The sequence below is a fragment of the Candidatus Thiodictyon syntrophicum genome, assembly GCF_002813775.1.
Lineage (GTDB): Bacteria > Pseudomonadota > Gammaproteobacteria > Chromatiales > Chromatiaceae > Thiodictyon > Thiodictyon syntrophicum.
The window spans coordinates 5159126-5216409 of the sequence record NZ_CP020370.1; the positions used below are offsets into that span (position 1 = coordinate 5159126).

The 57284-nt window shown below is 67.7% G+C and carries 49 protein-coding genes (1 of these 49 cut by a window edge); 27 read left to right on the forward strand and 22 right to left on the reverse strand.

What is annotated here, in order from left to right:
- Nucleotides 1–747: 747 nt before the first annotated feature.
- The 6 genes from THSYN_RS21740 to THSYN_RS21765 all read right to left on the reverse strand — a co-directional run bounded on the left by THSYN_RS21740 (nucleotide 748) and on the right by THSYN_RS21765 (nucleotide 7330).
- Nucleotides 748–4005 (reverse strand): tetratricopeptide repeat protein, encoded by a 3258-nt coding sequence (locus THSYN_RS21740; protein ID WP_100920970.1) that lies wholly within the window; start codon nucleotides 4003–4005, stop codon nucleotides 748–750.
- Nucleotides 3903–4667: a hypothetical protein gene (locus THSYN_RS21745; RefSeq protein WP_100920971.1), complete on the reverse strand. Its 765-nt coding sequence runs from the start codon at nucleotides 4665–4667 to the stop codon at nucleotides 3903–3905. The genes THSYN_RS21740 and THSYN_RS21745 overlap by 103 nt, the downstream gene beginning before the upstream one ends.
- Before the next feature lie 162 nt (nucleotides 4668–4829).
- On the reverse strand, nucleotides 4830–5120 hold the full coding sequence (locus THSYN_RS21750) for a type II toxin-antitoxin system RelE/ParE family toxin (RefSeq protein ID WP_216644608.1): 291 nt from the start codon (nucleotides 5118–5120) through the stop codon (nucleotides 4830–4832).
- An 11-nt stretch (nucleotides 5121–5131) separates the two neighbouring features.
- Nucleotides 5132–5374 carry a type II toxin-antitoxin system ParD family antitoxin gene (locus THSYN_RS21755; RefSeq protein WP_100920973.1) on the reverse strand — a complete coding sequence of 81 codons (243 nt, stop codon included), beginning with the start codon at nucleotides 5372–5374 and terminating at the stop codon, nucleotides 5132–5134.
- Nucleotides 5375–5564: 190 nt separating this feature from the next.
- Complete coding sequence (locus THSYN_RS21760; RefSeq protein WP_157817848.1) at nucleotides 5565–6107, reverse strand: protein N-terminal glutamine amidohydrolase; 543 nt, start codon at nucleotides 6105–6107, stop codon at nucleotides 5565–5567.
- A 14-nt stretch (nucleotides 6108–6121) separates the two neighbouring features.
- Nucleotides 6122–7330 (reverse strand): exo-beta-N-acetylmuramidase NamZ family protein, encoded by a 1209-nt coding sequence (locus THSYN_RS21765; RefSeq protein WP_100920975.1) that lies wholly within the window; start codon nucleotides 7328–7330, stop codon nucleotides 6122–6124.
- Between the two features lie 345 nt (nucleotides 7331–7675).
- Between THSYN_RS21765 and THSYN_RS21770 the strand changes: the two genes are divergently transcribed.
- Nucleotides 7676–8980, forward strand: coding sequence for a transposase (locus THSYN_RS21770; protein WP_100919380.1), 1305 nt, complete (start codon nucleotides 7676–7678; stop codon nucleotides 8978–8980).
- Nucleotides 8981–9242: 262 nt separating this feature from the next.
- On the forward strand, nucleotides 9243–9554 hold the full coding sequence (gene ppnP, locus THSYN_RS21775; protein ID WP_100920976.1) for a pyrimidine/purine nucleoside phosphorylase: 312 nt from the start codon (nucleotides 9243–9245) through the stop codon (nucleotides 9552–9554).
- Between the two features lie 37 nt (nucleotides 9555–9591).
- Here ppnP and THSYN_RS21780 read toward each other — a convergent pair whose 3' ends face one another.
- A complete protein-coding gene (locus THSYN_RS21780; protein WP_100920977.1) occupies nucleotides 9592–9855 on the reverse strand; it encodes a ferredoxin in 264 nt (87 codons plus the stop codon).
- 207 nt (nucleotides 9856–10062) lie between these two features.
- On the opposite strand from THSYN_RS21780, the gene THSYN_RS21785 reads away from it, so the two are divergent.
- The 13 genes from THSYN_RS21785 to THSYN_RS21845 all read left to right on the forward strand — a co-directional run bounded on the left by THSYN_RS21785 (nucleotide 10063) and on the right by THSYN_RS21845 (nucleotide 28997).
- Entirely contained in the window at nucleotides 10063–10797 is a 735-nt protein-coding gene (locus THSYN_RS21785; protein WP_100920978.1) for an RsiV family protein, read from the forward strand.
- A gap of 189 nt (nucleotides 10798–10986) precedes the next feature.
- Nucleotides 10987–11997 carry a glycosyltransferase family 4 protein gene (locus THSYN_RS21790; RefSeq protein ID WP_100920979.1) on the forward strand — a complete coding sequence of 337 codons (1011 nt, stop codon included), beginning with the start codon at nucleotides 10987–10989 and terminating at the stop codon, nucleotides 11995–11997.
- A 215-nt stretch (nucleotides 11998–12212) separates the two neighbouring features.
- Nucleotides 12213–13604 carry a ribonucleotide-diphosphate reductase subunit beta gene (locus THSYN_RS21795; protein WP_100920980.1) on the forward strand — a complete coding sequence of 464 codons (1392 nt, stop codon included), beginning with the start codon at nucleotides 12213–12215 and terminating at the stop codon, nucleotides 13602–13604.
- Nucleotides 13605–13754: 150 nt separating this feature from the next.
- Nucleotides 13755–15425, forward strand: coding sequence for an N-6 DNA methylase (locus THSYN_RS21800; protein WP_100920981.1), 1671 nt, complete (start codon nucleotides 13755–13757; stop codon nucleotides 15423–15425).
- The gene (locus THSYN_RS21805; RefSeq protein ID WP_100920982.1) at nucleotides 15418–16257 is read left to right on the forward strand and encodes a hypothetical protein; all 840 of its coding nucleotides are present in this window, start codon (nucleotides 15418–15420) and stop codon (nucleotides 16255–16257) included. The genes THSYN_RS21800 and THSYN_RS21805 overlap by 8 nt, the downstream gene beginning before the upstream one ends.
- Before the next feature lie 211 nt (nucleotides 16258–16468).
- Entirely contained in the window at nucleotides 16469–17065 is a 597-nt protein-coding gene (locus THSYN_RS21810; protein ID WP_100920983.1) for a hypothetical protein, read from the forward strand.
- 290 nt (nucleotides 17066–17355) lie between these two features.
- A complete protein-coding gene (locus THSYN_RS37035; protein ID WP_335582469.1) occupies nucleotides 17356–18240 on the forward strand; it encodes a phosphatidylglycerophosphatase A family protein in 885 nt (294 codons plus the stop codon).
- A gap of 385 nt (nucleotides 18241–18625) precedes the next feature.
- Nucleotides 18626–19861 carry an efflux RND transporter periplasmic adaptor subunit gene (locus THSYN_RS21820; protein WP_100920984.1) on the forward strand — a complete coding sequence of 412 codons (1236 nt, stop codon included), beginning with the start codon at nucleotides 18626–18628 and terminating at the stop codon, nucleotides 19859–19861.
- Nucleotides 19862–19878: 17 nt separating this feature from the next.
- A complete protein-coding gene (locus THSYN_RS21825) occupies nucleotides 19879–23100 on the forward strand; it encodes an efflux RND transporter permease subunit (protein WP_100920985.1) in 3222 nt (1073 codons plus the stop codon).
- Nucleotides 23101–23248: 148 nt separating this feature from the next.
- On the forward strand, nucleotides 23249–24742 hold the full coding sequence (locus THSYN_RS21830) for an efflux transporter outer membrane subunit (protein WP_100920986.1): 1494 nt from the start codon (nucleotides 23249–23251) through the stop codon (nucleotides 24740–24742).
- A 312-nt stretch (nucleotides 24743–25054) separates the two neighbouring features.
- Nucleotides 25055–27289, forward strand: coding sequence for a hypothetical protein (locus tag THSYN_RS21835; protein WP_100920987.1), 2235 nt, complete (start codon nucleotides 25055–25057; stop codon nucleotides 27287–27289).
- Between the two features lie 81 nt (nucleotides 27290–27370).
- On the forward strand, nucleotides 27371–27604 hold the full coding sequence (locus THSYN_RS21840; RefSeq protein WP_100920988.1) for a hypothetical protein: 234 nt from the start codon (nucleotides 27371–27373) through the stop codon (nucleotides 27602–27604).
- A 115-nt stretch (nucleotides 27605–27719) separates the two neighbouring features.
- Nucleotides 27720–28997 carry an O-acetylhomoserine aminocarboxypropyltransferase/cysteine synthase family protein gene (locus THSYN_RS21845; RefSeq protein WP_100920989.1) on the forward strand — a complete coding sequence of 426 codons (1278 nt, stop codon included), beginning with the start codon at nucleotides 27720–27722 and terminating at the stop codon, nucleotides 28995–28997.
- A gap of 90 nt (nucleotides 28998–29087) precedes the next feature.
- On the opposite strand, the gene THSYN_RS21850 is transcribed toward THSYN_RS21845, so the two are convergent.
- Nucleotides 29088–30404 carry an NCS2 family permease gene (locus THSYN_RS21850; RefSeq protein WP_249034754.1) on the reverse strand — a complete coding sequence of 439 codons (1317 nt, stop codon included), beginning with the start codon at nucleotides 30402–30404 and terminating at the stop codon, nucleotides 29088–29090.
- A gap of 337 nt (nucleotides 30405–30741) precedes the next feature.
- Nucleotides 30742–33942 carry a CHAT domain-containing tetratricopeptide repeat protein gene (locus tag THSYN_RS21855; RefSeq protein ID WP_100920990.1) on the reverse strand — a complete coding sequence of 1067 codons (3201 nt, stop codon included), beginning with the start codon at nucleotides 33940–33942 and terminating at the stop codon, nucleotides 30742–30744.
- Between the two features lie 261 nt (nucleotides 33943–34203).
- Between THSYN_RS21855 and THSYN_RS21860 the strand changes: the two genes are divergently transcribed.
- From THSYN_RS21860 to THSYN_RS34225, 5 genes are all read left to right on the forward strand, one after another.
- A complete protein-coding gene (locus tag THSYN_RS21860; RefSeq protein WP_100920991.1) occupies nucleotides 34204–35910 on the forward strand; it encodes an IS1634 family transposase in 1707 nt (568 codons plus the stop codon).
- Nucleotides 35911–36245: 335 nt separating this feature from the next.
- Nucleotides 36246–36794 (forward strand): hypothetical protein, encoded by a 549-nt coding sequence (locus THSYN_RS21865; protein ID WP_216644609.1) that lies wholly within the window; start codon nucleotides 36246–36248, stop codon nucleotides 36792–36794.
- Between the two features lie 52 nt (nucleotides 36795–36846).
- Nucleotides 36847–38181 (forward strand): ISAs1 family transposase, encoded by a 1335-nt coding sequence (locus THSYN_RS21870; RefSeq protein ID WP_216644545.1) that lies wholly within the window; start codon nucleotides 36847–36849, stop codon nucleotides 38179–38181.
- A gap of 31 nt (nucleotides 38182–38212) precedes the next feature.
- Nucleotides 38213–38608, forward strand: coding sequence for a hypothetical protein (locus THSYN_RS36580; RefSeq protein ID WP_100917962.1), 396 nt, complete (start codon nucleotides 38213–38215; stop codon nucleotides 38606–38608).
- Nucleotides 38609–38896: 288 nt separating this feature from the next.
- Nucleotides 38897–39073 carry a hypothetical protein gene (locus THSYN_RS34225; protein WP_157817849.1) on the forward strand — a complete coding sequence of 59 codons (177 nt, stop codon included), beginning with the start codon at nucleotides 38897–38899 and terminating at the stop codon, nucleotides 39071–39073.
- A gap of 126 nt (nucleotides 39074–39199) precedes the next feature.
- Here the strand turns inward: THSYN_RS34225 and THSYN_RS21880 are convergent, their stop codons facing one another.
- The 4 genes from THSYN_RS21880 to THSYN_RS21895 all read right to left on the reverse strand — a co-directional run bounded on the left by THSYN_RS21880 (nucleotide 39200) and on the right by THSYN_RS21895 (nucleotide 42792).
- Nucleotides 39200–39928, reverse strand: coding sequence for a hypothetical protein (locus tag THSYN_RS21880; protein WP_100920992.1), 729 nt, complete (start codon nucleotides 39926–39928; stop codon nucleotides 39200–39202).
- Complete coding sequence (locus THSYN_RS21885; protein WP_100920993.1) at nucleotides 39925–40257, reverse strand: hypothetical protein; 333 nt, start codon at nucleotides 40255–40257, stop codon at nucleotides 39925–39927. Before THSYN_RS21885 ends, THSYN_RS21880 begins: the two co-directional genes overlap by 4 nt.
- 87 nt (nucleotides 40258–40344) lie before the next feature.
- Nucleotides 40345–42237 (reverse strand): CHAT domain-containing protein, encoded by a 1893-nt coding sequence (locus THSYN_RS21890; protein WP_157817850.1) that lies wholly within the window; start codon nucleotides 42235–42237, stop codon nucleotides 40345–40347.
- Nucleotides 42238–42333: 96 nt separating this feature from the next.
- Entirely contained in the window at nucleotides 42334–42792 is a 459-nt protein-coding gene (locus tag THSYN_RS21895) for a tetratricopeptide repeat protein (RefSeq protein WP_100920995.1), read from the reverse strand.
- Between the two features lie 189 nt (nucleotides 42793–42981).
- Here THSYN_RS21895 and THSYN_RS21900 point away from each other — a divergent pair, with 189 nt between their 5' ends.
- A complete protein-coding gene (locus tag THSYN_RS21900; RefSeq protein ID WP_236848644.1) occupies nucleotides 42982–43770 on the forward strand; it encodes a hypothetical protein in 789 nt (262 codons plus the stop codon).
- A gap of 213 nt (nucleotides 43771–43983) precedes the next feature.
- Complete coding sequence (locus tag THSYN_RS21905) at nucleotides 43984–44799, forward strand: hypothetical protein (protein ID WP_236848645.1); 816 nt, start codon at nucleotides 43984–43986, stop codon at nucleotides 44797–44799.
- 82 nt (nucleotides 44800–44881) lie between these two features.
- Here THSYN_RS21905 and THSYN_RS21910 read toward each other — a convergent pair whose 3' ends face one another.
- Entirely contained in the window at nucleotides 44882–46714 is a 1833-nt protein-coding gene (locus tag THSYN_RS21910) for an AMP-dependent synthetase/ligase (protein WP_100922539.1), read from the reverse strand.
- Between the two features lie 468 nt (nucleotides 46715–47182).
- On the opposite strand from THSYN_RS21910, the gene THSYN_RS21915 reads away from it, so the two are divergent.
- Complete coding sequence (locus THSYN_RS21915) at nucleotides 47183–47719, forward strand: hypothetical protein (RefSeq protein ID WP_100920996.1); 537 nt, start codon at nucleotides 47183–47185, stop codon at nucleotides 47717–47719.
- 102 nt (nucleotides 47720–47821) lie between these two features.
- Here the strand turns inward: THSYN_RS21915 and THSYN_RS21920 are convergent, their stop codons facing one another.
- The 3 genes from THSYN_RS21920 to THSYN_RS21930 form a co-directional block, all read right to left on the reverse strand.
- The gene (locus tag THSYN_RS21920; RefSeq protein WP_157817851.1) at nucleotides 47822–48604 is read right to left on the reverse strand and encodes a putative bifunctional diguanylate cyclase/phosphodiesterase; all 783 of its coding nucleotides are present in this window, start codon (nucleotides 48602–48604) and stop codon (nucleotides 47822–47824) included.
- A gap of 48 nt (nucleotides 48605–48652) precedes the next feature.
- Entirely contained in the window at nucleotides 48653–50824 is a 2172-nt protein-coding gene (locus THSYN_RS21925) for a diguanylate cyclase domain-containing protein (RefSeq protein ID WP_100920998.1), read from the reverse strand.
- A gap of 79 nt (nucleotides 50825–50903) precedes the next feature.
- Nucleotides 50904–51092, reverse strand: a complete 189-nt coding sequence (locus tag THSYN_RS21930; protein WP_100920999.1) for a hypothetical protein — start codon at nucleotides 51090–51092, stop codon at nucleotides 50904–50906.
- 260 nt (nucleotides 51093–51352) lie between these two features.
- Between THSYN_RS21930 and THSYN_RS21935 the strand changes: the two genes are divergently transcribed.
- The 4 genes from THSYN_RS21935 to THSYN_RS21950 all read left to right on the forward strand — a co-directional run bounded on the left by THSYN_RS21935 (nucleotide 51353) and on the right by THSYN_RS21950 (nucleotide 53193).
- On the forward strand, nucleotides 51353–51742 hold the full coding sequence (locus THSYN_RS21935; protein ID WP_236848646.1) for a Uma2 family endonuclease: 390 nt from the start codon (nucleotides 51353–51355) through the stop codon (nucleotides 51740–51742).
- 608 nt (nucleotides 51743–52350) lie between these two features.
- Nucleotides 52351–52653, forward strand: coding sequence for a hypothetical protein (locus THSYN_RS21940; protein ID WP_100921001.1), 303 nt, complete (start codon nucleotides 52351–52353; stop codon nucleotides 52651–52653).
- Nucleotides 52650–52943 (forward strand): BrnT family toxin, encoded by a 294-nt coding sequence (locus tag THSYN_RS21945; protein ID WP_100921002.1) that lies wholly within the window; start codon nucleotides 52650–52652, stop codon nucleotides 52941–52943. The genes THSYN_RS21940 and THSYN_RS21945 overlap by 4 nt, the downstream gene beginning before the upstream one ends.
- Complete coding sequence (locus THSYN_RS21950) at nucleotides 52927–53193, forward strand: hypothetical protein (protein ID WP_216644610.1); 267 nt, start codon at nucleotides 52927–52929, stop codon at nucleotides 53191–53193. Before THSYN_RS21945 ends, THSYN_RS21950 begins: the two co-directional genes overlap by 17 nt.
- 138 nt (nucleotides 53194–53331) lie before the next feature.
- On the opposite strand, the gene murI is transcribed toward THSYN_RS21950, so the two are convergent.
- The 5 genes from murI to lpxB all read right to left on the reverse strand — a co-directional run.
- Nucleotides 53332–54159, reverse strand: a complete 828-nt coding sequence (murI, locus tag THSYN_RS21955) for a glutamate racemase (RefSeq protein ID WP_100921003.1) — start codon at nucleotides 54157–54159, stop codon at nucleotides 53332–53334.
- 31 nt (nucleotides 54160–54190) lie between these two features.
- Nucleotides 54191–54607 carry a type II toxin-antitoxin system VapC family toxin gene (locus THSYN_RS21960; RefSeq protein ID WP_100921004.1) on the reverse strand — a complete coding sequence of 139 codons (417 nt, stop codon included), beginning with the start codon at nucleotides 54605–54607 and terminating at the stop codon, nucleotides 54191–54193.
- Complete coding sequence (locus THSYN_RS21965) at nucleotides 54591–54836, reverse strand: antitoxin (protein ID WP_100921005.1); 246 nt, start codon at nucleotides 54834–54836, stop codon at nucleotides 54591–54593. The genes THSYN_RS21960 and THSYN_RS21965 overlap by 17 nt, the downstream gene beginning before the upstream one ends.
- 356 nt (nucleotides 54837–55192) lie before the next feature.
- Entirely contained in the window at nucleotides 55193–56032 is an 840-nt protein-coding gene (gene xthA / locus THSYN_RS21970; RefSeq protein WP_100921006.1) for an exodeoxyribonuclease III, read from the reverse strand.
- Nucleotides 56033–56317: 285 nt separating this feature from the next.
- Nucleotides 56318–57284, reverse strand: the 3' portion of a protein-coding gene (gene lpxB, locus THSYN_RS21975; RefSeq protein WP_100921007.1) for a lipid-A-disaccharide synthase. Its footprint extends 197 nt past the window's final position; the window shows 967 of its 1164 coding nt (coding positions 198–1164); the start codon falls outside the window, past its right edge; its stop codon occupies nucleotides 56318–56320.

Here is a 57284-nt window from a genome sequence, read left to right on the forward strand (position 1 = left end):
TGTTACTGTTGCGCCGCAGGCGTTCTCAGCCCGCGTCGGCGGTCGTGCGGCGCAGTGTGGGCAAAGGGTGAATGAGTGTGGGCAAGGTGGGGGCAACGCGCCCTTGGCGCGTTGTCCCCATCGCCTACCTGCCCCCTTGGTTTCCGTGCGGGTGACAGTCTAGCGCAGACGCCGTCCACGAGCCGAATACTTTCACAATCTCAGTGCGGCGCGGCCTCGCGACCACACGCAAAGCCGCGGGCGTCGGCGCGGGCGTCGCCGCACTGGGGTGCGGCGCTCCCAGTGACGGGTGCCTTTAACGTAGAAAGAGAAGTTCTCTCACAGAGACACAAAGATCACAAAGATTTTCAGGGCGATAGCGCGGCCGAGGAGGCCAGTTCGGCGGTGCTCGGCGCAACGGCTTCAGTGATCTGTTGTTCTTTGTGTCTTTGTGTCTTTGTGAGAGCAATTTCCGGATTTAGGTTCAACGACCCCGGTGGCTTTCGGCAGCTTGGCGGGCCTGGGCCTCAACTTAATGGCAGTGTCGCGAGAGCCTGGGAGCCGGAGGGAGAGAATTTCTCACGCCAAGGCGCCAAGCTCGCCAGGAAATCGCGCGGCACGGCGCCGCGAATCTGAGACCGCCGCCCGCTCGCGGCCACTGGGAGCGCCGCACCCCAGTGCGGCGCGGCCTCGCGAGCACACGCAAGGCCGCGGGCGCCGGCGCGGGCGTCGCCGCACTGGGGTGCGGCGCTCCCAGCGGCGGGTGCCTTAGGCACCGGCGTTTTCGGCGGCCTGGCGGGCCTGGGCGAGGGACTGGTAGATGGCGGCTTGGAGGCGCGCGGGGTCGACCTGGCGTTGGCGCAGCCACTGGGCCAGGGGGGCGAAGGCGGGGTCGGCGAGGAGCTCGGCGAGAAGGGGGATGGCGGGCTCGGTGCCGGCGGCGCGGGCGCGGCGGAAGACGTTGGTATAGTTGCGCATCGACATCTGAAGGCCCTGCCCCAGTCCGGCGACCAGACGATAGGCGAGGGCGGCGAGCCGATGGCAGGCTGACTCGGCGGGTGCGGACCTGGTGCCGCTGCCGTCCAGATAGAGGGCCAGGTTGTTGTGCGAGATGGCGCGGTCGGCGGGGTCCGGCAACTGCTCGCACAGGGCGAGCGCGCGGCGCTGCTGGGTGATGGCCTGGGCGCGGTCGCCCTGGCGGTTGAACAGGTCGGCGAGTGAGCTGAGTACCTTGGCGCGCGCGGCGGGATTGTTCTCGAAGAGCGCGAGACAGGCCTCCAGCTCGGCCTTGGCCTCGCCGAGGCGGCCCGGCATTTTCATCAGCACATTGGCGCGGTTCATCCGTGTGACGCCGAGGTCCTCCGCCGGGCGTTGCAGTGTACGCTCGACCTCCAGGGTGGCATCCAGGCGCACCAGGGCGGATGCCCAGTCCTTTCGCGCGTAGTCCACCTGCCGGGCGATGTCGAGCGCGCCGATCAGCTTGCGGGCGAGGGGCTCGGCATCCGGTGCCTCGGGCACTGACTGGTCGGCGCGGTGCTGCTGCCACCACCCCTGCACCTGGGCGAGACGCCGCTCGACCTCGGGAAGCGCGGTGGCGGCCTGGCCCTGCAGGATGTCGATGCGCAGGGCCTCCAACTCGCCGTGGATGACATCCACGGCGGGGTGGCCGGCCCGTTTGTCCGCCTCGGCCTGCTCGATCCGCCGCCGGCGGGCGCCGTCGAGGTCGCCGGTCATCACGAGCGCAATCGCCCAGTTGCCGCTGATCCAGGCCAGGTCGGACCAAGCCTGCCGGGCGCCCTCACCCCCCGCCTCGGCGGTCGCGGCCGCCCGGGCTGCGGCCTGCTCGTAGAAGGTCAGGGCGGCGTCGGGGCGGCCGGCCCTGCGTAGCGCATCGGCGAGGTAGCAGAGGCAGCGCCAGCGCGGCTGGCCCTCCGGTGCCAGGTCGGCGGCGGTCTCCAGATGCGGGGTCAGTGCCTGGAGCAGTACCGGGTCGTGCGTGCTGGTGACCAGGTCGCTCGCAAAGCCGCCCAACCGCTCCCAGGCCGCGGCCTGGACGCAGTAGACCAGGGCACGGCTGCCCGCCTGGATGGCGGCGGTCATGTCCTGGTGCAGCAGCCCATTGAAGGCCGACTCCAGCCGCTGCGCATAGGCGAGGCGCACGCCATCCTCGGTCAGGTCCGCCCGGTCCGCCGGGTGCCGTTGCATCCAGTCGCGGATGCGCTCCCGCACCAGCTCGTGACAGCCAAGGTTCGGGTTCGCGTCCCCCTCCCCTGCCCGCTCCTCGGTCACCAGGCCCAGGGCGACCAGCCGGCGCAGCAGCGGGGCCGGGTCGGGGCGTGCCGGTGCCGCGGGTGGCAGGGCGTCGAGCATGGTGCCCCAGTCCGGCGACATCTCCTGCAACATCGCCTCAAGCTCGGCAGGAGTGGTCGGGAGCGTGTCGAGCATCTCCTTGATCTGCCGAAGCGGCCCCTGCTCCTGATCGTCCCCACCCCAAACCCCCCCAATCAGCCCGAGGGACTCGGGCTGATTGGCCAAGGCAATGATCCACAACAACCGCCGCGCCTCCGCACTCAGGTCATCGAGCAACTGCCCGATCGAGCGCCCCAGCGCGTCGTCCAGATAGGCCAACTCCGCCGCGTCCCCCGGCCGCATGGCGAAGAGCCCCGGCAGCCGCTCGAACCCCTTGGCCTCTTCCAGTGCCGCCAGCGCGGCCAGCAGCCGCGCGCGCAGGGCCGGGTCCGCCGCCAGCCGGGCGAGCCGGTCCATCAGGAGCGGATGGAAGCGGCTGGCATGGAGCAAGCGCCGGGCGAGTTGCCGCTCCGCCTGGTCGGTACCGAAGATCATCCCGCCTAGGGTCGGCTGCTCGCGCAGATACAGCGCCGCCTCCGCGGCCGGCAGCGGCCCGAGCAGGACGCTTAGCCCCATCGGGTCCGCCGTGGTGCCCGTCGGGTCCGCTGCGCGGACCGCCCCCCGCGCCAACCCTATCGGGTCCGCTGTGGTGCCCGTAGGGTCCGCTGTGCGGACCGACCCCCGCGCCAACCCCATCGGGTCCGCTGTGGTGCCCGTAGGGTCCGCTGTGCGGACCGACCCCCGCGCCAACCCCGTCGGGTCCGCTGTGGTGCCCGTAGGGTCCGCTGTGCGGACCGACCCTCGCGCCAACGCAGCCAACGGCCGCCGACTGGTGATCAAGACCCGGGAAGGACCACCCACCAGACCCACGGCAAGAGCCGCAAGACACTGGTCCCACACCGGGTCCTGGCACCCCCAGACCGGGTCGGCCCCGGCCGCATCGGGCTCCACCCTGGCCTTGAGATTGGTCTCGAAGTTGTCCAGCACCAGCAGGATCGCCTCGTCCTGCAGGGCGCGGACCAGGTTGTGGATGAGCCGCGCCTGGCGCTCGGGGCCGGTGAAGCCGGGCTCCGGGTTGCGGTGGACGGCCTCGGCCGGGTGTACCTGGACCTGGTCGTGGTAGCGGCCCAGTTCGCCGTAGAGCTTCAAATGGAGGTCGCGCAGCCAGGCGTCGAAGGCGAGCGGGCTGGGCTTGGCCTGCCAGGTCAGGACCCAGGTGAAGCCCTGTTCCCAGAGGTCGAGCGCCTCGGCGGCGAGCGCGGTCTTGCCCATGCCGCCCAGGCCGACGATGACGGCGACCGGGCTGGTCTGGGCCCCGGGGCCGGTCCCTATGAAGTCAGCGCCGAGCCGCGCCAGTTCCCAGGTGCGCCCGACGAAGTGCGGGTGCGCCGCGGTGGTCAGCTCGCCGATCTGATGCAGGCATCGGCTGCGCGCATCAGGCAAGCCGCCGCGGCCGGGTCTCAGGGTCAGTCCGGGCTCTTCCTCGCCATAGAGGACCGGGGTGGCGTGGTCGCAGACCTGGAACCAGGCCGGCGCCTCGGCCGGTCCGGCGAGCAGGGCGCGGCGCGCGAGCGTCAGTGCGACGGCGGCGTCCTTGGGCTTGGGATCGGCGAGCAGTGCGCGGTAGAAATGGATGGCCAGTTCGCGGGCATAGTCGTCACCGACCGCGTAGCGCATGGCGACCAGGGTCGGGACCCCGCCTTGCAGCAGGGCGTGGGCGGTGCCGGTGTAGCCGGGCTGGTCCGCGAGGTCGAGGTCGCGGATGGGGTCCGCGGCGACGGCTGGAGGGCACGGCGCTCCCGGCGCATCCCGAGCGGCTGGGAGCCGCGCGCCTCGGCGAAGACGAAGAGCACGCGCAGCGGTTCGTCGGGCGCCAGGTCCATGGGCGTGGAGGCCGGGTCCTGCCGCTCATGGACGACCCGGACCAGGAGGTTGCGCTCGGCCAGGCTCTCGGCGGCGGCCTGCGGGCGGGCCAGTTCCCAGGGGACCCGGGCCAGGGCGGCGGCCAGCGGGTTCTCGCGCTCCGCGGCACCGGGCAGTTGGATGCGCAGCGTCCGCTGGGTCCGCGCGGCCCAGAGGTGCTCGAAGAGGTCGGCGCCCAGGACCTCCTCGGCGATGCAGACGCCGATCTCCCCCAGGGCGGCGCGCTGGCCGGCCTCGTCCACATAGAGCCGCAGATAGTCGCGCAGGTCGAAGAGTCCCTGGAGCCGGCCGGCCGCGATGGTCTTGAAGTCGGTCGACTGGTAGGCGAGCTGGTTACCGGCGCCGTCCAGCAGGCGGAACTCCGCGGTGCGGCTCGGGTAGTCGGCGGTGACGAGGAGGTCGAAGCGGGCGGTCACGGCGGCGGGTGCTCCTGCGAAGGGTCCGGGGGCGCGCAGCGGTCATCATCCGAGAAAGGCAGGGGTTGTGCAATCGCGCGTGGGAGCGGCTTCAGCCGCGACGAGGCCGCGGTCGTTTGTGAGGTTCACGGATGTTGGGGCCTCTCGGGTTCCATCGGTGGCTTAGGGATCGGACATGGACGCAGGTACGTCCATGCCCTGGTGCAGGACACGAACAATCTCAATCTCATCGGTGCCGCTCTGACGACAAAACACGAGATGCTTGCCAACCCGGTGCTTGCGATAGCCGGGGCGGATGTCGCCGCAGTCAGTGCCCATCAGGGGATTATCCGCCAGCGTATGAAAGCCCGCGTCCAGCAACCTCAGATAGCGGTTGCGCTGGTCAGGACCCCAGGTGGCTTGCGTGTAGCGGCCGATGGACTTCAAATCGTCCTTGGCTGCCTTGGTCAGCACGAACCGGGGCATCAGTGCGTACCGACGCGGTCGAGTTCCTCGATCAGACCTTGCAGGGAATAGTCGGCCCGGCCGCTTGCCTCGCCCTCCTTGAGCGCCTGACGCAGGGCGGCAACGCGTGTTTCATGCTCTTCCAGAAGCCGCAACCCGGCACGGATCGCCTCGCTGGCCGAACCGTAACGGCCCTGGGCAATCTGCTGGGCAAGGAATTGCTCGAAGTGGTCGCCAAGGATCACGCTGGTGTTCTTCTGCATCTGGGCCTCCGCTGGGTCTCCTGTTGCGATACCAGCAAATGGTATCCCAAATCCGGCACCGGTCGGCGCAGTATCCCGGGCGGCGCGGATACTGGGAGCGCCGCACCCCAGTGCGGCGCGATCTTGCGTGCGACCGCGGCGCTGCGGGTCGCGGAGAGGCCGGGCCGCACTGGGGTGCGGCGGCCCCGGGTCAGGGCGCACCGGGGGCCGCCGCGCGCAGCCGGCGGCGGGCCGCGGCAAGGTCGAGCAGTTGGCCCGGCCGCGGGGCCTCCGGGTCCAGATAGGCGCCCAGGTTCATGCCCTCGCCGATCGGCGGCCAGGGCGGCGGCGGGTGCTGGAAGCGGTGCGCGCCGGCGTGCATGTGGCTGCGGTCGCTGGCGAACCCCGCCCGGTACTCGGACGCCGGGATCAGGCGCAGGCGCGGGGCATAGATGGGCGGCAGTTGCCCGGCCAGGGCGAAGGTGCGGTCCAGCCAGTCGACCCCGGGCGTCGGTAACGGCAGGCGGCTGTCCAGGTCCCAGACCCGGCATTGGCCGTCCACCACCACCACATGATAGTCCCAGGCGATGAGGCGCCCGGGCGGGGCGGCGCGCTGGTGCAGCAGGGGGCAGCGGCCGGCGCGGCTCAGCAGAAAGACGACGAAGCGCTCACCCGGGCCTAAGGCCGACTCGGCGCAGAGCCACCAGGCGTTCTCCTCGCAGTAGAAGGGCTGGTAGCGCAAACCGTGGTCCAAGGCGGCACCGCCGTTCAGGCGTAGATACGCAGGGCCCTGGTCTGTTCGAGCCAGAGCGCCTCGTCCGCGGCCAGGCGCCGCTCCAGGTCGCCGGGGCCGGCGGCGGGATCATCCACCCAGTCGCGCAACCCGGTGCCGCCGCTCAGCAGGTCGATGGCCAGGCGCTCGCTCTCGTATTCGTAGGGGAAGTCGCGCCACAGCGGATAGTCCGGGTACTCCAGGCGCAGAGCCTTGAACAGCAGCGCGGTCAACCGATAGGGGCGGAACCGGTCGTGGCGGTAGTGCGCGTTGTCCGTATGGAACTGGAGCCCCGAGCAGAGCAGGCCGGCGTGCTTGTGGAAGGTGGGCTCGAACCAACAGGGGCGGATCAATACCCCTTCTGTCCAGGCGGGGCACTCCAACTCCATGCGCACCAGGATGCGCCCGAAGTCCAGGTCCGGGGCCCCGATCAGTTCCAGCGCGACGGTGGTCCCGCGCCCCTCCGACAGGGTGGTGCCCTCGCACAGGACGGTGCCGGGAAAGCAGCGGGCCATGTTCAGACTGGAGGCATTGGGGCTCGGGTTGACCCAGGCCAGTTCCGCCAGGGGCCAGCCGTAACCCGGTGCCGCGTCGGGCCGGTAGCCGTCCATCGTCACCACTTGCAGGTCGAGATCCAGACCGCGCGCGGCGACGAACCAGCGGGCCAGTTCACCCAGGGTGAGGCCGTGACGCATGATGAGCGGCCCGGCCCCGACGAAGCTCTCCCAGCCGGGCTCAAGGATGCTGCCCTCGACCGGCCGGCCCGCCGGGTTGGGCCGGTCCAGGACCCACAGCGACTTGCCGGCGGCGGCGCAGGCGTCGAGCAGATAGGCGAGCGTGGTCACATAGGTGTAGATGCGGGTGCCGATGTCCTGCAGATCCACCAGCAGCACGTCGAAGTGAGCGAGCATCGCCGGCGTCGGATAGCGCACCTCCCCGTAGAGGCTGAAGACCGGGATGCCGTGCCGCGGGTCGATGAAATCGCCGCTCTCCACCATGTTGTCCTGCTTGTCCCCGCGCATCCCGTGTTGCGGGCCGAAGGCGGCGGTGACCCGCAGGTCACCCAACTCGATCAGGGCGTCGAGGCTGTGGCGGCCGCGCGCGGTGACGGCGGCCGGGTGGCCGAGCAGGGCGACCCGGCGACCGTGCAGGGGCCGGCGCAGGCCCGGGTCGGCGAGCAGGCGGTCGATTCCGAGTTGGATCATAGGCGGACCTGGAGGGCGTTAGCTGGCCGGCGATTGTCGGCGCATCCTGGGCGCAACTCAACCGCCCCGGCCCGTCTGTGGGGGTGAGGCGGCGGTCGGGAGACTGTCCGGGGCCCGGTCAGGCAGTCCTCAAGACGCCCGTGGGGTTTGCTGACATAATCCGCGCCGACGCGCCGCGTCCGGTCAGGGATCGATAGGAACGGTTCACTGTGCAGCAATTCCCGCCGCTAGATTATTTTTCGATACAACAGAGGCTTGGGAATGCCTGAAAAATAGTTTTTCGTAAACTTTCTGCTGCGAATCAGTATACTGCCGCGCACACCTCAGGTTGCGAGGCAGGTATCGATGAGTGCGCCGTTCTCCCGCAAACACCTCAGCGCCGAAGGGCTGCTGCGCGAAGCGCGGCGGGTGTTTGCCCAAATCCCCGACGAGCCCGGCCATGCGATCCCGCTGGTCGATCACCTGATGTCGGGGCTGGCCCTGTTCGGCCTGAAATACCCCTCCCTGCTGCAGTTCGAGCACGACCGCCAGGAGGTCACGACGCGGGCGAACCTCCGGGCGCTCTACGGGGTCGAACGCGCGCCGTGTGACACGCGCTTTCGCGAACGCCTTGATGCGGTCGCACCGAGCGAGCTGTGTCCGCTCTACAAGGCCCTGTTTAGTCAGCTACAGCGCGGCAAGGGGTTGGAGGGGTTTGAGTACCTCGACGGCCACTACCTGCTCTCGCTCGACGGCACCGGCTACTTCTCCTCGCAGAAGGTACACTGCCCGCAGTGTGCAGAGAAGCATCACCGCGACGGCACCACGACCTACTACCATCAAATGCTCGGGGCGGTGCTGGTGCATCCGGATCACCGGGAGGTCTTTCCGCTGGCGCCCGAGCCGATCCTCAAACCCGACGGAGCGACGAAAAACGATTGTGAGCGCAATGCGGCCAAGCGCCTGCTCAGCGAGCTGCGCCGGGTGCATCCGCACCTTAAGCTGATCGTCGTCGAAGACGGGCTGGCCTCCAACGCGCCGCACATCCGTCATCTGCAAGCACTTGATCTGCGATTTATTCTCGGCGCTAAGCAGGGCGACCATACGTTCCTGTTCGACTGGGTCGAGGCCACCGCGCAGACCGCTGAGGCCACGCTCACCGACCGGCAGGGATTCCGCCACCGCTTCCGTTACCTCAACGGCGCGCCCCTCAACGATGCCAACTTCGACCTCGAGGTGAACTTCCTTGAGTACTGGGAGCACGCCCCCGACGGCACCGTGACCCACTTCGCGTGGGTCACGGACATTCGGATCGAGCCGACCAACCTCATGACCCTGATGCGAGGTGCCCGCGCACGCTGGAAGATCGAGAACGAGACCTTCAACACCCTCAAGAACCAAGGCTACCACTTCGAGCACAACTTCGGTCACGGTCAACAGCACCTCAGCACCGTGCTCATGCACCTGATGATGCTGGCGTTTCTGATCGATCAGATCCAGCAACGCTGCTGCCGACTGTTCCAGACTGCGGTGACGGCCGCCAAGAGCAAGACCCGCTTCTGGCGCAAGCTGCGCACCCGCTTCGACCTGTGCCTGATCCCCGACTGGGAAACCCTCTACCGCTCCATTATTACCCCGCCGTCGCTCCCCCTGGGCGCCGACACCTCGTAGGCGCCGGCCGTGACCGCGGGTGCGCGAAGCGCCGTTCTTGAGGGGGATCGTCAGCCAACCGTTTCAACATCGCCGTGCGTCGGTGAGGGGTTGCTGTGCCTGGCTGTGCGCCCTGCCGCCGCGTGCTCGCCCCGGTTGACCTCGCGGCGGCCGAGCGGGAATTGCTGTTCACTGTGACTTGTTCTTGACTCGTTACCTATCATCCGCAATAACATCAACCACGCGCCCGCGGGCGCCGCCAGTCAGCAGAGGGCTATCAGCCATGTCCGAGTTCAGTCAGGTCACCGTCGTGCGCGAGGCGAACATCTTTTTCGACGGCGGGGTTACCAGCCGCACCCTTATCTTTCCGGACGGCCGCAAGAAGACGCTGGGCATCATGCAGCCCGGAGAATACGAGTTCACGACCCACAGCGCCGAGTTGATGGAGATCCTGGCGGGCGACCTGGACGTGCAGCTCCCCGGCGCCGACGATTGGCAGACCTTCGCGGCCGGGGAGTCGTTCGAGGTCGCGGCCCACGCGCGCTTCGGCCTGCGGGTGCGCGCGGTGACCGATTACTGCTGTTCGTTCCTTTAGTTGATGCAAGGTGCCGGTCCGCGGACCGGCGTGCGGCCTACCACTGGAGGCGCTTGCGCAGTTCCTCGCGTTGGGCCTCGGTGGGGTAAAGTACGGCCCCGGAGTCGTCGATGAGTGAGATGGACAGGCTTGGACAGCCCTCGGCGGCGTTCCGCAACGCCTTCTCGGGGGCGAGACGGCCGGTGGCGGCGGCCTTGTATTCCTCGCCCACCTCCACCTCGCGGAAGGCATCCGGGCAGGCCACCCAGCAGGTCCCGCAGCCGATGCAGGTAGGGATGTCAACTTCGATCTTGGCGATCATAGGGCCGTCTCCTCGCGGCGGTATTTTGGGTTGGGGACCTTCGGGGCCGGGACAAACCGGCGTACCCTTCAAACCTCGCCGCCCCCTTCAGGGCGCGCCCGGCCTCGAGTGCCGACCGGCAAGGTATCAGGAGGTCCGTGACAGTGAAGGGTGACACGATAGACGCTTTCGCTCCCTGCAAGCAAACCCCACGACGAGAGACCCGCGATGAACCCACACCCCCGCACCCCTTCCCTGGCCGCCCTGGCGATGCTCCTCGCCACCCTCGGCGGGCTCGCGAGCGGGGGCGCGCAGGGCCATGACCGACCGGCACCGATCGAGGAATCCGGCCAGGGTTTCGACCTCAAGGCGACCGTGCCGGTCTTCACGGCCGCGGGCGCTGACCAGGACGCGGCCGTAGCGGCCGCCAATGCCGCAGTGCGCACCGAGATCGAGGTCTTGGTCGCCGCGTTCCGCACCGAGCAGCGGGAAGCGGCCGCCCAGGGGGGGCGCCAGGACGCCGACTGGTCGCTGCTGATCGAGGCCGAGCCGCCCGAGCGCGCCGCCCGCTATCTCGCCGTGTTGATTACCGGCTACGACTTCCGGGGCGGCGCCCACGGCATGCCGATCATCGAGCCGCGGGTCTTCGCCCTGACGGACGGGCGGCGCATCCCGCCCGCCGGCCTGTTCCGCCCGGACGCCGATTGGCTGGGCACCCTCGCCGGACGCTGCTACGCGGAGCTGAAGCTGCGCGATCTGGCCGGCACGGACGAGGGCTGGCTGCGCTCCGGCACCGAGCCCAAGGCGGAGAACTATCGCCTGCTCCTGCCCGCCCGCGAGGGACTGCGGGTCATCTTCCCGCCCTACGCCGTCGCCGCCTATGTGGAAGGCACCCAGGAGGTGTTGATCCCTTACCGGGACCTGACCGCGATCCTGGAACCGACGCTGTTCGGCGCACCCTGATACTCGTTGTCGTTGTCGTAATCGTTGTCGTTGTCGTTGTCGTGATCGGAGAATCGATGCAATCAGGGGTGCGGGCGAATCCGCGCAGCTACGATAACCTCGATTACGACAACGACAACGACCGCGACGCCGAAGGCACTCACTAGCCACTAGCCACTAACCACTCACCACTCACCACCGGACCCCATCATGCTCCAAGACCTGCGCTGGCTGCGTCATTACCTGCGGGTGCGACTGATCGGCTGGGTGCGGCAGCGCCGCAACCGGCCGCCCCAGACGGATGAATTGCTGTTCGTGGTCCAGGAGACTGCCCGCGGCTGGATCATGGAGACCATCTGCAAGAATCTCTGCGCCCACTACCCGGGGCGTGCGCGGCTGCACTACCCGGCCGCCCCCCACGAGCCCCTGCCCGCCGCCGCGGCCTATTTCTTCGTGCATCAGAACGAGGCGATTGCGGCCCTGGCCCGGGACCCCAACGTGTGGCGCGGCGTGCGGTTGGTCCAATACACCCACCCCAGCCATGAATCGACCGTGGTGCGGGCGGCCGAGATCGTCTACGCGCTCAATCATCAGAGCCGCGTCCTGACGATGAACAGCCGGGCGCGTGAGGCCCTGATCGCGAGCGGCGTGCGGCCCGAGCGGGTCGCGACCCTGGTCGGGGCCTCGGACCCCGAGCGCTTCCGTCCCCACCAGCGCCCGGGGACCGGGGTCGTGGGCCTGAGCTGCGCCTACTATCCGCGCAAGAACCCGGAGATGATGGCGGCGGTGGTCCGCGCCATGCCGGATCTGCACTTCATCCTGATCGGCAAGGACTGGGAGCAGTGGGACGGGTTCGCCGCGCTGCTCGCCTGCCCCAACTTCGAGTACCTGACCATCCCTTACGCGGACTATCCCGCCGCCTACGCCCGCATGGACGTCTTCCTCTCCACCAGCGCACTGGAAGGCGGGCCCATCCCACTGATCGAGGGCATGATGTGTAATCTGGTGCCGGTGGTGAGCGACACCGGGTTTGCCCCGGACATCATCCGCCACGGGGAGAACGGCTATCTCTTCCCGGTGGACGCCGACGCGCAACAAGTTGCCGGGCTGATCCGCCAGGCGCTGGCCAACCCCTGCGATGTCGCCGCCACGGCCACCCACCTGAGTTGGCAGGCCATGGCCTTGGAACTGCACCGCCAGGTCACCGACTCGCGCCCCTGATCAGGCTGGCCAGGCCCCACCTGGCTCTGGCCCTGGGAACCAGTTGCCACGACATACGGGGTTTCTCTGCCCCTGAAACCACTAGATGTTGTAATTAGGGTCTGGACATCTGCGCACCTTGGCCTAGAATGGCGTGGACACCGGACGCGCGGCGCGCCGCGCCCGCCGCAGCCTGCGCCGAACCAGAACGACCGCCGACCCGAGGACCAACCGCCATGCTCAACTGGGATGACCCGCTCGCCGCGGCCCCGCCTGCCGCGCGCCAGGCCCCGCCGCCCGCGGCCCGCGCCGCCCGCACCGCACCCCTGGGCGGCGGTGCCCGGCCCGCCCCGGCCGCCACTCACTGGAGCGCCCACGACACCAGCGCCCATGCGCGCCCGGGGCGCGGCCTGGTCGCCAACGAGACCCTGATGAGCACCGCGGGCAGCGCCCCCGTGGTCGACCCCAACCCCTTCCCGCCCCAGGCGGAGTTGCCCTTCGAGGACACCCTGCTGTCCGGGCTGGCGGCCGACGGGCGCGGCGCGCCGGCCGCGACCGACGCGGCACCCGCGGGCGGGGCCTGCGGGCTCGAGTCGCTGGAGATGGGCGCCGGGCGGGTGCGGGTGGACGACAAGCGCATCATCAACTGCCGTGCGGACCTCAACCAGCTCGTCCCCTTCAAGTACGACTGGGCCTGGCAGAAATACCTGGACGCCTGCGCCAACCATTGGATGCCGCAGGAGATCAACATGAACGCGGACATCGCCCTGTGGAAGGACCCCAACGGCCTCACGGACGACGAGCGCACCATCATCAAGCGCAACCTGGGCTTCTTCTCGACCGCCGACTCCCTGGTCGCCAACAACCTGGTACTGGCCGTCTATCGGCACATCACCAATCCGGAGTGCCGCCAATACCTGCTGCGGCAGGCCTTCGAGGAGGCCGTGCACACCCACGCCTATCAATATGTGGTGGAAAGCCTGGGTTTGGACGAGGGCGAGATCTTCAACATGTACCGGGAGGTGCCGGCGGTGGCCCGCAAGGCGGAATGGGCCCTGCCCTTCACCCGCTACCTGGCGGACCCCCACTTCCACACCGGCACCCGGGACAACGATCAGCGGCTGCTGCGCGAACTGGTCGCCTTCTATGTGATCTTCGAGGGGATCTATTTCTATGTCGGTTTCGTGCAGGTCCTCTCCATGGGACGGCGCAACAAGATGACCGGAACCGCCGAGCAGTTCCAATACATCCTGCGCGATGAATCCATGCACATGAACTTCGGCATCGACGTCATCAACCAGATCAAGATCGAGAACCCGGCGCTGTGGACCGAGCCCTTCAGGCAGGAGCTGGTGGCAATGATCCGCGAAGCGGTGCAACTGGAGGCGCAATACGCCTACGACACCATGCCGCGCGGCGTCCTGGGGCTCAACGCCCCGCTGTTCGAGGAATACCTGCAGTTCATCGCCAACCGCCGCTGCGCCCAGATCGGCCTGCCGGAGCAATACCCGGGCGCTGCCAACCCCTTCCCCTGGATGTCCGAGGTACTGGATCTGAAGAAGGAAAAGAACTTCTTCGAGACCCGGGTCACCGAATACCAGACCGGCGGGGCGCTCAATTGGGACTGAGTTCATGAACGATCGTTGTCGTTGTCGTTGTCGTAATCGGAGAATCGCCGCAAGTTGGCGTGCGAGGGAATCCGGGGCGATACGATAATCTCGATTACGATTACGACAACGACAACGACAACGACAACGACAACGACGCGAAAAGCATTCATGGGCCAAAATCCAGCACCGCCGGAACCCGGGAGAGGCACGCTGCGCAAGGCACGCGGGGCCTACTTCACCCCGGCGGAGGTCGCCCGCTTCATCGCCGCCTGGGCCATCCGCTGCGCGTCCGACCGGGTACTGGAGCCCTCCTGCGGCGAGGCCGCCTTTCTCACCGAGGCGGTCACGCGCCTGCGCGCCCTGGGTCTCACCGAGGCCGGCTGGGCGAACGCCCTGCACGGGCACGAGATCCATCCCCAGTCCGCGGCGGTGGCACGGCAACTGCTGGCCGAACTGGACGCCGGGGCGAGCATCGCGGAGGGCGACTTCTTCATGCGGGAGGCGCGCCCGGAGTTCGACGCGGTCATCGGCAACCCCCCCTTTGTGCGCTATCAGCACTTCAGCGGGGAGACCCGCGCCCGCGCCCTGGCCGCGGCGCTGCGCCAAGGGGTGCGGCTGAGCGGGCTGGCCGCCTCCTGGGCCGCCTTTGTGGTCCATGCCGGCGCCTTTCTGAAACCGGAGGGCCGGCTCGGCCTGGTGCTGCCGGCCGAGCTCCTGTCGGTCAAGTATGCGACCGAGATCCGCCGCTTCCTGCTGCGGCGCTTCGCCCGGGTGCGGCTCGTCCTGTTCGACCACCTGGTCTTTCCGGGGGTCCTGGAGGACGTGATCCTGCTGCTCGCCCAGGGCAGCGGCGGGACCGACCACTTCGAGGTCTATCAGGCGGCCCGGCCCCAGGACCTGATGCAGTCACTGGGGCAGGACTGGGTGGGCTTCCACCCCCGCCCGGACGCCAAGTGGACCTCGGCCCTGTTGCCCGCCGAGGTGCTCGCACTCTACAGCGCGGTGGTGGAGGGCGACGGCTTCGCGCCGCTCGCCCACTGGGGCGGGAGCTTCCTGGGCTCGGTGACCGGCAACAACGGCTTTTTCGCCCTCTCGCCGGCGCGCGCACGCGCGCTGCGGCTGCCCCCGCACGAGTTGCTCCCCATCTCCCCCCCCGGCGGGCGGCACTTGAGCGGCCTGTATTTCGAGCGCACCGACTGGGAGCGGCTGGGCCAGGCCGGGGCCGCCACGCTCCTCTTTGCCCCCGGGGAGGACCCGTCCGCCGCCGCCCGCCGCTATATCGCCCTCGGGGAGCGCGAGGGGGTGAGCAACGCCTACAAGTGTCGGGTGCGAACGCCCTGGTGGCGCGTCCCCCTGGTCGACCGACCGGATCTGTTCTGCACCTACATGAACCACCGGCGCCCGCGCCTGCTCGCCAACCAGGCCGGGGCCCTGGTCCTGAACTCGATCTACGGGGTGCGCTTGAGCGAGCCGCGCCGCGCCCTGGGCGTCCGGCTACTGCCGCTGGCGGCGCTCAACAGCCTGTCGCTCCTCGGGGCTGAGATCGGCGGGCGCATCTACGGCGGCGGTATGCTCAAACACGAGCCGCGGGAGATCGACGCCCTGCCGGTCCCCGCCGCCGCCCTGGTCGAGGCCTTGGCCGCCGACCTGGAGGCACTGGCCCCGGAGGTCGCCCGCCTGCTCGCCCTGGGGGAGGAGACCCGCGCCACGGCCCGGGTCGACGACCTGGTCCTGCGCCATGGACTGGGGCTCGCCCGCGAGGCGCTCGACACGCTGCGCGCGGCGCGCGAGTACCTGCTCGATCGCCGCCTGACCCGGGGGCGCGGCACCCATGGCTGAGATCGACGAGCGCCTCGCCGAGGCCCTGGGGTCCCTGCCCCCCAAACCCGGGGACGAGGCCCCACAGGCGGCCAAGAAGCGCTACAGCGAGTTGGTCTCCCAACAGGTCGCCCTGGCCCTGGGGGCGGAACTGCGCCGCCGCGGGCTCAAGGAGGCGCGCCCGGCCCCCGGCGGGGCCGGTCCGGATGCGGGCGCCGAGCGGCGCATGGCCGGCGGTCTGGGGGCCAAGAAGGTCGACGTGACCTGGGCGACCGAGGAGTCCGGACTGCTGCTCGGCATCTCGGTCAAGACCATCAACTTCCGCGACAGCAAGACCCGCAATTTCCAGAAAAACCTGGTCAACCGGCGCGGCGACATGCTGATGGAGGCGGTCACCCTGCATCGGCGCTTCCCCTATGCGGTGCTCGCCGGGCTCTTCTTCCTCGACAGCGAGGCAGCCAACGACGGCACCGAGAAGCGCCGCTCCACCTTCCTCAACGCCCACGCCCGGCTGCAACTCTTCACCGGCCGCAACGACCCGGCGGACCGCGAGGAGCAGTTCGAGCGCTTCTACCTGATCCTGCTCGACTCCGCCCGGACGGGACCGCGCCCCACGCCGCCGCCGTTGGCGCCGCCACCCCGGTCCGGGTCCACCGCTGACCTCTTTGCCCCCGCCCCCCTGGCGGAGGCGGCGCCGGACCCGGTCTCCTTGCCCCTGCTGCGCCCCTTCCAGGTCGGCGCCCCGGAGCGCGAATTGGCGCTCGCCGACATGCTCGACGACCTGCTGAGCCTGGTGGCGCAGCGCAATCCGGACTTCTATGAACTGCGCGACGGGCGGCTGATCCCGGCCTGAGCCGGCGGTCGTTGTCGTTGTCGTAATCGGAGAAGCGATGCAATTCGGCGTGCAAGAGAATCCGGGGCCCAGGATGACCGCGATTACGATTACGATTACGATTACGATTACGATTACGACAACGACAACGGCGCGACAAGCATTCCCTAACGATTTTGATGACCTGGCCGCAAGCAAACTCGTAACACCAGACCCCGCAGGAGCCGCCGCCATGACCGAGCACATCTCCATCCAAGACCCGGAAGACTATGCACCCGAAGACCTGATGCGCCTCACTGAAATCCTCTTCTCACCGCTGAGCGGCGTGGCCGAACTGGAACGGGCATGTATGACCCTGGCCCATCTGCCCACCCCCGAGGCCCAGGACCTCTTGCAGCGCTTTACCTCCTCCCCGCGCGCCGCCGAGGTGAGTTGGCTCGAATGCGCCGTCGAGGAGGGCCAACAGGTCCTGATGGAGCCGACGAATGAGCTGGAGGAGCGCGAATTCCTCACCCTCAAGGTGATTCAGGAGTTGATCGATGAATCATCCGAACTGGAGTTAGACCTCAGTCAGAAGCGGGTTTCCATCGAGAAGGCGGAGATCCGGCTCGGCGCCCTCCAGGCGCTCGCCGCCGTCGGCAAATACGATCCAATCGCGGTGCTCGGGGTTTCCGGCGGTATCGATTGCGACCGCAATCAGCTGGACGAACTGGCCGAAGAGATCGCCCTCAAGGAAGCCATGGTCGAACACCTGCGCAATTCCATCACCACCCCGCGATACCGCAACACCGACCCGGTGTTCATTCGCCATGTGCACTGGGATGCCTGAGCCCAACTCGGTGTCTCGTCGGTGCCCAAGGCCCTGACCGGCTGTCCGATGTGACCTGAGGCTCCCGGCAGGCGGACGGCCCCGAACGAACGACTCAACCTACAATCCACAGATGAACACAGATGAACACAGATTTTCTCAGAATTGTCATGCGTCTTCGCTATTGTCACAGTCACCGCCAGAATGAGTCCCCGGCCAAGCGTAAGTCAATGAATCATCTGTGTTCATCTGTGTTCATCTGTGGATAACTGCTCGTTCCAGTTTCACTGCCGACGGCATCCAGGAACCCCATGACCGACCAGACCCCGACCCCGCTGACCGATTTCACCCGCCGCGCCGTGGCCGCCCGCGCCCTGATCCAGTCGCTGCTGACCGAATTGATCGGTCCGGTGGACCTCAAGTACGACTTTTTCCGTGAATGGAACGGCTGCTGGAAGGCGCGCGTGGACCTCACCGGGGCGGCGACCGGGCGCCTGGAGTTCACCTTCCTCACCACCCCGGGCGGAGGCCTGCTGGCCCTGCCGCGCCCCCTGCCGGAGCGCTGGCGCCTGATGACCGGGATCCCCGCCGACGACGGCACCCGCTGGACCCTGGACGCGGCGGGCCTGCTGGTGCCTTTTGCGCCGCCGGCCGGCGATGCCGACGGACGCGCGGCGCCGCCTGCAATCGGTTCTCTCGATCCGGCGCCGGGCGCGCCTCGAGCCACGATCACGCGGCGTGATCGAGCCATCCTGTTCCTCGCCCAAGGCTTCGGCACCGGGCGCCTGCCAAAGGCCCCAGGCACCTTCGGCACCCTGCCCGGGGTGCTGCTCTATCTGCTCCTGGCCGGTCTGCCGCTCGCGCCCTATCTGGCGGTCACCGCGGCGCTCCTGCTCATCGGCATACCGCTCTGCGGCCGGGCGGCGCGAAGCCTCGGGGAAAAGGACCCACCCTCGGTGGTGTGGGACGAGATCGTCGGCTATCTGATCACGATGATCGCGATAGCCCCGAGTTGGCCCGCGGTCGTGGCGGGGTTCGCCGCCTTCCGGCTCTTCGATATCTGGAAGCCCTGGCCGATCGGGTGGATCGACCGCCGGGTCGGCGGGGGGTTGGGCATCATGCTCGACGATGTCGTGGCCGCACTCATGGCGCTGGGCCTGATGCACCTGGGCCTGGCACTGGTGGACTGGATTTAGGCGCTTTTCGGGCCAGGGCGAACGGACCCGCCCCCGGCCGGGTGCGCGATGCGTACCCTGCAGCTACAGCTACCGGACGCTCTCACGGACCGGGCGTCGTTGTCGTTGTCGCTGTCGTTGTCGCTGTCGTTGTCGTTGTCGTAATCGAATAATCCGACCACGATTACGACAACGACAACGACAACGACGGCGTACCCGGGATCTCGGTCACCACATCAGTTCTGACCGCACCCCCGGCCCGCCGGGTGTCCCGCCTGCCCCCTTGTGTGAGACGATACACACATCTAGTCCGCAGCGGCTGAACCGGGCCTTGAGTCCCGGTGCCCCCCGCGGGCTCGGGGCCTGGACCGAGCGGATTCCCCAGTTACATCGGAGCACCACCGAGATGCGTTGGTTGTTGATCGCCCTGACGGTGTCTGCCTTCCTGGCGGGCTGCGACAAGCCCGCGGCCAAGCCCCAGGAGCGCCCGCCGGCGCAGGTGACGGTCCAGACCATAGTCCCGCGCGATATCCCGGTCAGCTTTACGTACGTGGGTCAGACGGAGAGTACCCACCAGGTACAGATCCGCGCGCGGGTCGACGGCTTCCTGGAGCAGCGGGTCTACACCGAGGGCAGCCTGGTCAAGGCCGGGGACGTGATGTTCAGGCAGGACCCCAAGCCCTTCCAGGCCTCGCTCGACGCGGCCAAGGGCGCGCTGGGCGAGCAGCAGGCGCGGCTTCAGGTCGCCAATGACAATCTCGCGCGGGTCAAGCCGCTGACCGCGCTCAAGGCCCTGAGTCAGAAGGACCTTGACGACGCGACCGGCTCGCAGCAGTCGGCCGCGGCGGCAGTCTACGCGGCCAAGGCCAACGTGCAGCAGGCCCAACTCAACCTGGGCTATACCACCATCACCGCCCCGGTGACGGGGCTCTCGAGCTATGCCCAGGTCCAGGACGGGGCCTATGTCTCCGGGGCCAACAGCCTGCTGACCTATGTCGCCCAGATCGACAGCCTGTGGGTCAACTTCAGCGTGTCCGAGAACGACATGCTCAAGTTCCGTACCCAGAAGGACGCGGGCATCCTGAGCGTTCCCGACCAGAAGGACTTCGTGGTGCAGGTCATCCTGTCGGACGGTTCCGTCTTCCCGCACGAGGGCCGTATCACCTTTACCAATGCCGATTACAACGTCAAGACCGGGACCTTCCTGCTGCGCGCCACCGTGCCCAATCCCGATTACACCCTGCGCCCGGGGCAGTTCGTTCAGGTGCGGCTCTCCGGAGCCGTGCGCCGCAACGCCATCCTGATCCCTCAGGAGGCCGTGCTGCAGGGTGCCAAGGGGCACTTCGTGATGCTGGTCGGCAAGGACGATACCGTCGCGCCCCGCCCGGTGGAGGTCGGACCCTGGCAGGGCAATGACTGGTTCATTACCGGCGGACTCGCCGCCGGCGATGTGGTGGTGACCGACGGGGTGTCACGCCTCGCCCCCGGGGCCCGGGTCAAGATCGTCGCGACCGCGCCGGCCGCCGCCGCGCCGGCGCGGACCGACACCAAGCCCGCCGCCCCGCGCCCGCCCCCGGGTGTGCTCCATGGACCAACCGCGCCGGCCCAGAGCACGGCCCCGGCCGACGACGCCAAGAAGTAGCAGCGCAGGACCAGCCCATGTTCTCCCACTTCTTCATCGACCGGCCCATCTTCGCCGCCGTCATCGCCCTGATCATCTCCATCGCCGGCCTGGTGGCGATGGTGCAGTTGCCCATCGCCCAGTACCCGCAGGTGACCCCGATCCAGATCCAGGTCTCCGCCACCTACCCGGGGGCCAACGGCACCCTGGTGGCCCAGAACGTCGGCGCCCCGATCGAGGAGCAGGTGAACGGTGCCAATAACATGATCTACATGTCGTCGGCCAGTTCGTCGACCGGCAACTATACGCTGACGGTCTATTTCACCATCGATACCAACCCCGAACTGGCTCAGGTGGACGTGCAGAACCGGGTGAGTCAGGCGATGGCCCAATTGCCGCAGTCGGTGCAGGCGCAGGGCGTGGACGTACAGCAGAAGACCAGCACCTTTCTGATGGTACTGGCCTTCTTCTCACCCGATGGCCGGCTCGACAACGACTATATCTCAAACTATACCAATACCCAGATTCTGAGCAACATCAACCGCATCGACGGCGCCAACCAGGCGGCCATCTTCGGCGTCCCCGAGTATGCGATGCGTATCTGGCTCAAGCCCGATCGCATGGCCCAGCTCGGGGTGACCGCCACCCAGCTCGCGAACGTGGTCAAGCAGCAGAATCAGCAATTCGCGGTCGGGCGCATCGGCGATACGCCCACTCCCTATCCGGTACCCATGACCTTCCCGGTCACCACCGGTATCATCACCGAACCCGACCAGTTCGACAACATGATTGTGCGCGCCGAGAACAAGGACGCGGCCCTGGTGCGGGTCAAGGACCTGGGCTATGCGCAACTGGGCGCCCAGAGCTACACCCTCCAGACCGAATACCAGGGCCGGCCGGCGACCCTGATCGCCGTCTATCAGCAGCCCGGGGCCAACTCCATTGCGGTCTCCAAGGAAGTGCGCGCCAACCTGGCGGAGCTGGCGAAGGGCTTTCCCAGCGGGCTCGACTATGCCGTGGCGCTGGATACCACCGCCTTCGTGCAGGCGTCCATCGACGAGGTGGTCAAGACCTTCTTCGAGGCCGTGGTGCTGGTGGTGCTGGTGGTCTTCATCTTCCTGCACAGCCTGCGCCTGACCATCATCCCGACGCTGGCGGTGCCGGTGTCGATCCTGGGCGCCCTGATCGGGATGCTGCTCCTGGGCTTCTCCATCAACATGCTGACCCTGTTCGGCATGATCCTCGCCATCGGGCTGGTGGTGGATGACGCCATCGTGGTGGTGGAGAATACCGAGCGCAATATGGAGCAATACGGGCTGACCCCCAACGCGGCCGCGAAGAAGGCCATGGACGAGGTCAGCGGACCCGTGATCGCGGTGGTACTGGTGTTGAACGCGGTCTTCGTCCCGGTCGCCTTCCTGGGCGGCATCACCGGCGCCCTGTACCAACAGTTCGCCGTGACGATCGCCATCTCGGTGGTGTTCTCCGGGTTCATCGCGCTTACTCTGTCCCCGGCCCTGGCGGCCATCCTCATCCAGGCCAGGAAGGGCGAGAAGAAGGGCTTCTTCGCGTGGTTCGATACGGGCTTCGAGCGGATCACCAACGGCTATGTGCAGGGGGTCAAGACGGTCCTGGGGGCCTGGTTCCCGGGCTTCCTCGTCCTTGGTCTGGTGATCGCCGGCTGCGTGTGGCTGTTCAAGGTCCTGCCGACGGCCTTCGTGCCCCAGGAGGACCAGGGCTATATCTTCGTGCCCTATTTCCTGCCGGACTCCGCCAGTCTGTCGCGCACCAACGCGGTCGGCAGCCAGGCCGCAACCATCATGCGCGCCAACCCGGCGGTGGCCAATGTCACCCAGGTCGACGGCTACAGCCTCATCGACTCGCAGATGAAGACCAACTTCGGCCTGCTGTTCGTAAGCCTGAAGGACTATGCGGAGCGCACCTCACCGGCCCTGTCCGCGAACGCGGTCATCGCCGACGGCATGCGCCAGTTCCAGAGCATTCAGGGCGGCCTGGTGGTACCCATCAACCCGCCGGCCATCCCGGGACTGGGCATCACCGCCGGGTTCCAGATGTGGATCGAGCAGAAGGGCGCCGGGACCTTTGGACAACTCTACGACCTGGTCAATCAGATCATCGAAAAGGCCAAGACCCGACCTGAACTCGCCGGGGTCTCCACCACCGTGCGCGCCAATGGTCAGCAATTGCTCGCCGATGTGGATCGGGAAAAGGCGGAGATCCTGGGGGTGCCGATCCAGGAGGTCTACAACACCCTGCAGATCATGTTCGGGTCACTGTATGTGAGTCAGTTTCCCAAGGACTCACGGCTCTTCCAGGTGATCCTGCAGGCGGAGCCGAGCTATCGCATGACCCCGGAAGATATCGGTAATTTCTATGTCAAGAACAACGATGACAAGATGATCCCGCTGTCGGCCCTGGTCAGCACCCGCTATGTGGTGGGGCCAGATATGGTGACCCGCTTCAACAACTACCCGGCCATCGCCATCAATGGCGCCCCGGCCCCCGGGGTGAGTTCCGGCACCGCCCTGGCGGCGATCCAGGAGGTGGCGGAAGGACTGCTGCCCCAGGGCTATGGCTTCGAGTGGGCCGGCGAGGCACGCGAGGAGGTCAGCTCCGGGTCCACCTCGACCATTGCCTTCAGTTTCGGCCTGATCTTCGTGTTCCTGATCCTCGCCGCCCAATACGAGAGTTGGTCCCTGCCGATCAGCGTCATGATGGCGATCCCCTTTGCGGTCCTGGGCGCGCTGATCGCCATTGCGCTGCGCGGTATCGACAACGACATCTATTTCCAGATCGGCCTGCTGACGCTGGTCGGGCTGGCGGCCAAAAACGCCATCCTGATCGTCGAATTCGCCGTGGAACTGCACCGCAAGGAAGGGATGTCGCTGTTCGACGCCGCGGCGGAGGCGGCGCGGCTGCGGCTGCGGCCGATCATCATGACGTCCTTTGCCTTCGTCCTGGGGACCCTGCCGCTCGCCATCGCCACCGGGGCCTCGGCCAACAGCCGTCACTCCATCGGCACCGGCGTCATCGGCGGTACGCTCGTCGCCACCCTGGTCGCCATCTTCTTCATCCCGATGTTTTATTGGCTGGTGGGGACCTTCAGCAAACGGTTCTTCGGCAGCGCCAGGAGCGATCTCTCGGCGTCTGTGGAGACCAAGCCTGCGGGGGCGGATGGCCCGGGGGCGACCGGCGGCGGCGCGGCAGTCGCGACTCGGGTGGAGCGCAAGGATGTCTGACCTGAAGCGACCCGCGATCTTGGATGCGACCACCGCGCCCTTTGCGGGGGCGTCGGTCCGCACAGCGGACCCTACGGGGGGGGCAACCCCTAGGGTCCGCTGTGCGGACCGAGCGGCACCGGCCCTGAGCGCCAGTCTCGCAGCGACCATGACGCTGGCGGTTCTGCTCGCCGGCTGCATGGTCGGCCCCGATTATGTCCGGCCCAAGGTCGATACCCCGGCGCAGTACCGCTTCCAGTTCCGCGAGGTGCAGGAGACCGCCAACACCCGTTGGTGGCGGGGCTTCAACGACCCGGTCCTGGACGACCTGATCAGTCAGGCCCTGGCCCATAATTGGAACGTCAAGATCGCCGCGGCCAACGTGGAGGCCGCCGCCGGGGTCCTGAGCCAGGCCCGCGCACCGCTCTTTCCGCAACTGACCTACAACGGCGTGGGCGAGCGTGCGCGCGTCTCCGAGGACACCGCCACCACCATCCCGGGCACCTTCGCGAACCCGGCGGACAACTTCCAGGTCCTCGCCGGGGCCTCTTGGGAGATCGACCTGTGGGGCCGCATCCGCCGTCAGACCGAGGCGGCGCGGGCCAACCTGCTCGCCACCGAGGAGGCCAGACGCGGTGTCATCCTGTCACTGGTGGGGACGGTGGCGAGCGGCTACCTCCAGTTGCGCGGGCTCGACTCCCAACTCGCCTTGTCGAAGCAGACCCAGGCTGCCTATGGCGAATCCCTGCGCCTGTTCGAGGCCCAGTTCAAATACGGACAGGTCTCGGAGATGACGGTCGCCCAGGCCAAGTCGCAGTACGAGACCGCCAGCGCCCAGATCCCGCTCCTGGAACGCAAGATCGCCCAGACCGAGAATGGCATCGGCGTGCTCCTGGGACGCAACCCCGGGCCTATCCCGCGCGGCCTGCCCGTCGAGACCCTGGTGGCGCCGGCCGTCCCGGCCGGGGTCCCGTCGGACCTGCTGGCCCGCCGACCGGACATTCTGGAGGCGGAGCAGCAATTGATCGCCGCCAATGCCCGGATCGGCGCGGCCCGGGCACTGTACTTCCCGACCATCTCCCTGACCGGCGCCCTGGGCACCAACAGCGCCCAACTCGCCAACCTCTTCAGCGGACCGGCCAATACCTGGAGCTTTGCCGGGACCCTGGCCGGACCCATCTTCACCGCCGGGGCGGTCAGCGGTCAGGTCGCCCAGGCCGTGGCGCTCCAGCAAGCGGCCCTGAACAACTACCAGCGGGTCATCGTGGGCGCCTTCGCCGACGTCTCCAACGCACTCGTCGGCCGGGAGAAGCTGACCGCCGAGGTGACGACCCAGCAGCGGCTGGTCCAGGCCTTGAGCGACTATGCGCGCCTGGCCAGGCTCCAGTTCACCGGCGGCTATGTCCCCTACTCGACGGTGCTCCAGGCCGATCAGGAACTCTTTCCCGCCGAACTGAACCTGGCGGCCACCCGCGCCGCCAGCCTGATCGCGCTGGTCAGCATCTATCAGGCCATGGGCGGCGGCTGGGTCGACGAGGCCGCCCGCGAGGCCCCGGCACCGGTGCGCGGCAAGGGGCCCTTCGCCCCGGCCATCCCCAGGGCGCCGGGGGTGGTGGCGCCACCGGCGGGAGCGGGGTCGGGTGTTGCTGGTGCGGCGCAATAGTAACGAGTCAAGAACCAGTCAAACGCAATCGTTGTCGTTCTCGTTGTCGTAATCGGAGAAGCAATGCACTTTCGGCTGCGAGGGAATCCGGGCACTACGATAACCCTCGATTACGATTACGATTACGATTACGATTACGACAACGACAACGACAACGGCGCTATAGCCAGTACCTAATGGAATTGTTTAAGTTATCAGTGAACCGTTCCTTCGGCCTGACACAATGAAAAGAGATCCATCAGCAGACGCAGGTGAGAAAGGGTCCGGGCGGCCCGGGGCACTGGTCCCGGCCCGGGCACTGGAGGTTTTTCCATGACGACGAACGGCACCCGCTACGACCTGGTTCTTTTCGGCAGCGACCTGCAAGGCGAAGAACGTGCGCAGGCGGTCAGTCGCCTGGCGCAGTGGATGAAGGTCGCCCCCGAGCAGGGCGCGCAGATACTCGAACAGCGCGGGCTCGTCATCGCCCGCGGCCTGGATGCGGACACCGGGGCGGAGACCCAGCGTAAATTGCTCGCAATCGGTATCCGCTGCAATCTGCGCCCTTGCAACACCTCGGGCCTGACCCTGGAACTCGCCGCCGTAGAAAAACCGGCGACGGTGATCACCTGCCCGGCCTGTGGTCACGTCCACCAGGTCAAGGGGGACCAACCGGCCCCCACGACCTGCGAGCAGTGCGAAATCGTCTTCGCCAAGTACGAAAATCTGGCGAAGGAGAAGAAGGAACGCGAGCAGATCCGGCAGACGCTGCTCTACGAGCAACAGCGCTCCCTGGAGCGGGATCAGAGAGAACAGGAGGAGCGCCTGGCGCAGCAGCGGCGCCGCCAACTGGAAGATGAGATCCGCAAGCAGTTGGGCCTGCCGCGCCTGATGGCCAGCCGCACCGGGCTGATCAGTTCAGCGGCCGGTATCTATCTGTTGGGCCTGAGCATGGGCGCGGGGGGCCTGTTCGCCTACAACCTGTTGTCCGGGAGCGGCACCATCGCCCCTGACCCCAACCGGGTCGGCGTGGGCGCACTGGCCATGGGCCAGGCGGCGGCCGAGTCGGGCGTATTCGATCCCGGTATGGTCGCCGAGATGCAGGTCTCCGCACTCCTGGACCCCGCGGCGGGCGCCGTCGCCGCGGAGCCGGGTGGCGCCGCCACCGACCCGGGTGTCGCCGCCACAGGCCCAGGTGTCCCCGCGGACACTGGCGCAATCCCGGGGGCTGCCGGGCCTCTCCTTGATGCGTCTTTCGGCCAGTCGGGCGCCGCGGGCCCCCGGCAACCGGGGGCTGCGGGGGCCGGCACGGCCGCGCCTGACGGGCCGGACACGCTCGGATTCCTTGACAGCCGCCTGGCCGATCTGAAGAAAGACACCGAGTGGGACCTCTATCTCCTCGACCGGATCGGGGCCCTGCACGAACGCGGCGCCGCGCCGCAGGCCATGGCCCTGGTCGAGCACCTGCAGGACCCCGAGTTGCGCTTTGACCGCGGCGCCCGGCTGGCCGATGACCTGGGGCGTGAAGGCCGGTCGGCGGACGCCGAGAACCTGTATCTGCGCCTGGGCGCCGCGGCCGACCAGCAACCCGACCAGGCCGGGGCGCGGGTCGCCGCCTACGCCACCCTGGCCCGCCATCGCCACCGGGCCGGGCGTCCGCTCGAGGCCGCCGCGCTCCTGCAGCAGGCGATGACCATGGCCGCGACCCTGACCGCACCCGCGGATCAGGCCGCGGCCGAGAGCGAGATTGCCGCACTCCTGACCGACTTGGGCCGTCCCGCGGAGGCCCGAGCCCATTTTCAGGCGGCGCTGGGGGCGCTGGGCCGCATCCCGACCCCGGCCGCCCGTCTGTCGGCGATCCCCCCACTCGCACAGGGCTATGCCAAGGCGGGCTACCGGGCCTCAGCCCTGAATCTACTCGACGAGGCGACCCACAACATCGCCGCGGCCAAGGACGCGCAGGCGCGTGAGCGCATCCTTGGCGCACTCGCGCACACCAGTGCCCAGTTGGGGGACCGGCAGGGCGCCATGGGTGCCGCGGCGCGGATTGCCGACCCCGCCGGGAAAGATCGGGCCCTTTATCGACTCGTCGCAACTGAACTTGCAGCAGGGCGCCTCGCCGATGCGGTCGCGCTGGCCGAGGGCCTGCACACCCCGGCCTATCAGGCGCTGGCAGGCGGTTTGGTGGGGCTGCGCCAAACGGCGCTGCCCGCCTATCGGCCACTGGCGACCCAGTCGGCTGAACGCGCCGCCGCGGCCGTCGCCCTGCTGACGAACCCCGCGGAGCAGGCGGCCGTCACCGCTGAACTGGCACGCTTCGCCGCGCGCGGCGGCGACAGCGCCGCAGCCGATCGCGGCTTCGCGCAGGCACTGCGGCTCGCCGCCTCGGTGCCGTCGCTGCCGGAACGTGACCGCGCGCTGGCGATCCTGGCCACCAACGAGGCGCTGGCCCTGCGCCTCGCCGACGCGCGCTCGCGGCTGCCGCAGATCGCCGATACACAATTGCGGTTCGCCCTGACCAACGACCTGGCCGGTCTTGGCGACGCGGCAAAGGCGGTCGGTCAATAGGATGACCGCCCTTTCTGAAATTGCCGGTCCGGGCGCAGACCTGGAGCGCGGGGCGGCCCCCGACCCCCGGGGGGCCGTCGCGTGAAGTACATCGTGCTGAAGACCAGCCGCGGCGAACGCCCGGTGCTCTTTCCCAGCGAGTTCTCCCACCGCGACCTGGCGGACCTCTTTGCACCCGCGCCGATCGCGGCCGCGGGCTTCGTGCACGAGGGAGCGGACGGGATCAGTTGCGGGGGCGAGAGCGCCGGCCTGCGCATCGGCTCCCGGGGCAGCCTGGACGCGGCGCTGATCCGCGCCGCCTTGGGGGAGGACTGAGCCAAGAAAAGGCACTCGCGGCGCGGCGGACCGGGCGTTACCATCCGCGCGCCACCCCGCGCCCCGCGCGCGGCCGGATAACGAGACCGACCACCAGACCACCACCGGAGCCCCCATGAAGATCGAAACCCTGGCCATCCACGCCGGCTTTGCCCCGGACCCCACCACCAAGTCCGTGGCCACCCCCATCTATCAGACCACCAGCTACGCCTTCGACGACACCCAGCACGGGGCGGACCTCTTCGACCTCAAGGTGGCAGGCAACATCTACACCCGCATGATGAACCCCACCAGCGACGTGCTGGAGCAGCGGGTGGCGGCCATGGAGGGCGGGGTCGGGGCCCTCGCGCTCGCCTCCGGCATGGCGGCGGTGACCGACGCCATCTTCACCATCGCCCAGGCCGGGGACAATATCGTCGCCGTCTCCACCCTCTACGGCGGCTCCTACAACCTGTTCGCCCACACCCTGCCCCGGCTCGGCATCCAGGTGCGCTTCGCCGCCCCCAACGACATCGCCGGCATGCAGTCGCAGATCGACGCCAGGACCCGCGCCGTCTTCGTCGAGTCCATCGGCAACCCGGCCGGCAATGTGGCGGACATCACCGCCATCGCCGACATGGCCCACGCCCACGGCGTCCCGCTCATCGTCGACAACACGGTGCCGAGCCCCTACCTGTGCCGCCCCTTCGAGCACGGCGCGGACATCGTGATCCACGCCCTGACCAAATACATGGGCGGCCACGGCACCAGTATCGGCGGCGTCCTGGTGGACTCCGGCAAATTCCCCTGGGCGCAGAACGCGCAACGCTTCCCCATGCTCAACGAGCCGGACGTCTCCTACCACGGCGTGGTCTACACCCAGGCCCTGGGCGCCGCCGCCTTCATCGGCCGGGCCCGCGTGGTGCCGCTGCGCAACATGGGCGCCTGCATCTCGCCCTTCAACAGCTTCTTGATCCTGCAAGGGATCGAGACCCTGCATGTGCGCATGGACCGCCATTGCGAGAACGCGCTGGCCGTCGCGCAGTTCCTCAAGGACCACCCCAAGGTGGCCTGGGTGCGCTATGCCGGCCTGCCCGACAGCCCGGACTACCCACTGGTGCAGCGCTACATGGACGGCGCCAAGGCCAGTTCCATCCTCTCCTTCGGGATCAAGGGCGGGCTCGCCGCCGGCGCCCAATTCATCGACGCGCTGAAGCTCGCCGTGCGCCTGGTGAACATCGGCGACGCCAAGACGCTCGCCTGCCACCCCGCCACCACCACCCACCGCCAACTCTCCCCGGAGGAACTGGCCCGCGCGGGCGTCTCCCAGGACCTGGTGCGCCTGTCCATCGGCATCGAACACGTAGACGACATCATTGCCGACCTGGAGCAGGCACTGGCCGCGGCGGGCTAGCCCCCCCACCGCCCCGGCAGTCCTGCGCGTGCCGAGGCGCTGCCGCCCGCCCGGATCGGCGCCTTGGCGTGAGAACCGCTCTTGCTGGGGCTATTGGATCGCGAACTTCACCGCCGAGGCCGCCGCGATCAGCCACACCGCCCCGCCGACCTCACGCGGACGCCCGGCGAGCGTCTTCACCACCGCATGGACGATGAAACCGAGCCCGATGCCGGCGGCGATCGAGAAGGTGAAGGGCATCGCGAGCGCCGTGACCACCGCCGGCAGATAGTCGGTCAGGTCGTCCCAGTTGAGCCCGCGCAGGGCCCCGGCCATCAGGCAGGCGACGAACAGCAGCGCCGGCGCGGTGGCGAAATCGGGGAGCGAGGTGGCGAGCGGGGCGAAGAAGAGCGTCGCCAGGAACAGCACGCCGGTCACCACCGCGGTCAGGCCGGTGCGCCCGCCCGCCTGGATGCCCGCGGCGCTCTCGATGTAGCTGGTGACGGTCGAGGTACCGAGCGCCGCGCCCAGGATGGCACCGCCCGAATCCGCCGTCAGGGCCTGCTTGAGCCGCGGCACGGTACCGTCCGGGCGCATCAGCCCGGCCCGGTGCGTGACCCCGATCAGGGTGCCGGCATTGTCCAGCACGTCGACCAGGAAGAAGGTCAGCACGATGCTCACCAGGCCCAGATTGAGCGCGCCGGGGATATCCATCTGGAGCCAGGTGGGCGCCAGCGAGGGCGGCAGCGAGACCACGCCGTGGAAGCTGGTGAGGCCGAGCGGGAGGCCGGCGGCGGCGGTCGCAAGGATGCCGATCAGCACCGCCGCGGCGATGCCGCGCGCCGCCAGCGCCGCCATCGTGAGGAAGCCGGCGCAGGCCAGCAGCGTCGCGGGGTTACCGAGCTGGCCCAGGGTCACATAGGTCGCGGGGGCTGCGACCACCACGCCCATGTGCTCCAACCCGATCAGTGCCAGGAAGAAGCCGATGCCCGCACCGATGCCGAGCTTGAGCGACAGCGGAATGGTGTTGATCAGCCATTCGCGCACGCGCAGCAGCGAGACGATCAGGAACAGGACGCCGGACAGGAAGACCGCGCCCAGTGCGACCTGCCAGGGGATGTGCAGCCCACCCACCACGACGAAGGCAAAATAGGCGTTGAGCCCCATGCCGGGCGCCAGCGCCAGCGGGAGGTTGGCGTACAGGCCCATGGCGATGGAGGCGATGCCGGCACCCAGACAGGTCGCCGCGAACAGCGCCCCCTGGTCCATGCCGGTGGTAGCCAGGATGCTCGGGTTGACCGCCACGATATAGACCATCGCAAGCCAGGTCGTGATCCCGGCGAGGACCTCGGTGCGGATCGTGGTACCGGCCTCATCAAGGTGAAACAGGGTCATCGCAACCACCGTGCTCAGGTTGGGTTCAGGCACCCCGGCCGCTGGCCGTGTGCGGGTGGGCCGGGCCTTGGACGCGCCCGCTTTGCGCCGCGCGCCGCATTGGTCTCAGCAAGGCCCGGCAGCGGCCCGTCGGCGTACTTGGCGGGACCATGTAACCGACGCAGGGTAGCGCAACGCCCCCCTGAACGTAAGCCGTCGCGGCACGGTCCGGCCCGTAGAGCCGCCGCTCGGCGCCTGGACGGCGCGCGTAGGGTGCGCCGTGCGCACCGTTGGGCTGACCAAGACTCACGCCGTTTCGTTCAACCGCGGCCGCTGAAGGTCCGCGCGGCGCATCCTACGTCAATGATCCGAACAATTGCGCCTGGTGGTATCAGCGCCGCTCCACCAGCACAAAGGGCGCCCAATAGGCCGGGTCCTGCCGACGCGGGTCCGCCTTGTCCCCGATCCATCCCAGCCGCGCCGCGCGCAGGGCGTCGGACGGGTCGCTGTTGGGTCCGGCGCTGAGCCAGCGGCGGTAGAAGTCGCCCATGAACTCGGCGGCCAGCGCATCGTCGAGCGGCCACAGTGACATCAGCACGGCCTGGGCCCCGGCAATCTGGAAGGCGCGCACGAGACCATAGACCCCCTCGGAGCGGTCCAGCGCCCCGCGGCCGGTGTCGCAGGCGGACAGGGTCACCAGCCGGGTCCCCTCCAGGTTGAGATCCTGCGCCTCCAGTGCATAGAGGATGCCGTCCTGGTGGCCCGGGCCGAGCTTGCCCGTAAGGCCCAGGTTGGCCCCGGCCAGCGCCAGCCCGGCGAGCGTCAGGGGCCGGTCCGTCCCATCCGCCCGGGCGGCCAGAAAGAAGCCGTGGGTCGCAAGATGCAGCACCAGCGGCGGCTCGGTGATCGCGCTCAGGCTGGACTCGGCCGCCTCCGGCCCGGTCAGGACCCGTGCCTTACGGTTGAAATAGTCCCAGAACGAGCGCCCGACCGCCGCGGCCTCGGGACCGGTCTGCGGGAGCGGCTTGAAGCTGCCGCGCTCGGCGCGCAGCCGCTCGTTCAAAGGAGCCGGGGCGTCCCGCCCCGGCGCACCAACAACCGCCGTCGCCTCCACCCCAGCCTCCGCCGCCGGAAACCGCTCGTAATCCACCCCGCCCATCGCGATCATCCCCACCGCCTCCCCGCCCGCCTCCAGCGGCAAAAGGTCGCGCCCGGTGCCCAGTTCCCGCAGCGACTGGCGCTCGACCCAGTAGCGCCCGTCGGGGAGCTTGAGCCGCGCGAAGGGCATCAGGTCCAGCGCCCCGTCCGGGGCCAGGTACAGGATGGAGAAGCCGGCCAGGGTCTTGTCCAGTGCGCCGAACAGGGTCCGGTAGAGGGTCCGGGCGGACTCATCGGCGGACTGATTGACGGCCGCCAGGCGGGCGCGGACCTCCTCCGGCTTGGCCGGCGCGGCCGGGTCGAGCGCGTCGGCGCAGGCCGGGCGGGGGTCGGGGGCGGCCAGGAGTTGGTTGAGACAGAGAGCCTCGCGGGTCAGGCGGGTCAGGTCCGCCTGGAGCGGGGTCGTGGCCGAGACGGGACCCAGGTCGAAGATGCGCAGCGTCGGGGGCTCCTTGGGTTTCTTCTTCCCGGACCGCTTCCCGGCGTGGCTGCCCGTATCAGTCTCCGCCGCCGGCTGCGCGCTCGTCAGTACGGCGAGCCAGCGGTCCTCGCCGAACTTCCCGGTCTTGAAATCGACCGGCTTGAAGGCGCGGAGTTCCAGCAGTGCCGCACCGCGCGGCAGGGCCGCCTGGACCGACTCCCACTCCACCGAGCGGCCAGCCACCTGGCCGCGAAAGCGGCGGCTCAATCCGGCCAGTTCGGTCTCCAGCCGCTCCAATTCGGCCAGTTCGGCGGCTGTCACCTTGGGGTCCGGCTTGGGCAGATTGACTAACCGGCTCAGTTCGCTACGCGCCTGACGGAGACGCCCGCCCAGGTCCATCACCCGCGGGTCTCGGCTGGTACGGGTCAGCCGCGCGATCACCGCCTCCTCGTCGCCCGCCAGGCGCTTCCAGCGCAACAGGATGTCCGCCGCCAGTGGCAGCGCGGCGCTGTCTGGGTGGGCCAGGGCCAGGGTGAAGACGATGTCCTGAAGCCCGGACTCCGTGACCAGCCATTGGCGGCGCACCAATTCTGAGCCGGTGGTATCCAACTGGCGCCCGACGAAGGTCCGCAAGCGGCCGTCGATCACCCGCAACTCGGCGAGGGCAGGGGCCAAGCGGCCCTGGTTGACTAAGATAGGCGCCAGGTTGCCTTGGACCCGAATAGTATTCGGATGGTACTCGCCAAGCACTCGCTCACTAATACCCAGCGCCCGGCGCAAAAGAAGTTCCGCATCGCGATAGCGGCCTTTGGCCCAGTACAAGCCGGCCAGGTTGTTTACGCTTGTGAGGGTATGCGGATGCTCAACTCCCAGCACCCGCTCGCAAACATGCAACGTCTGGCGGTAGAGCCTCTCGGCCTTTTCGTAGCTGCCCTGGTCCTGGTACAGACCTGCGAGGTTGTTAGCACTCTGGAGCGTATCCGGATGCTCCGCCCCCAGCACCCGCTCGCGGGCGGCCAACGTCCGGCGGTAGAGCGGTTCCGCCTCAGCGTAGCGGCCCAAACCCGTGTAAAGCAAAGCGAGGTTGTTGGCGCTCTGGAGAGTCTGCGGATGCTCGGCGCCTAAGACCCGTGTGCTGGTCTCCAACGCTCGCCGGTAGAACGACTCCGCCTCATCGTTGCGATCTTGAGTCCGGTACAGTTCGGCGAGGTTGTTGACGCTCGAAAGGGTATCCGGATGCTCGGCCCCCAGCACCCGTTCGCTCGCTTCAAACGTCCGACGCAGGAGCGGCTCCGCCTCACCATACCGGCCTTGGGCTAGGTACAGGCTGGCCAGATTGTTGACACTTGATAGGGTATCCGGATTGTCGTGTCCCAGCACCCGCTCGCTGGCCTCCAGCGTCCGCCGCAGGAGCGGCTCCGCCTCGCCAAAGCGGGCCTGAAAATAGTAAAGGCTTGCGAGGATGGCGGCACTCTTGAGGGTCTGCGGATGCTCGGCCCCCAGCGCCCGCTCATTAGCCACAAACCCGCGGTAGCAAAGCGGCTCCGCCTCACTGTAGCGGCCCTGGGTCAGATACAGGCCAGCGAGGTTGTTGACGCTCGAAAGGGTATCCGGATGGTTGGGCCCCAGCACTCGCTCGCGGGCCTCCAGCGCCCGGCGGAGGAGTGGCTCCGCCTCACCATAGCGGCCTTGGGAGTAGTACAGGCCAGCCAGGTTGTTGACGCTTGCGAGGGTATCCGGATGCTCGGCCCCCAGCACGCGCTCGCCGTGATCAAGGGCAATGCGGGCGAACGGCTCGGCGTCAGCATGGCGGCCTTCTTCCAAGAGCCCGACGGTAATGCGGTTCAAGACATCCACCACCGCTACCGCATCCGGCTCCACCCCGGTCTGCTCGCGCAACGCGGCGGTCACCTCATCGATCAGCGCCTGCTCACCGCCATCCTCCCCCCCGCCCACCGGCCCGGCGAGGATCAGCGCGAAGACCAATGCAAGGGTGCGGACGAAGTCTGACATGGTGAGGCTCCGTGACCATCGTAAGGTGAACTCCGGATGAGCTTGTACCCGTACAACAGACCGGAGGTCGAGGCTTCAGCCGGATGCGGCGCCGCTGCCCGCTAAACCGAAGTTCCAGCGAGAACCATTCTCATCTTCGTCGCAAGCCCTTGAAATTTTTGTTCAATAGGTACTTGTTGCCGTCATTCCGCTCTAAAGTGTACCCATGTAAACGGTCGTAGATAGCTTGTTATTTCGAGTTTTCCTGCTATATTTTTTCCCATGTACATCGACATCGTTCCAAACCGCAGCTCGCCCCCTGCCATCTTGCTCCGCGAGTCGTTTCGCGAAGGCAAGAAGATCCTTAAGCGCACCATCGCCAACCTCTCGGCCTTGTCGCTGTCACAAGCCGAGGCGATTCGTGCCGTTCTCAAAGGCAAGCCGTTGGCCGCCGTTGATGAGGTCTTTGAAATCATCCGCTCGCGCGCGCATGGTGCGGTCAATGCGATCAGGCTGGCGATGGAGCACCTGCGGCTGAGTGCGCTCTTGGGGCGCGAAGCCTGCCGAGAGCGGGATCTGGTGCTGGCGATGATCGCCGCCCGGGTGCTAGACCCGCAAAGCAAACTGGCGACCACGCGCAGTTGGGAGCACAGCACCCTGGGCGAGCTGTTCGGGGTCAGTGATGCTGATGAAAATGAGCTGTACGCGGCCTTGGATTGGCTGCGGGAGCGTCAGGCGGTCATTGAGCAACGATTGCCCAAGCGCCACCTGCACGAGGGGGGCCGCGTGCTCTACGACCTCTCGTCGAGCTATTTCGAGGGTGAGTCCTGCCCCCTGGCCGCGCGTGGCTACTCCCGTGACGGGAAGAAGGGGCTGCTGCAAGTCAACTACGGCTTGCTGACTGATGCGCGCGGTTGTCCGGTGGCCATCTCGGCCTTTGCGGGCAATACCACTGACCCCGAGACCTTGATGGCGCAGGTGGATCAGCTGCAACACGACTTTGCCCTGCAATCGGTCATCCTGGTGGGGGATCGCGGAATGATCTCGCAAACCCAGGTTGAGGCCCTGCGGGAGCGTGCCGGAGTGGCGTGGATCACGGCACTCAAGAGCGGGGCGATTCGCCAACTGGCGGCGGCCGGTACGCTCCAGATGGATTTATTCGACGAGCGCAATCTCTTTGAATGCACCGACGAGGACTTTCCCGGCGAGCGGCTGATCGCGTGTCGCAATCCGCAACTGGCGAAATTGCGTGCGGCTAAGCGGCGCCAGCTCCTCGCGGCCACCACCACCGAATTAGAGACGGTACAACGGATGGTCGCCAATGGCCGACTGAAGGATCCGGACAAGATCGGCGTGCGGGTCGGGCGCGTGATCAACAAGTACAAGATGGCCAAGCATGTCGTGCTGGACATCACCGCCACGCAGTTCGTTTTCCATATCGATGAGGAGTCGGTGGCCGCAGAGGCGGCGCTGGACGGGCTCTACGTCATTCGCACGCCCCTGCCGGTCGCGCAGGTCAGCAGCGCCGAGGTCGTACTCCATTACAAGGGGTTGAGTCACGTCGAGGCGGCGTTCCGCTCGTTGAAAAGCGATGATCTACAGATTCGTCCGATCTACCACCATACCGAAGAGCGGGTGCGTGCCCATCTGTTTCTATGCATGCTCGCCTATTACGTCAAATGGCACATGGGCGAGGCGTGGCGCAGTCTTCTGTTCGCCGATGAAGATCAGGAGCGTCTCACCCAGCGCGATCCCGTGGCGCCCGCGACCCGTTCGGACGCGGCTTTGGAAAAAGTGGCGAGCAAGCGACTCGCCGACGGCTCACCGGCGCACAGCTTCCGGACCCTTCTCAATGAACTAGCCACCATCGTTCGCAATACCTGCCGACGTAAACAGGCCAGTGCCGATGAGGCGCTGTTCAACATCGACACCACTCCTAACCCCAAGCAGCAGACGGCATTCGATTTGATCAAAACGATCCGCGTGTAGCCAGACGTTTGCACGACGATTTTCTGAAAAATAAAGAGAATCAATAGCCTATCGCTTAGGCGATGCTGGAACTTCGGGCTAAAGCGTCGGCCTCCGGTCGAGTCGCCCCGGTCGTGGGAGGTCGAGTTGGGAACCTGGGCGCGACCCGGTGGCCCCGGGCCGCGGGCAGCGCATCCACGCATAGACTAAGATACCGCCTTCACGACCCTTTTGTCCCTTCACCGCGGCGCCGGCCTTCAGGCCCGGGCACCCGCGCCACGGTGCCCGCGCGAGGATCGACCTGCCCACCCTGGACTTGACCGAGGTCCCGGACCGGCTTTATCACCGGCTTGAACATGATCAACTGGCACCGCCTCTTCGGCCTGGCCCTGGAAGACTACTTCACCGGTACCCGCTATGCGGTGGAGATGGAGAAGGACGTCGCGCGCAAGCGCCAGGTCCTGGATGTCGTCATCGTGCGCGGGACGGGCGAGGCGCTGGTCGACCCCTGCGACGGTCTGGAAGACCTCAAACCGCACAACCTCCTGACCTACAAATCGGGTCAGGAGAGCCTGGACGCCTGGGCGATCGAGGAACTGATCGGCCACTACGTCAACTACCGCAAGGCGTTCGCGCCCCGGGAGCCGGCCGCCCGGTTCGGGCTCTATGCGGTCACCACACGCCGCCCCCGCGCACTGGCGGAACAGGTTACGCTGACGCCGGTCAAACCCGGGGTCTACCGGCTGCCGGTCGTGGGCCGCACGATTACGCTGATCGTGCTGCGCGAGGTGGAGCCCTGCCCGCGCAACGCCCTGTGGGAGATCTTCAGCTTTGAAGCAGCGAAGGTCGCCGCCGGGGCCGGCCAGGGCTCCGTCGAGTTCACCCGTAGCCCCTTGAGCTTGTGACCGATGTTCGCAGAACTGGATTTTCGGCCCGAAATGTCTTACAACAGTCGGCATGGCCGAAATTCCTTGCCAGTCCTGCCGCCCCGCGTCGGAGTTACTCCGGCGTCTGGAGGTCCGCCTGATCCTGCCCGGGGAGCGGGACGCGTGGGATGCGCTGGTCGAGGCGCATCATTACCTGGGCCTACGCTCGTTATTCGGCAAGACCTTACGCTACGTTGCCACGCTTGATGGGTGCTGGCTGGCGCTGCTCGGCTGGCAGGCGGCGGCGCTCAAGTGCGCGGCCCGCGATGCCTGGATCGGTTGGCCGCGGGTGCTGCACTATCAACGCCTGCATCTGCTGGCCAACAACGCCCGGTTCTTGATCCTCCCCGCCACCGGGCGCGTCCCTAATCTGGCCTCGCGCATCCTGGCGCTGAACCTGCGGCGCCTGTCCGACGATTGGCTGCGCGTCCATGGTCACCGCCTGTTGCTGGCCGAGACCTTCGTCGATCCAACGCGTTTTACCGGTGCCTGTTACCGCGCCGCCAACTGGCAGGTGGTCGGCACCACGCGCGGCTTTGCGCGCTGCAACGGCCGCTATACCCCCCATGGCGAACCCAAGCAGGCACTCGTCTATCCGTTGCACCCACGCGCCCGGGCGCTGTTGTGCGCCCCCGTGCTACCCGCCCCTTGGAGCACGCCAATGCAATCCGTCACCCTGACCACGGCCCAGATGCAGGACCTGCAGCAGCGTCTGCGCGCGCTGCCCGATCGGCGCCGTCCGCGCGGTAAACGCCATCCCCAGGCCACGGTGTTGAGCATCGGCCTCGCCGCCGTACTCGCCGGCAACCGCGGCTATACCGCGCTCGCCGAGTGGGCAGCGCGCCTGACCCAGGCCCAACTCAAGCGTCTACACGCCCGCTACAATCCCCGCACCGAGCGCTTCGAGCCACCCTCCGAGCCGACCTTGCGCCGCGTCCTGCAAGCCAGCGACGTTGCCGCCATTGATGCCACCTTGAGTGACTGGCTGCTCGGCCTCGTCGCTGCCGACGATGCCGTGGCCGTCGATGGTAAGGCCCTGCGCGGGGCGGTGCGCCCCGACGGCACCCAGGTGCATCTGCTCAGCGCGTTCCTCCAAGATCAGGGCGTGACCGTGGCGCAGCGCGAGATCCCGGCCAAGACCAACGAGATCCCGGAGCTCAAACCGCTGCTCGCACCCTTGGACCTCACGGGACGGGTGGTCACCGCCGATGCGCTGCATACCCAACGCGAGACCGCGCGCTTCCTGGTCGAGGAGAAACAGGCCCACTATTTTTTCACGGTCAAAGAAAATCAGCCCACCCTCTATGCCGACCTCAGCGCCCTGACCGAGGCGCATTTCCCCCCTCTGCACCACGACCCTCGATAAGGGCCATGGGCGCCTGGAGCAGCGCCGCTTGATGGCCTCCACGGCCCTCAACGACTACGTCAACTTCCCCCACGTCGCCCAGGTCTGTCGCATCGAACGCGCCGTCACCGAACTCACGTCGGGCAAGCAACGCGACGAGACGGTGTTCGCCGTGACCAGCCTGCCACCGCAGTTGGCCGACCCGCCGCGACTCCTGCAACTCAACCGCGGCCACTGGGGCATCGAGAACCGCTCCCATTATGTCCGCGACGTCACCTTCGACGAGGATCGCTCGCGCGTGCGCGTCGGCCACGGACCGGCCATCATGGCCAGCCTGCGCAACTTCGCCATCGCCTTGGCTCGTCTGCACGGCTTTACCAATATCGCCAGCGCCCTGCGCGCCTTCGCTCACCAACCGCGCCGGGCCCTGGCCGCCATCGGCGTCTGACACCCGACGCCGCTGACGCTGACGCACGGCCGCTCCGGCGGAGGCTGGCGCTCGCCTGCGCCCGCGCACTTCCCCTTCGCGCGCCTCGCCCAACCCCGCGATCGTCTTCGCCAGATCTACCGCCCGACCGTCACCCGCGCGCTTCGCATCGCCCGAGGCCCCCGCCGCTACGTCAAGCCCCCGGACTTTGACGGGACCCTGCGGGGCCGGCATGTACCAGTGGCGCCAGGACGACCATTTCCCGATACTTGAAGAAATCTACCGACGCTACCGCGAGGCGGGTATCCGATGTCATACACCTTTCAAGACTTTCGCCGCGACCTCGCACGCGAGACGCTGCCTGAACTGACCCCGGAGGAGCGGCTGCGGGGGCTGCCGCCGGAAGAGGTCCTGCGGGGGCTCAGCGACGAAGACGCTGACCGGCTCAAAGAACTGTTGGAGCGTCGCAAGTCCGGTCGGCCGTGACCTGAATCGATCGCCGGTGTCGGCCGCGAGGTCGGCATCCCTGGCGACCTCCTTCCGGCATCTCACCGCAATGCCGGACACAGCGACGGCAAGGGCCAAACCCGGGACCCGCAGCGCAACGCCGCCCTAACGCGGCCCGCACCCCGGCGGGACCGGGGTCAATTCCATCGCTGCAATCTCAGCGACCGGGACCACCAGGCTCGGGTGCTGCGGCTTGACCGGGGCGTCCGGCGGGTCGGCGCGGAACAGGGCCAGGACCCCGCCGCTCTGGATCAGCAGCCGGTACTGGCCCGCGGCCAGGGCCTCGGGCAGGCCCGGGAGCGACTTGGCGAGCATCGAGGCCTCCTTGGACACCACCCGAACCGCGGGGAAGGTACAGAATCCCTCGCCCTCATGGCGGGCGAAGCTGTCGTCCGCCGTCTGCCGCCCCAGGGCATAGGCGCCCCAGAAAAGGAGCAGGATCAGGCCCGGCCGCAGGACCCGGGCGGCGCCGCGGGTCGCGGTGCGGGTCTCCGCGCTGAACCGCGGCCAGGGCCGGGCCTGGAGCCGGCGGCGCGCCCAGGGCCAGCAGCGCAGGAAGGGCGCCAGCGCGACCACGACGGCGCCCGGCACCAGCCACCAGAGGTTCGCCGTCACCACCCAATAGCCGTACATGGCGAAATAGCCGCTGGGGATGCCGAGCCCGATCACCCCCAGGTCGAAGGATGCGAGCCATTGTTCCGCGTAGCCCCAGCCGGCAACGAACAGCAGCGCGGTGGCGAACGTGACCAGGAGCGTGGCGTCGAGGGCGATCCCGGCGAAGGACGGCGCGCCCGCCGCCGCGGGCAGCGCTGTCTCGGCCGCGGGCGCGGTCATGGCCGACGCCCCGCCGGGGCGGCGGGGCCCTCATCGCCCGGCCGCATGATCGGGGGCAGCGGGGGGCCGCGGCGTCCCTCGCAGAGTTCGCAGGGCGGCGTGCCGGCCGCGATGCGCGTCATCGCCGGCCCGCCCGGGATCTCGACCCGGTTCGGACCGGACGGGAGGCGGCACTCGACATAACGTGACCGGACCGCCCCGCGGTAGCCCTCGACGCAGTCGTAATAGGGCGTGCGGTCCGGGGCGACCAGACAGAAGCAGGACCCGGCCCAGGCGGGGGCGCCCAGGGTGAGCCCGAGACCGAGGGTGAGACGGGCGGCGAGACGCATGGCGGAGGTCCTCCCAATGTCCTGAAAGACGATAAGTTTAGCCGACGGACCGGGCAGCCGTCGCGCCGCGGGCGTGGCTTCCCGGCACTACCTGCGCTCCACCAGCACATAGGGCGCCCAGTGCCGCGGGTCGCGCTTCTCGGGACGCTCGCTGCCGATCCAGTCGAGTTGGGTCCGGCGCAGTGCGGACGCCGGATCGGCGGGCAGGCCGGGCTTGCGGTCGAGCCAGTTGCGATAGAAGTCCGTGACGAATTCGGCCGCCAGGTCGTCGTTGAGCGGGCGCAGCGTCATGAGGACATTGGCGGCCCCGGCGATCTGGAAGGCGCGTACCAGGCCGTAGACCCCTTCGGACCTGTCGACCTCGCCCTTGCCGGTGTCGCAGGCGGAGAGTGTGACCAGTTCGGTGCCGGTCAGGTCCAGGTCCAGGACCTCCAGGGCGTTGAGGATGCCGTTGTCGGACTGGTCCGCCCCGGCCTTCGCGGTTGGGACCCGGTTGGCGCCGGCCAGGGCGAGCAGGGAAAGTGTCATGGGTCGCTCGGCCGGGTCGGCACGCGGAATGAAGCAACCGTGGGTGGCCAGGTGCAGGACACGCGGCGGTGGGGAGTGTGACTTGAGCCGGGACTTGCTGGCGTCGCGGCCCTGGAGGACCAGGACCTCGCCGCCATCCGGATCGAAATGGGTCTTGAGATAGTTCATCTCAACTGCGGTTCCGGGGACCGGCGGGAATACGCTACAGGCGGCCCGCAGGCGCGGGTTGGGCTGGTTTGGGCCGGTATTGGCGACGGTGCGTGCTAGCGCTGCACCGCTAGGCTGTGACCGCGACTTCGCCTTCTTGGGCGACTGGACCGACCGCGCCGAACCGTAGTCCACTGCGCCGAGCGCGAACAAACCACGCGCGGCCGGCACCGGCTCGCGGGCGATCAAGTCGCGACCGCTGCGCACCTGGCGCAAGGTCTGCCGCTCGATCCAGTAACGACCGTCAGGTAGTTTGAGGCGGGCGAAGGGAACCAAGTCCAGTGCCCCATCGGGGGCGATATAGAGGGTGTCGAAGCCTGCCAGTTCCCGGTCAAGTGGGCCGAGCAGGGCGGCGTAGAAACGGGCGGAGGCGGCGTCGATCTCGGCGCCTATGGCCTCGGACCGGGCCTGCGCCTGGGCCGGCGCGGCGAAGTTGGCCGCATCGTAGCCCTCGGCGCAGGCTGGACGTTCAGTTCGCTTGGCGAGATAGCGCGCGAGACAGAGGTCCTCGTCGGTGAGTCGGGCCATGTTCTCTCGATCGGACGCGGATGCCGCGACCGGACCCAGGTCGACCAGGCGCGGAGCCTTGGCCTTCCCGTCGCTGCCGAGATCGGCGCTCGCCTCCAACACCAGGGCCAGCCAATGGTCCTCATCGAACTGCCTGCTCTTAAAGTTGAACGACTTGAACGCGCGCAGGTCTAGCAGAGCCGCATTCCGCGGCAACGCCTGCCGCACCGCCTGCCAGGTGGCCGCCTCGCTAGCGGCCTGGTTGGCGAAGGTGCGGATGCGGGTCCTGAGTGCCACTTCCAGTCGATCCAGTTCGGCCAGGGACTGGTCCCGCGCCTGCTTGCGCGCGGACAGTTGCTCCGGCTTGGCGTCCGGCAGGGTGACCAGTCGGCTGTAGTCGGACCGGGCCTGTTGGACCTGCCGGGCAAGGTCCCGTATCTGCGGGTCGCCGCTGGTACGGGCGAGCCGCGCGAGCACCGCTTCCTGCTCACCCGCCAAACGCTTCCAGCGCAGCAGGATATCCGCGGCCAGGGGCTGGGCGTCGCTGTACGAGCGGGCCAGGGCTAGGGTAAACACAGCATCTTGGAGCCTGGACTCGGTCGCCAGCCATTGGCGGCGTACCAACTCCGATCCAGTGGTATCCAACTGGCGCCCGACGAAGGTCCGCAGGCGCCCGTCGATGATCCGTAACTGGGCTAGGGCCGGGTTCAGTCGGTCCATGTTGACCAAGGCAGTCACCAAGTTGAACTCGACCTCAATGGTGTCTTGATGGGCCTCCCCGAGCACGCGTTCCCTGGCCTGCAGCGCGCGGCGATAGAGCGGCTCCGCCTCGCCTTAGCGGCCCTGGGCGCGGTATAGGGCGGCGAGGTTGTTGATGCTCGTGAGGGTATCCGAATGCTCGGCCCCCAGCACCCGCTCACGGACCTCCAGTGCCCGGCGGTCGAGCGACTCCGCCTCACCATAGCGACCTTGGGCTTCGTATAGAAAGCCGAGGTTGTTAACGCTTTTGAGGGTATTCGGATGCTCGGCCCCAAGCACCCGCTCGCCTCGCTCGAGCGCGAGCCGGGCGACCGGTTCGGCCTCGGCATAGCGACCTTCCTGGAGAAGGCCAGCCGTCTTGCGGTTCAGGGCATCCACCAGCGCCGCCGCCTTCGGCTTCGCCCCGGTCTGCTTGCGCAGCGCCGCGGTAACCTCATCGATCAGCGCCTGCTCACCGCCCTCCTCCCCCCCGCCCACCGGCCCGACGAGGATCAGCGCGAATACCAATGCAAAAGCTCGGACGAAAACCGACATGGCGAAGCTCCATGACCATAGCAAAGACCCGCTCGGGGTCCGGTGCGTACCGCCCCTGCCCGCGGGCCGGGTCGCGACAACCGCGGGCAACGCGGGGGATGATAGCGCAACGGCGATCCCACCACTTGCCGGATGCACCGCCGCCCCCTACCCTAGCCCGATCATCGATCCACCGCCGTGATGGCACCCATGATCAACTGGCACCGCCTCTTCGGCCTGGCCCTGGAAGACTACTTCACCGGTACCCGCTATGCGGTGGAGATGGAGAAGGACGTCGCGCACAAGCGCCAGGTCCTGGATGTCGTCATCGTGCGCGGGACGGGCGAGGCCCTGGTCGACCCCTGCGACGGGCTGGAAGACCTCAAACCCCACAACCTCCTGACCTACAAGTCGGGCCAGGAGAGCCTGGACGCCTGGGCGATCGAGGAACTGATCGGCCATTACGTCAACTACCGCAAGGCGTTCGCACCCCGGGAGCCGGCCGGCGAGTTCGGGCTCTACGCGGTCACCACCCGCCGCCCCCGCGCCCTGGCGGAACAGGTCGCACTGGAGCGGGTCAAACCCGGGGTCTACCTCCTGCCGGTCGTGGGCCGCACGATTACGCTGATCGTGCTGCGCGAGGTGGCGCCCTGCCCGCGCAACGCACTGTGGGAGATCTTCAGCTTCGAGGCGGCGAAGATCGCCGCTGGGGCCGGCATGTACCAGTGGCGCCAGGACGACCATTTTCCGATACTTGAAGAAATCTACCGACGCTACCGCGAGGCGGGTATCCCGATGTCATACACCTTCCAAGACTTTCGCCGCGACCTCGCACGCGAGACGCTGCCTGAGCTGACCCCGGAGGAACGGCTGCGGGGGCTGCCGCCGGAGGACCTGGTACGTGGACTGCGCACCGAGGGGCGCCTGCGCGGGCTCAGTGACGAAGATCTCGCCCAGCTCAAAGACCTGCTGGAGCGCGGCACATCCGGCCGTCCTTGATCCTGTTCCCGGCCACGCCGTGCCGCGGCACGTCCGCGACATGGCTCCCGCGGTGCGGTGAGAGCACGCGCGGCACCCGGGTCGAACGTCGGGAGCGCAGCACCCCTGCTTGGAATCGAGGCGAGCGCGATCCGACCCCGGAAGCGACCCCGGCGTTGTGCACCCCGCACCCCGCACCAAGCCAACAGCCCCGCGTGAGCATCCAAACCCAGCATGATCAACTGGCACCGCCTCTTCGGCCTGGCCCTGGAAGACTACTTCACCGGCACCCGCTATGCGGTGGAGATGGAGAAGGACGTCGCGCGCAAGCGCCAGGTCCTGGATGTCGTCATCGTGCGCGGGACGGGCGAGGCCTTGGTCGACCCCTGCGACGGGCTGGAAGACCTCAAACCGCACAACCTCCTGACCTACAAATCGGGTCAGGAGAGCCTGGACGCCTGGGCGATCGAGGAACTGATCGGCCATTACGTGAACTACCGCAAGGCGTTCGCGCCACGGGAGCCGGCCGCCCGGTTCGGACTCTATGCAGTCACTACCCGCCGCCCCCGCGCCCTGGCGGAACAGGTTACGCTGACGCCGGTCAAACCCGGGGTCTACCGGCTGCCGGTCGTGGGCCGCACCATTACGCTCATCGTCCTGCGCGAGGTGGCGCCCTGCCCACGTAACGCACTGTGGGAGATCTTCAGCTTTGAAGCGGCGAAGGTCGCCGCCGGGGCCGGCATGTACCGCTGGCGCCAGGACGACCATTTTCCGATACTTGAAGAAATCTACCGACGCTACCGCGAGGCGGGTATCCCGATGTCATACACCTTCCAAGACTTTCGCCGCGACCTCGCACGCGAGACGCTGCCTGAACTGACCCCGGAGGAGCGGTTGCGGGGGCTGCCGCCGGAAGAACTGGCGCGTCGGCTTCGCCCTGAAGAGCGTCTGCGCGGGCTTAGCGAAGAAGAGCGGCTGCTCGGACTCAGCGACGAGGCGGCAGCCCGGCTCAAGGACCTGCTGGAGCGCCGGACGTCCGGCAAGCAGTGAACTGAACCGGGCGACGCGGCGCTTTCCGTCGCCCATCGCACGAAACGGCCGGTCAGGCGTCCACACGCGTCAAACGCCGGAATCAGGCCGCCCCACCCGGCAGTTCCCGCCCCGCATACAGCCGCCGGATCACCTCCCGGAACCGCTCCTCCAAGCGCCCGCGCTTGACCTTCATGGTCGGCGTCAGCAGGCCATTCTCGATGGTCCAGGGCGCGAGGCTCAGGTGCACCGCCCGCACCTGCGCATGGCGCGGGAAGCCCTTGAGCAGGTCCTGCACGCGCGCAAGGACCGCGGCGCGGGCCGCGGACTGGTGCAGCGCGGCGGGATCGTCCGGGTCGAGCGCGAGACCCGCGGCCAGGCGCGCCCAGGCGTCGGGCTCCAGCACCAGGAGCGCCGCCAGGTAGGGGCGGCCCTCGCCCAGGATCAGCGCCTGGGCGAAGAGCGGGTTCATGGTCAGCGCCGACTCCAACTCGGCGGGGGGGATCTTCTCGCCGGCGGAGGTGACGAGGATCTCCTTCAGCCGCCCGCGGATATAGAGATACCCGTCGCGCAGTTCGGCCAAGTCCCCGGTGTGCAGCCAGCCGTCGGCGTCGATGGTGGAGGCGCTCGCCGCCGGCTGGCCCCAGTAGCCCAGCATCAGACCTGGGGTCCGGGCGAGCAGTTCGCCGTCGGGTCCGATGCGCAGTTCGAGTCCCGGCAGGGGCCGCCCGACCGAGCCCGGGATACAGTCCGCGGGTGCCGTGTTGGTCAGCACCGGGGAGGTCTCGGTCAGGCCGTAGCCCTCCGTCAGCGGCAGGCCGAGCCCGATGAAGAAGCGCGCCACCGTGCTCGCCAGGGGCGCACCGCCGCTGACCGCCACCCGCAGCCGGCCGCCGAACCGGTCCAGGACCTGGCGCGCAATCAGACGCCGCAGCACCACGGCGGCCAGCCGGGCGAGTGGACCCAGGACCGGGCCGCGCCCCTGCGTCACGAGAAAGCGCCGCCAGCCCAGGTCGACGGTCGTCTCCAACAGCCGCCGCCTGAGGCCGTGCGGCCCGAGCCGGGCCTGGATGACCAGATAGACGCGCTCGTAAACGCGGGGGACCCCGAGCAGGACGCTCGGGCGGATGCGGATCAGGTCCTGGCGCAACAGTTCCACCGAGCGCGCAAACGCGACCTGGGCGCCCGCCATCATGGGTAGGTAGTAGCCGACGGTGCGCTCGAAGCTGTGCGCCAACGGCAGGAAGGAGAGAAAGCAGTCGGTCGGGTAGGCCGGGATGCGCCGCAGGACCGCCTGCGCCGTCCACAGGATGCCGTGATGGGACTGCATCACCCCCTTGGAGCGGCCGGTGGTGCCGGAGGTGTAGACCAGGGTCGCCAGGGCGTCCGGGTCCTGGACCAGGTCCACGAGGTCAGCCGACGCGCGCGGCAGCCAGTCCGCGAGGTCGCGCAGGGTCTCGTCCGCGGCCGGTAACTCGCGCTTCAGACACAGGACCCGGCGCAGCGCCGGAAAGGCGGCGCGACCCGCGGCGAGGGCGGGCCAGCGGCGGTCGGAGTCCAGGAGCAGCAGGCGGGCCCCTGAATCGGCCAGGATGTGGGCGATGTTGTCCGGGCTGTCGGTGGCGTAGAGCGGCACCGGCACCAGCCCCAGGCCCAGGGCCGCCTGGTCGCAGCAGACCCAGTCGACCCCGTTGGGCAGGCTCAAGGCGACCCGGTCGCCCGGTTGCAGGCCCTCCCCCGCGAACCCCAGTTGCCAACGCCCGACCAGCCCTGCCAGCGCCGACCAGGTGTAGTCGCGCCAGGCGCCGCCCTCGAACTGGCGGTAGGCGACGGCCGCGGGCGAGCGCGCGACCCGTTGGCGGAAGAGTCCGGGGAGGGTGCGGGCCGCGTCACAGGTGATGCTGTGCGGCGGCAGGCCGGGGCTTTCGGTGGTCATGGCATGGACCTCCATCCAGAAAAACGCGCTCAGACTCAAACGGGCGATGCCCTGCCACTGATCCGGCCAGCCGTGACCGCGACGTCGGATCAGGGACCGGAGCGGCCGGGCGGGGCAGCTTGCGCTACTGCAATTATGGCAACTGAGCGCCAAATGGGCAGCCCGGCGCGCCCCCCGGTGCGCACCTGCACACAAGGTCGCTGGTCCGCACCGCGGCGGCCTGCTGGATCTGAATCAGGAAGAGCGCAAGTTACTGGGGCAGGGTTCGACTTGGAGGCCGAATCCTGATTCACCCGTCTGCTACCCAGGCCCCCGGGACCGCCAGGGCTCGCTCGAACCCTGGGACCTGCCGGACGGCTCTTGGGACCAGTTCGCCGACTCGCGCCTGATGCCCCACCTGCAACGGCCGCTGCGGCGCGGCGAGACCGCACAGTTCACCCGTCTGGCCGCACTGGGGCAGGCCGCGCGGTGCCGCGGATCAACCTCACGAGCGACATCATCGCCAACGTCCCCGGCGAGACCGAGTCTAAGTGGCCCGAGACCCTGGGCTTCGTCGCCGCCATGGGCTTCGGTCAGGTCCATTGCCTCGCCTATTCACCGCGAGTCTGCACCCGGGTCGCCGCGCTTGCCGGGCAGGTGGATCCGGCCACCACGCGGGCGCGGCTCATGGAGATGAAAGACCCTGCGCATCAGCTGCAACGGCAGGTGTTCGCATCCCAGGTCGGGCGGGACTACCAGGTCCTGCGCGAGGCCCAGCCCCGCGGCGGACGGCCCGGGGACCTGGTCGGCTATGCGCCAAACGACCTGCCGGTGCGAATCGACGGGCACCCGGACGCGGCGGCAATCGGTGAGATCCTGGAGTTCAAAACTTCACATAGGGGTCGCTATGTGAAGCTTCACATAGCGGCCAGGAGCTGTCAATCGGCGCGGATGAGGCGACCGCAGCGACGCGTGCTTGAGCTGCCATTGATTCCGCGCTGGTCGCCGACCGCAATGGCGTTTTGAGCCGACGCTTGTTTTCTCAGGAGTATCCTGATTCGGTTGGCCCAGGTCGATATCAGTGGTCGTTGGGAGCCGCAGTCTGATGCTTGTTCGCCGGTGACTTGATCAGGGTGGAACACAAGTCTTAGCGCTGACTTGCAGGCCGGCGTGAGTGGCTTCGGTCGGCGGTGATGGGCGCCAGGCGGCCAGCCAGCCGGGTAGCTCGCGGGCCGGCAGGGGATGGGCGATGCTGAAGCCCTGCGCTAGCTCGCAGCCGAGTTGCCGCAGCCGCTCGCCCTGCGCCAGGGTCTCCACTCCTTCGGCGACGGCCTGGCAACGGAAGGCGGTGGCCAGGCCCAGGATGCTATCGACGATCGCCAGGTCATCCGGGTTGTCGAGCATGTGGCCGACGAAGCTCCGGTCGATCTTCAACGCGGTGACCGCCAGGCGTTTCAGACAGGTCAACGAGGAATAGCCGATACCAAAGTCGTCCAGGGCGCAACCCACCCCGAGCGCGCGGCACTCCGCGAAGATTCGGGCGACCTGGGCCAGATCCTGCATCGCGCTGGTTTCCAGGATCTCCAGCGCGAGGCTCGATGGCTTGACCCCTGGATGCGCCGCCAGAAGGGCGCGCAGACGCGCGACAAAATCCGCCTGCCGTAACTGGCGCGTGCCGACATTGACGCTGACCGGGAGACCGAGTCCGCTCGCCCGCCAGCTATCCATCTGGGTCAGCGCGGTCTCGATGACCCATTCGCCGAGTTCGACCGCCAGCAGGTCATCCTCGATCGCCGGCAGGAACTCCTGCGGTAGCAGGAGTCCGCGTTTCGGATGCTGCCAGCGGACCAATGCCTCGGCGCCGATGACCGCTCCGGTGCGCAGGTTGACCTGGGGCTGGTAATAGAGCACGAATTCGCGCGCGACCAGGGCGCGGCGGATGCGCTCCAGACCTTCATGCTAACCGCGGATGCGATGATCCTCTTCGACGTTGAAGACATGGTAACGATTCTTGCCGGCCCGCTTGGCCAGATACATGGCCTGGTCAGCCTGGCGCAGCAGTTGATCCGCGTCGAGCGCGTCCGTCCCTTCGCTGTCGCCCGGAACCGGCTGCGGATAGAAGGTGACGCCAAGGCTGGCCGAGACCTGCATGACGACATCGCCGAGGGGCACCGGCGCGGCCGCGGCGGCGAGCAGGCGGTTGAGCAGCGGCACGCCGGCGGCTCTGTCGCCGAGATCGACCAGCACGGCGACAAACTCGTCGCCACCCAGGCGGGCCAGGGTGTCGCCTTCGCGCAGCATCTGCTTCATCCGGCGTGAGAGTGCGATCAGCAACTGGTCGCCAACGTCGTGCCCGTGGCGATCATTGATGGCCTTAAAACCATCCAGATCGAGATAGACCACCGCCAGGTATTGTCCCCGTCGCTGGGTCTGCGCCATGGCGTGCCGCAGACGGTCGTGCAGCAGCGTGCGGTTGGGCAGCGCGGTCAGCACGTCGGAATAGGCGAGGCACTCGAGCTGCCGTTCACGGTCCTTGAGCGCGGTGACATCGTCAAAGACCGCCACGACCTCGCCAGTGGGCAGACGATAGACAAAATTGTCATACCACCGGGTCAGTCGCTCGTCTTGGTAGAGCTTGACAGGGAACTGCTGTGGGATGCCGGTGGTCCAAACCCGTCGCAAGACCTCCAGCAGTCCGAGCGTCCCGACGCCCGGGAAGACCTCGGCCGGCGATTTTCCGACCAGATCTTTCCGCTGGACCCCGCGGAGACGTTCGGCTGCGCGATTGAAATCGCGGAACAGGACCTCCTGTCCAGGGTCGCGGATTTCATAGATCGCCACGCCGCTGCTGATATGATCGAACAAGGCATGGTAGCGTTGCTCGCTCTCGTGCAGAGCGCGCTCGGCCGCGCGGCGTTCGGTGACGTCCTGAATAAATCCAAAGAGGCGCGTGACCTGCTTGTCCGTGCCGATTTCCGCATGGCCAACAGCCAGCACGACCACCGTCGCGCCATCCTTGCGAATGGCGCGCAGATCCAGCTCGTAGGGTGTGCCCTGAGTGAGGGCGGCAGCCACCGCATCACGGAGTCGTTGCATGTCCCCGGCGATATAGAGTTGCACATGGTCCGCAAAGGACGGCGCCCCCTCGGCCGGATCGCGCTGCAGGATTCGGTACAACTCGTCCGACCAGGTGACGGTGTCCGTCGCCACTTCCCATTCCCAACTGCCGACGTGCGCGATCGCCTCCGCGCGTGCCAGCATGGTTCGATTGCGCCGCAGTGCCTCCTCGGCGAGTTTGCGCTCGGTAATGTCCGTCAGGATGCCGGTCCACAGCACACTCCCGTCCGGCTGAAGACGGGGCGTGGCCTGTCCGCGCACCCATTTGAGTTGGTCGGGCTGCCCACTGGGGTGGATACGATGTTCATGGAACCAGGGCGTGAGGGTCTGGTTCGCACGTTCCACCGCCGCCCGATGAGAGGGCCGATCGTCGGGCAGGATGCACAGGGTGAGCGCATCCGGGTTCGCGTAGGCCGCTTCCACCGGGATGCCATACAGGGTTGCGATGCCTGGACTGAGATAGGGAAACCGCCAGGCGCCATCGGGCAGCACCAGGAATTGATACACGACCCCTGGAACCGCCGCCATGAGCGCATTCAGCGCATCCAGCTCGGCCTGTTTACTCGAAGAGATGTCGCTGATCGCGACGTGACAGACGGGCGATCCATCGGCATCCGTTGCGGTGGCGGCTTCGAGCCGCGCCCAGATGATCGCGCCGTCCGGCTTCGCCATGCGCAGCGTGCACACCCGTGGCGTGCGGACAGGCTCTGACCGATTCTGTTCCGGGCCCGGTCGAGCCGCCAAAAGCGCCTCAAAAAGCGATTTACGGAACAGATAGAAGACATCCTGGTCCTCCCGGACGATGAACCGGGAGAGCGGCTGACCGGTCAGTGCGCTTCGGGTCAGACCCAGCAGTCTGGCGGCAGTGAGATTGGCCTCCCGGATCAGTTCCGGTTCGGAGAGTCGACTGACGCATCGTACACTGCATTCATCATGGTATGCGGCGTGGCGAGGCGTGGGCCAGTCCGCCGCCAGCTTCGCCTTCGCCGTCTGACGGCTTTGAACTGGGACCAAGCCCGTGATGGCCTCTGCTGGGAGACCCGATCAGTCTACCCGGATTCGGGGCCGGTCTGGAATGGTTTGCATCGCGCTGTCACAACCGACTCGCTGACGGACCACTGTCCCGGCAAACGCCATGGGCCAGCGGCTCCAGCGTCACCGCCGCCTGCCACAGGCGCGCGACCAGGCCCAGGCCGGCCACCGGGCAGCCGCTGGTCCAGAAGCGCTCCGTGCCGCGGCGGCCCGCGGGGGTAATCGGGGACAGACCCTGAGGTATCCCCACGGAATGTCTCTTTCGATCAAATAGATACAGAGTCGTTGAGTAGCCGGGTAAGCCTCTGACGCAGGGGTTCCGCTAACCTACTGATGTCTAGCTCAGATTCGTGGGGATACCTCAGGGTCTGTCCCCGCTTTCGTCCCCGCTTTCGTGCAACGACGCTGTGGGAGCGGCTCCAGCCGCGACGAGACCGCGCGGGAGGTCCGGCGTCGCCAAGCAAGCCGCGGCGGGCTCGGGCTATACTCGGGGCCATCCAACCCAGCGACATGAAGGTACGGCTCGTCTCCGGCAAGGTCGGTGCCTACCCCGATGTCATGGCCGTCTGCGGCGAGCGTCGATTCTACGACCAGCGCCGCGACCTGCTCCTCAATCCGACCCTGATCGTCGAGGTCCTGTCCGACTCGACCGAGGCCTACGACCGCGGCGACAAATTCGCCCATTACCGAACGGTGCCGAGCCTCGATGCCTATCTGCTGGTTTCCCAGAACCGGGTCGGTGCCGAGCTCTATGTGCGCCAGTCCGACGGCAGTTGGAGCCTGACCGCCTATGGCGCATTGTCCGATACGGTCCCATTGGTCGCTGCGGATGCCGTGCTGTCGCTCGCCGAGGTCTATGACAAGGTCGAGCTGCCGCCTTCGGACCTGGGGGCAGGCTAATGCGGATGCGGCGCGATCCCGGCAACGACCATGGCCTGGGTCCGCCCGTTGCAAGGTCCGATACCCCGGTGCGTCGTCCGGAGAGCAGGCAAGGGTCCAGAAAGCGCTGCTCGGCGCGGATGGCGCCGCAGAAGAAGCGCATGTACGCAAGCCGGTTCTCCAGCGTGCCCAGGTCGGGCCGAAATAGCGCATTGGCGGCATGGATGGCATGGCCCTGCCCGATCAGGGGTATGACGCCAGCGGGGCCTGCAAGCAGCGCCACCGCCGCGGTGCGCCCGCCATGGGCGAGCGCGACCTCCGCGAGGGTCCAGCACGGGCCATCGCGGCCGACACAGACAGGCAGTGGGGTCCGGCCCCGACCCTCGTTCCGTGCCCGGTCGAGCGCGAGTCCCAGAGGTCCAGGCGCCGACTTCGGACGCGCGATCCAATATACTGTCCGCGCGATCCCTGCCCCGCATTAACCGCGCGGCTGTCACAGAGAGAACCCTGGGCAGCGCCGGTGCGCGGGAGCCGCGCCGGACGCCGGTCAGGCCCGGCCAAGCGCATCCGGGGACCGCCGGACAACCGACACCGACCGCCGTCATCGTCACGCACAGGAATCCAAGACCATGGCCCGGAACACGATCAACTTTGAATTCAACCAATACATCGTCACCGTCGCGACGATCGTCGCTGCGGTCGCGGCCGGCTATCTGTCTTACGCCACGGGGATCGCCAATCCGCTGGTGGCCGCGGCGACGGCAGGGGCCATCGGGTTCGCCGTTTCCTATGCCCGCGATGGTCCGAATCCCCGCCGGCAGCTTCTCCATAGGTTTCCGCGTGGCCAGGACGCTTACCAATTGATTTTTATGTTCTTTACATCGCGAGAAACCAGGGGGAACCATTGCCAAACCCGCGGAGTGAGCGGATGACGCTAAAGTGCGAATGGGCCGACCGTAAAGCCGTGCTCAACCTAAAGAATCACCGGGTGAGCTTCGAGGAGGCATGTACGGTCTTTGCCGATACCCTGTCGGGTACCATTCCCGATCCGCTGCATCCGGCGAGCGAGGCGCGGTTCATCACGATCGGCCTGTCGGAGCAGATGCGGTTGTTGGTCGTGGTTCACGCGGAAGTCGGCGAGCGCATGCGGATCATATCGGCACGCTGCGCAACTTCACACGAACGCAAGAGGTATCAAGAAGGCTATGTCAAAGCACGCTGATCCTGACCTGCTCGATGAGTACGACTTCACCGGTGCCGAACGGGGAAAATATGCGGAACGCTTCCGAGAGGGAACGAATGTCGTCAAGCTGGACGACGATGTGGCAGAGTTGTTCCGTAGTGCGAAAGAGGTGAACGATGCCCTGCGCTCCATCGGCCTGATCATCCGCGCGCATCGCCAAACGGGGCTTGGCGATACGCCGGTGGTGGAGCGCGATGCGAGCGCGCTCCACCCCGGGCGGTCCAGATAGGCGGCGGGGATATATTTGCTGCCGCCAAGCTCCGCGACGGTGCGCCGGCTGTAGTCATTGACGCTGTCGCGGATGCTCCAGAGTGCCAGCTCCTCGCGCTTGAGGTGCCATTGGACCCGGTGTGCGTCGAGCAATGAGTCACCAACTGGACAGACCACTGTCCCGGCACACGCCATCCGGCAGCGGCTCCAGCGTCACCGCCGCCCGCCACAGCCGCGCGACCAGGCCCAGGCCGGCCACCGGGCAGCCGCTGGTCCAGAAGCGCTCCGTACCGAGGCGCCCCGCCGGTGCCAGCAGGCCGTCAGCCTCCAGGCGCCGCCGGACCTGGCGCGCGACGGCGACCCCCGAGTCCAGCACCGTCACCCCGGGACCGGCCAGGTCCAGGATCAGGGGCCTGAGATAGGGATAATGGGTACACCCGAGCACGATGCTGTCGGCGCCCCGCTCCAGTAGCGGGCGCAGGTAGTCGGCAAGCAGGGCCCTGGTGTAGTCACCGTCCAGGTCCCCCGCCTCGACCCGCTCCACCAGCCCGGGACAGGGCTGGAGCAGGACCTGGACCCCGGCGCCGACCTGCGCCAGCAAGCGGCCGAAGCTGTGGCTGGCGAGCGTGGCACGGGTCGCGAGCACGCCGATGACCCCGCTGCGGGTGAGCCCCACCGCCGGCTTGACCGCCGGTTCCATGGCGATGATGGGCACCGGGTAGCGGCTGCGCAGGAGCCGGGCCGCGGCCCCGGTCGCGGTATTGCAGGCGACCACCACGGCCTTGGCGCCCTGCCCGATCAGGAACCCGGTGAGCGCCACGGCGCGCGCCTCGATCAGGGCCGGCGGCTTGTCGCCATAGGGGGCGTGACCGGAGTCGGCCACATAGAGCAGGTCCTCGGCGGGCAGTTCCCGGCGGATCTCCGCCAGCACGGTGAGCCCACCGACGCCGGAGTCGAAGACCCCGATGGGGCGCGAGGCGGTCATGATCGGCGATGGGGCCGCGCGGACATGGGGATCAGGCGCTCGGCGAGGACACCCAGTCCTCGCACCGCAACCCAGGTACGCGCTTGAACTCCCGGGTGTTGTTCGTGACCAACACGGCGTCCAGCGACAACGCATGGGCCGCAATCAGCAGGTCCATGTTACCGATCGGTGTCCCCTGCCCATGCAGCACCGCACGGACACCGGCATAGGCGGCGGCGGCCGACTCGGTCCAGGGCAGCACCCGGAGACGGCGACGAAAATCGTCGATGTCGTGCCGAATCGCGGTGCCGCGGGTCGGATGGAGTTCGGCGCCGAACCACAGTTCGGCCAACACGACGACCGAGATGGCGAGATTGCCATGGCCCACCGCGTCGAACCTGGCCTTCACACTTGGCGGGCGGCGGCGGATCACGAAGCTGCTGGTATTGGTGTCAAGCATCCAAAGCATGGAGGCAGTCCCGCTCTTGGGGCGGCGCATCATCGCGATCGGCGAGAAACTCGTCCGGCGTCGCGGACGGACCGGCGAAGAAATCGTCCCAGCCGACGGGCTTCGGACGCAGGATCACGGCATCGCCCGCGCGCTCGATATAGACCTCTTTGCCCTCGAAGCGGAACTCGGCGGGCAGCCGCACCGCCTGGCTGCGGCCGTTGACGAAGAGCTTTGCGGTCTTGTGCACGGGAATGACTCCCACCTGGTATATATTATGAGTATATTCCAGCGCAACTGGTCACTCAAGTCGTAGTCGTAGGGTACGCATCGCGTACCCGCCAAGCTGCCACAACCGCCGGAGCTGGGTACGCGATGCGTACCCTACAGCTACCGGAAGTTTTCACGGGCCGGGTGTTGTCGTTGTCGTTGTCGTTGTCGTAATCGCGGTCGAATTATTCGATTACGACAACGACAACGACAACGACAACGACAGCGTACCTGGGATCTCGGTCACCACATCAGTTCTGATCGCACCTGGGACGCACCTTGCCGGTGATTATGACAATAGCGATAAGCGCATGACAATCCGAAGAGAATCTGTGTTCATCTGTGTTCATCTGTGGATTCCAGATCGAAGCTGGCCCACACCGGGCAATGATCGGAGGGCCGGTCCATGGCGCGCAGTGCATAGTCGATACCGGCCTCGCGCAGGCGCTCCTTCAGCGGGGCGCTGACCAGAATCAGGTCGATCCGCAGGCCCCGCCGGGGCTCGCGCTCAAAGCCCTTGGAACGATAGTCGAACCAACTGAAGCGGTCATCGACCGCCGGGTGCAGGACCCGGTAGGCGTCATGCAGCCCCCAGTCCATGACGACCTTGAGCCATTCGCGTTCCTCGGGCAGGAAGCTGCACTTGCCCTCGCGCAGCCAGCGCTTGGCGTTGTCGGCCCCGATCCCGATATCGAGATCCAGCGGTGCCACGTTCATGTCACCCATCACCACCAGGTTCTGATCGGGGCTGAAGGATTCGCGCAGATAGGCCGCCAGATCGCGATAGAAGGCGGCCTTGCCGGGAAACTTCACCGGGTGGTCGCGCCCCTCACCCTGGGGAAAATAGCCATTGATGACGGTGACTTCCCCACCCCCGGCCAGGGCATAGCGCCCGGTGATGGCGCGGCGCTGGGCGTCCTGCGGATCGCTCGGGAACCCCTTGGTCACCGCCAGCGGTTGCGTCTTGCTGAGGAGTGCGACCCCGTAGTGTCCCTTCTGACCGTGGCAATGCGCGCGATAGCCCACCCCTTCCACCATCGCCAGGGGGAACTCCTCATCAACCACCTTGCACTCCTGCAGGCCCAGGATGTCGGGATCGAGCCCCGCCCTCAGCGCCTCCAACTGGTGGGGCCGGGCGCGGATGCCATTGATATTGAATGAACAGATCGTGAGCATGTCGGTACCTCTGCTGCACCTGGTGGAACCCGTCGTCAGTGCGCACAATGTCACGTCATTGCGGGTCCGAGCGCGCTTAAGCCCAGAAGAAGAAGTTTAGCCGCAAATGAACGCAAATAGACGCAAATAATCAGCGACTTGGCCTTGGCTGCATGTTCACCGTCGGGGTGACGCCCGCGACGATGCTAACCAGCAGATTTATTTGCGCTTATTTGCGTTCATTTGCGGCCAAATACTCTTCTTGGGTTAAACGTAAGCCGTAAATTACGTATGTCATCTTCCGCTTCATCCCGGCGCGCGCCCGATGAGTTCGAGCACCGCCAAGGCCGCCGCGCGGGCCGCGTCGTGGCGCATCCCGGCATGGATGCGGGCATACTCAGCAGTAATCGCGGCCACCCGGGCGGGATCATCGAGCAGGGCCAGGATGGCCGGTGCCAGCAGGTCGGCACGACACCGGTCCTGCAGAAATTCCGGGGCCAACTCGCGCCCCGCGAGCAGGTTGGCCATGGCCGCGTATTGGACCTTCACCAGGCGCAACTGCGTGAGCAGTTGGTAGGTGAACGGGTGGACGCGATAGCCCACCACCATGGGGCGTTTGAGGAGCAGGGTCTCCAGGGTCGCCGTACCCGAGGCGGTGAGGACGCAATCCGCGGCGGCGATGACCTCGCGGCCCCGCCCCTCGACCAGGGTCACCGGCAGGTCCGGGGCCAGGCGTTGCAAGGCGGCGACGAAGCAGGCATGCAGCCGCGGGTTGACCAGGGGCACGGCGAAGCGCAGACCCGGGCGGGCGGCCAGGCAGGCGACGGCCGTCTCGATGAACGGCACCGCCAGTCGCTCCATTTCGCCCAGGCGGCTGCCGGGCAGCAGTGCAATCAGGGTACCTGACAGGGGCAGCCCCAGGGCGGCCCGGGCCTTGGCCCGATCGACCTGCAAGGGGATCTGGTCGGCCAGCGGATGGCCGACATAGCGGGCCGGCACCCCGTGTCGGCGCAGGAACGGCTCCTCGAACGGGAAGAGGCACAGCAGCAGGTCAACGGCGCGCCGAATCGCCTTGACCCGCCCCGGGCGCCAGGCCCAAACGGTGGGGCTGACGACGTGTACGGTACGGATACCGGCCGCACGCAGGCGCCGCTCCAGCCCCAGATTGAAGTCGGGCGCATCGATGCCGATGAACACATCGGGCCGGTCCTTGCGGAAGTGCTCGGTGAGTTGGCGGCGCCGCCGAAGCAGTTCCGGCAGGTGACCCAGCACC

Bases quoted from the DNA above. Each gene is read 5' to 3' on its own strand.
- THSYN_RS21740 (WP_100920970.1), bottom strand. From the start codon at position 4,005: ATGCGCTACGCGGTCGGTGACGACTATGCCCGCGAACTGGCCATCCAT.
- THSYN_RS21755 (WP_100920973.1), bottom strand. From the start codon at position 5,374: ATGCAGAAGAACACCAGCGTGATCCTTGGCGACCACTTCGAGCAATTC.
- THSYN_RS21765 (WP_100920975.1), bottom strand. From the start codon at position 7,330: ATGATCCAACTCGGAATCGACCGCCTGCTCGCCGACCCGGGCCTGCGC.
- THSYN_RS21770 (WP_100919380.1), top strand. From the start codon at position 7,676: ATGAGTGCGCCGTTCTCCCGCAAACACCTCAGCGCCGAAGGGCTGCTG.
- ppnP (WP_100920976.1), top strand. From the start codon at position 9,243: ATGTCCGAGTTCAGTCAGGTCACCGTCGTGCGCGAGGCGAACATCTTT.
- THSYN_RS21780 (WP_100920977.1), bottom strand. From the start codon at position 9,855: ATGATCGCCAAGATCGAAGTTGACATCCCTACCTGCATCGGCTGCGGG.
- THSYN_RS21785 (WP_100920978.1), top strand. From the start codon at position 10,063: ATGAACCCACACCCCCGCACCCCTTCCCTGGCCGCCCTGGCGATGCTC.
- THSYN_RS21790 (WP_100920979.1), top strand. From the start codon at position 10,987: ATGCTCCAAGACCTGCGCTGGCTGCGTCATTACCTGCGGGTGCGACTG.
- THSYN_RS21795 (WP_100920980.1), top strand. From the start codon at position 12,213: ATGCTCAACTGGGATGACCCGCTCGCCGCGGCCCCGCCTGCCGCGCGC.
- THSYN_RS21800 (WP_100920981.1), top strand. From the start codon at position 13,755: ATGGGCCAAAATCCAGCACCGCCGGAACCCGGGAGAGGCACGCTGCGC.
- THSYN_RS21805 (WP_100920982.1), top strand. From the start codon at position 15,418: ATGGCTGAGATCGACGAGCGCCTCGCCGAGGCCCTGGGGTCCCTGCCC.
- THSYN_RS21810 (WP_100920983.1), top strand. From the start codon at position 16,469: ATGACCGAGCACATCTCCATCCAAGACCCGGAAGACTATGCACCCGAA.
- THSYN_RS37035 (WP_335582469.1), top strand. From the start codon at position 17,356: ATGACCGACCAGACCCCGACCCCGCTGACCGATTTCACCCGCCGCGCC.
- THSYN_RS21820 (WP_100920984.1), top strand. From the start codon at position 18,626: ATGCGTTGGTTGTTGATCGCCCTGACGGTGTCTGCCTTCCTGGCGGGC.
- THSYN_RS21825 (WP_100920985.1), top strand. From the start codon at position 19,879: ATGTTCTCCCACTTCTTCATCGACCGGCCCATCTTCGCCGCCGTCATC.
- THSYN_RS21830 (WP_100920986.1), top strand. From the start codon at position 23,249: ATGACGCTGGCGGTTCTGCTCGCCGGCTGCATGGTCGGCCCCGATTAT.
- THSYN_RS21835 (WP_100920987.1), top strand. From the start codon at position 25,055: ATGACGACGAACGGCACCCGCTACGACCTGGTTCTTTTCGGCAGCGAC.
- THSYN_RS21845 (WP_100920989.1), top strand. From the start codon at position 27,720: ATGAAGATCGAAACCCTGGCCATCCACGCCGGCTTTGCCCCGGACCCC.
- THSYN_RS21855 (WP_100920990.1), bottom strand. From the start codon at position 33,942: ATGTCAGACTTCGTCCGCACCCTTGCATTGGTCTTCGCGCTGATCCTC.
- THSYN_RS21860 (WP_100920991.1), top strand. From the start codon at position 34,204: ATGTACATCGACATCGTTCCAAACCGCAGCTCGCCCCCTGCCATCTTG.
- THSYN_RS21865 (WP_216644609.1), top strand. From the start codon at position 36,246: ATGATCAACTGGCACCGCCTCTTCGGCCTGGCCCTGGAAGACTACTTC.
- THSYN_RS21870 (WP_216644545.1), top strand. From the start codon at position 36,847: ATGGCCGAAATTCCTTGCCAGTCCTGCCGCCCCGCGTCGGAGTTACTC.
- THSYN_RS36580 (WP_100917962.1), top strand. From the start codon at position 38,213: ATGGCCTCCACGGCCCTCAACGACTACGTCAACTTCCCCCACGTCGCC.
- THSYN_RS34225 (WP_157817849.1), top strand. From the start codon at position 38,897: ATGTCATACACCTTTCAAGACTTTCGCCGCGACCTCGCACGCGAGACG.
- THSYN_RS21880 (WP_100920992.1), bottom strand. From the start codon at position 39,928: ATGACCGCGCCCGCGGCCGAGACAGCGCTGCCCGCGGCGGCGGGCGCG.
- THSYN_RS21885 (WP_100920993.1), bottom strand. From the start codon at position 40,257: ATGCGTCTCGCCGCCCGTCTCACCCTCGGTCTCGGGCTCACCCTGGGC.
- THSYN_RS21895 (WP_100920995.1), bottom strand. From the start codon at position 42,792: ATGTCGGTTTTCGTCCGAGCTTTTGCATTGGTATTCGCGCTGATCCTC.
- THSYN_RS21900 (WP_236848644.1), top strand. From the start codon at position 42,982: ATGATCAACTGGCACCGCCTCTTCGGCCTGGCCCTGGAAGACTACTTC.
- THSYN_RS21905 (WP_236848645.1), top strand. From the start codon at position 43,984: ATGATCAACTGGCACCGCCTCTTCGGCCTGGCCCTGGAAGACTACTTC.
- THSYN_RS21910 (WP_100922539.1), bottom strand. From the start codon at position 46,714: ATGACCACCGAAAGCCCCGGCCTGCCGCCGCACAGCATCACCTGTGAC.
- THSYN_RS21935 (WP_236848646.1), top strand. From the start codon at position 51,353: ATGAAGGTACGGCTCGTCTCCGGCAAGGTCGGTGCCTACCCCGATGTC.
- THSYN_RS21940 (WP_100921001.1), top strand. From the start codon at position 52,351: ATGGCCCGGAACACGATCAACTTTGAATTCAACCAATACATCGTCACC.
- THSYN_RS21945 (WP_100921002.1), top strand. From the start codon at position 52,650: ATGACGCTAAAGTGCGAATGGGCCGACCGTAAAGCCGTGCTCAACCTA.
- THSYN_RS21950 (WP_216644610.1), top strand. From the start codon at position 52,927: ATGTCAAAGCACGCTGATCCTGACCTGCTCGATGAGTACGACTTCACC.
- murI (WP_100921003.1), bottom strand. From the start codon at position 54,159: ATGACCGCCTCGCGCCCCATCGGGGTCTTCGACTCCGGCGTCGGTGGG.
- THSYN_RS21960 (WP_100921004.1), bottom strand. From the start codon at position 54,607: ATGCTTTGGATGCTTGACACCAATACCAGCAGCTTCGTGATCCGCCGC.
- xthA (WP_100921006.1), bottom strand. From the start codon at position 56,032: ATGCTCACGATCTGTTCATTCAATATCAATGGCATCCGCGCCCGGCCC.